Genomic DNA, 54,233 nt, shown 5'->3' with positions numbered 1-54,233 from the left:
TGCCACCTCGTAACCGAGATTGGCAAGGATCGCGGTCGCGACCGAGCCCACGCCACCCGCGGCCCCCGTGACCAGCACCGGCCCTTTCTTGATCCCGTGGTCTTCTAACGCCATCACCGCCAGCATCGCGGTGAAGCCCGCCGTGCCCACGGCCATCGCTTTGCGCGTATCCAAACCCTTGGGCAGCGGCACCAGCCAGTCGGCCTTGACCCGCGCCTTTTGCGCATAGCCACCCCAATGCGCCTCGCCTACGCGCCAGCCGGTCAGCACGACCTTGTCGCCAGGTTTGTACCGCTCGTCACTCGACGTCTCGACCGTCCCGGCAAAGTCGATCCCCGGCACATGGGGATAGTTGCGGACCAGACCACCGCCGGGCCCAATGCAGAGCCCGTCTTTGTAGTTCACAGTCGAATATTCCACCGCGACCGTCACCTCGGCTTCGGGCAGTTGATCCTCGGTGATCTGGGTCACCTCAGCATGGGTCTTGCCATCGTCATCTTTGTTCACGATCAAGGCATTAAAGCTCATCTTTCATCTCCTTTTCAGGTTTCAATTTGCCGGGCCTCAGGCCCAGAAACTCTCACGCACGGTCACATCCCGCAGGCCCTCGGGTGTCTGAACCTGCAACCGCGTGCCCGGATCCCAATGGGTCATCCGCACCATTCCGATAGCGACATTCACCCCAAAATCAGGCGACCAAATGGTCGAGGTCACCTGCCCCACGCGCTTGTCACCTGCCATCAGCGGCCAAGCTCGGTCACAAAGCGGCACCGGATCGCCCGCAATCTCTAGGGGGCGTATCTGTTGCACCGGGCCTTCCTTGGCCACCCGTAGCAGCGCATCTCTGCCGATACAGCCCATCGCGGCATGGGTGTCGCAAAGCTTGCCAAGGCCGCATTCATGCGGGGTGTTATCGTCGGTCATGTCATTGCCATAGCTCAACATTCCGCCTTCGATCCGCTCTATTAGATTTGGGCAGCCCGCGCGCACGTCCAAATCGCGCCCCGCCTCGAACAGAGCATCCCACAGCGGCATGGCGATATCCGCGCCCTCTGCGTAGATCTCAAAGCCGCCCTGTTTGGAGTAGCCAGACCGCGCGATATTCATGGCGCGCCCTTGGAAGTGGAATTCACCGAAGCGGAAAAACTTTACCTCCCGCACCGCCGCACCAAAGAGGCGTTCCATCAGGTCTTCGGCCTTTGGCCCCTGCACTGCCAGCAGGTTCACATCCGGCTCGTCCACCAGCACATCTAAGTGATAACCGTTGCATATCCCCTTGGCCCAGAACAATAAATCACTGTCAGCGATGGAGATCCACCAGCGATCCTCGGCCAGTTTCACCGCCACCGGATCATTAAGCATACCGCCCGTCTCATCGACGATCGGCACATAGACGCAGCGCCCCGGCGCCACTTCACGCAGATCGCGCGGTGTCAGCATTTGCATCAACCGCGACGCATCCGGCCCCCGCAGCTCAACCTGTCTTTCGCAAGCCACGTCCCAGACTTGGACGGCTTTCTTCAAGTGATGGTAATCGGCCTCGGTGCTTTCAAAGACGGTGGGCAGCAGCATTCGGTTATAGACGGTGTAGGCCTTCACGCCTGCCGCCTCTACCCCGGCAGAAAAGGGCGTGCGCCGTATCCGGCGCGAGGGGGAGAGTTCAGCCATCACACGTCCTCCGGCATAAAGATAAGATCGGTCACTGGCGCATCGTACCCGGCGCTGGTCAGCATGGCATGCACCTGCCCCCGATGATGGGTCTGGTGGTTAAAGAAATGCACGACGGTTTGCGCCAAGGGAGTGGTAACCTCGCGCTGCATGATGCCGGAATACCAAGAGAAATCGGCATCCAAAGCCTCCTGTCGAAGGCCATGGGCCCAATCCTTTATCGCCGCGTCGCACTCGCGCCGCGTGGTGCGCCAAGCCATACCGGTGGGGCAAAGTTCGGTGTCCGGCCGCTCCGGCTTGGGCAAGGCGGGATCAAAACGGGACAACCAGATTTGATCACACCAAAGAAGATGGTTGAGGGTGCCCAAGATCGAGCCGAAAAACGCCTTGCGATCTTGCGTTAACGCATCCTCGTCCATCACCTCAATAACGCTTGCCAACTGTTTGTTTTGCCATGCGTTATAGCGCGCTATTTCCTGAGCATAACCGGGGGTGATCACGCAGCACCCTGCCAATCGATCGCGCAGACCTCAGCCGATTTGCCGCCGAAATCCCAAACCCGCCCATAGTCGCGGACCTTAGATTTCACCCCACGCGCCGCCACGATATTTGGTCCCATCCAGTATTTGGAGTTGGTGATCGTCACCGGCTCACCCGGTTCGGCCCCGGCGAGCAGTTCGATCTCGCCGTTGATCTTCCGGCCGATGTTAATGACACGGCGGTTGCCGTCGCGAATAATCTCAACCGGCGCACGTTCGGCGCCGATGATCTCACTCACCAGCATGGTAAACAGCCCCGTTGTGCCGCCCGCCGCGCCGCTGAAGATTTTCAACAGCCCGTCATAGGCCGCCTCGCTCGCGCGGTCGTCCACATAGGCGGCGACCTTCCAGTTCCCCTCGCCCATACGGCCAGGGATGTCGACCAACAGGCCCACGTTCAGCCCTGCCAAATCCTCCCCTTCGAAATGGCCTTCGTCGATCACGATGCCCATCCACGCATGGCAGTGGCCTTCGGTCGGCAAATGCGCGCCAAGGCTGACCACGCAGGGGCAGAAGACGTCGCAAGAGCAGTTGAGGAAAAGCTCGCCTTTTACGGCCCAATTCGCGGGTGTCATCTCTCTGTTTGGCATATTATCCTCCTGTGAACACGGGCCAACCCGCCACGACGAACGCGCCGAGGATCAGGGTTAAACCCATTGGTTTTGTTACGTAATGTCCGATTTGCGGTAGCTTTTCGATGACCATGAAAAGCGTCGCCAGCCCCATCCAAGCAAGGTTCATCACCCCACCGGCAAAGCCGAGCACCATAAAGCCCCAGCAGCAGCCCGCACAAAAGGCGCCAAGGCCCAATCCCATGCGGAAACCGCCTGCGACACCGGGGCGCCAATGGCCCATGAAATACATCATCGGAGAGTGGCAGACGCCGTGGCAGAGCTCCTTGGCGCGGGTGAATTGGAACAGGCCGACGCCCAGTAGCAGCGCCGCCGCAGTCCAGCGCGATTTGGCGATGCCCAGCATGTCGATGGCCCCGCCGTGCAAGAGAAGCAATTGCAGCCCTGCGATCCCCGCCGCAAAGGCAAGCCAGACCGCGAAGTAGCCTGCAAGCACCGCCAGCCAGCCCGCGCGGGTGCCGTTGGCCGAGGTCATGAGGTCTTCGTAAGCGCGCAGCGTCGGGACCATGGTCGGGACCATCATCGCAGCCATCATCGCCCCCCACATCGTGAAAAGCGGAAAGAAGCGCGCCATGGGCATATACATATCCATGCCCGGATCCATCTGCCGCATCCGTTCACCCATCGTGCCCGGACGACCCAGCAGATCGACATCCATCTGCATCGCCATGCTGTACATCATCCACCAAGCCGCTAGAATCAGGGCGAAAAACCCCAGCCAAAGTGTTGACCGTACCATGCCCGTCATCGCCGCCCTCCCCTGCGTGCTCTTGTAGATTTAATGTCAGACAATTAAACTCCTCGCAAACACTAATTGTAAGACATATGAAAATCGATCCAAGCAGCCCCGCCGATCTATCGGCTCAAATCGCCACGGCCATTCGCGACGCCATCATCGGCGGGCGTCTGATCGTCGACCAACGCCTGCCATCTGAGGCGGAATTGGCCGAGCAGTTCGAGGTCTCTCGCCCCACGGTGCGCGAAGCGTTGAAGCGCCTTGCCGCGCAATCGCTGATCCGCACGCAGCGCGGGGCCACGGGGGGCGCTTTCGTGAATCGCCTCAGCTTTCCAGATGCTTACGCGCAGCAGATCACCACATCTACGTTGCTATTGTCGATGAACGCGGTGAGTTTCGAAACGGCATGCGAAGCCCGCTTCGCCCTAGAGCGCGCATGCGCGCCCCTCTCGGCGGAGCGGCGCACGGCGGATCACCTTGCCACGATGCGCGCTGAAATCCACCGGCAGGCGCAGGCGGGGCTGACCGATGAAGCGTTCTGCGCGTCCGATGTCGCCTTCCACCGGGCGCTGGTTGACGGCGCGGGCAACCCGGTGCTGAGCTATCAACTTGCCGGTGCGGTCGAAGCCATGCAGCCTTTGATGAATATGATCACCTTCACTGCAAGAGATCGGGCGCGGATCATTGCCCTGCACCAAGAGATTGCCAATGCCGCAGAAGCGCAGAACGGCAAAGCGGTAACGGCAGGATTGACGGCGCTGGAAGCGGAGACCCAAGACCTTGCCCAGAGCGTTTTCGCCGCGCGTGCTGCGCGGAACGCCGGAAAGGCTGGCTGAGAAGTTGCGACTTCACTTATAAATCAATCGGGTGCGCGTGAACCTTGATGTCATTATTTCCCGCCGTCGCACCCCTTGCAATTCACCCATGACGGCCCTACTTTAATCTTGTCCTTCGGGACTATGGACATAAACGCGCTCGTAATAAGCGGTTCGGACCCGGGGGCGGTACCCGGCGGCTCCACCAAACATCCTTCATTTGGGGATCATGGGGCCGAAATAGGATCGACGAACGTCTAAAGGGGTTGCTTTGTTTCGGTGAGATACCACCGTTATCGGTTCAAACTGTACAATTGCAAATGACAATCGTGCTCCAGTTGCGATGGCCGCGTAAGCGGTTTCAGCGACTGAAATCTAAGTCCTTAGGCTTTGCAGCTTAAGGCGGGGTTCGCAGGTACCTGGCAACAGAAACCTGCACTTTTCCCCTCCATATCTCGGCGAATTCAATTGCTTGAGCGGTGTTCTTGACCCTGCGCTTCCGTGCCCCTATCCGTTATAAAACGAAGCCGCTGTGGCTTCTTACGCGCAGGAAGTTCGCATGACCCCGCCCAGTTGGCCCGAAATGTTTCGCGTCTTCGGACGCATCGGGCTGATGTCATTCGGCGGCCCCGCAGCGCAGATCGCCGTGATGCACCGTGAGTTGGTCGAGGACCGCCCGTGGCTAAGCGAGCAGACCTACCTGCGGGCGCTCTCACTCTGTATGCTGTTGCCCGGACCGGAAGCGATGCAACTGGCGACCTATGCGGGCTGGCGTCTGCGCGGTGTGGCTGGCGGGCTGCTCGGCGGGTTGCTTTTCGTGGTGCCGGGGGCGGCATTCATCGCTGTGCTGGCTTTGCTATATGCGTGGTATGGGCAGTTGCCCCTTGTGCAGACGGCTTTTCTCGGCATCAAGGCCGCCGTCATTATCGTGGTATTCCAAGCGCTTCTGAAAGTTTCTTCAAAGGCGTTGCATGGGCGTCTTGGCTGGGCGCTGGCCTTTGGGTCGTTCATCGGCATTTTTGTTCTGGGCTTGCCATTTCCACTGATCATTCTGCTGGCCGGTGCCATCGGGATGTTGACCAAAAGCCCCACTGCGGTGGCCGAGCCGGCAAATCTGCCACCTGCGCGCAGTCTGCGCACCCTGCTGATCTGGGGCGGACTTTGGGCCGCGCCGCTTGTGCTGTTGGCGCTGCTGGGTGAGGACTTTTTGCTGCAACTCAGCCTGTTCTTCTCCAAACTCGCTGTGGTGACCTTCGGCGGTGCCTATGCCGTGCTGGCCTATATGACCCAGACAGTGGTTCAGGATTTCGGTTGGATTAACACGGACCAAATGATTGACGCACTCGGCTTGGCCGAGACGACGCCCGGCCCGCTGATCCTCGTTACGCAATTTGTCGGGATGTTGGCAGGCTTTGCCCAAAGCGGCCCGTCGGGCGCGCTCGCTGCCGGGCTGCTGGCGCTTTGGGTGACTTTCACGCCATGCTTTTTGTGGATTTTCCTTGCAGGCCCGTATCTTGAGGCGCTTTCTGAACAGCCGCGCATCGCGGGGGCGCTGCGGGCCATCACGGCGGCAGTGGTGGGGGTTATCGCCAATCTCTCGGTCTGGTTTGCGCTGCATGTGCTGTTTGATCGGGTCGCCCCTGGGGTCACCCTCGCCCTGCCCGCGCCGGTTTGGGCAAGCTTCAATCCGCTGGCCGCCGCGCTCACCCTATTGGCCGCTGTGCTGATGCTGGCGCTCAAGCGTGGTTTTGTCGTCACGATGATCCTGCTCGCGGTGCTTGCTCTGCTCCTTCGCGCGATTTAGCGCCGCGCCCCCTTTCACTCGCCTGTGAATGGGGTATGCTGAACCCTGCCCATCGCCCGGACCGGAGAGAAGAATGAGCCGCAGCATTGATTACGGCAACCTGATGCACGAAGCCATGCGGGGTTTGATCCGCAGGGTCTTGCAGGATGTATCGGACCAAGGGCTACCGGGGAATCACCACTTTTTCATCACCTTCGATACCTCGCATCCGGATGCGGAATTGGCCGATTGGCTCTCCGACCGTTATCCCGATGAGATGACCGTGGTGATGCAGCACTGGTACGATGGGCTTGATGTGGGCGCAGACGGATTTGCCATCACGCTGAACTTCGGCGATGCGCCCGAGCCGCTTTATATTCCCTACGACGCGATCCGCACCTTTGTGGACCCTTCGGTTGAGTTCGGCCTGCGGTTCGAACAGCAAGAAACCGAAGAAGAAGACGAAGATCGCGACGAGGCCACGCTTGACCAAACTGATGAGGAAGAGCTGGAAGTCGCGGAAGAGCCCGCCAAGGACGCCGAGATCGTCTCGCTCGATTCCTTTCGGAAGTAGCGCAGGATTGGCCGTTAGCGCCATCCCTGCATTGCGCAGACCGTAAGGCGCAGGTACACCGCTGGGCAACGATAAGTCACAGCAGGAGCCACAAAATGGCCGATACCCGCACCGAAACCGACAGCTTTGGTCCGCTCGAAGTTCCTTCCGATAAATATTGGGGCGCGCAGACGCAGCGCTCGATCATCAACTTCCCAATCGGCTGGGAAAAGCAGCCCATCGCCATCGTGCGCGCGCTTGGCGTGATCAAGAAGGCCTGCGCGCAGGCCAATGTGGCACAGGGTTCGCTTGATGAGGACCGCGGCAAGGCGATCGTTCAGGCCGCTGGCGAAGTTTTTGAGGGCAAGTTCGACGACAACTTCCCGCTGGTTGTCTGGCAGACCGGCTCGGGCACCCAGTCGAACATGAACGCCAACGAGGTTATCGCCAACCGCGCGATTGAGCTTATGGGCGGCACCATCGGGTCCAAAGACCCAGTGCACCCCAACGATCACTGCAACATGGGCCAGTCGTCAAACGACACTTTCCCAACCGCCATGCATATCGCCACCGCGATGACGGCGCGGGACGTGCTGCTGCCGGGGCTGGAGAAGCTGCACGGCGCGCTGCAAAAGAAAGTCGAGGAATTCGACGGCATCATCAAGATCGGCCGCACCCACACGCAGGATGCGACGCCTCTGACGCTGAGCCAAGAATTCTCAGGCTACACCCATCAGGTCGCCATGAGCATCGCGCGCGTGCGCGACGCGCTTGGCCGCATCTATGAACTGGCCCAAGGCGGCACCGCCGTTGGCACCGGGCTGAACACCCAAAAGGGCTGGGCCGAAACCGTGGCGCATAATATGGCCGAGATCACGGGCCTGCCCTTCGTCACCGCGCCGAACAAGTTCGAGGCGCTCGCCGCCCATGACGCGATGGTCGAGATTTCTGGTGCGCTGAAAACCGTCTCCGCCAGCCTGTTCAAAATCGCCAATGACATCCGCCTGCTGGGGTCCGGCCCGCGTTGTGGTCTGGGCGAGTTGATCCTGCCCGAGAACGAACCCGGCTCGTCGATCATGCCGGGCAAGGTCAACCCGACCCAGTGCGAGGCGCTGACGCAAGTTTGCATTCATGTGATGGGCAACGACGCGGCGGTTGGCTTTGCCGGGTCTCAGGGACATTTTGAGCTGAACGTCTACAAGCCTATGATGGCCTATAACGTTCTGCAATCCATGCAGCTTTTGGGGGACGCCGCCTCGGCATTCACTGATAATCTGGTGGTTGACCTCAAGGCCGACGCGGACCGCATCGAAAAGCTGATGCGCGAGTCGCTGATGCTGGTGACCGCGCTGGCGCCCGAAATCGGCTATGACAATGCCACCAAGGTCGCCAAGACCGCGCATAAGAACGGCACCACGTTGAAAGAAGAGGCCATCGCACTGGGCTTCGTGGATGCCGAAACCTTTGAACGGGTCGTGCGGCCCGAAAATATGATCGGACCAAAATGAGTGCGCCCATCAACCTTAACAAGGTGAAGAAAGAGCGAGACCGTTCGTCTCGCAAAGCACGCGCGAACGAAAACGCCGTGGGTTTTGGCCAGACCAAAGCGCAGAAAGACGCGCTGAAAGCCCGCGCCGAGCAGATCGCCCGCAATCTGGAAGCGCATAAGCGCGAGACATGAACGCGCGGCCCCGCAAACATTCGGTGACCCTACGGGGTCACCGGACATCAATCTCTCTCGAAGATGAATTCTGGGATGAGTTCCGGGCCATTGCCGCCGCGCGGGGGCTGCCGATCAATGCGCTGGTGACTGAGATCGACGCGGCGCGCGGGCTGGACATCGGGCTTGCCGGGGCAATCCGGTTGTTCGTGTTGCGCGCGTTAAAGGAACGTTTACCAAAGGCAGATTAGCGTCGGGCCATGGCCCTCGGATCCCCTCTCTCACCCGCCGCTTGGCTGGATGATATTTTTGCCTCTAAGGCGGCCATTCGCGGACAGGTCATTCGACGTAAAGCGCGCGCTATTGAGAAGTTTGTCGGACGCCAAGAATTTGAAGACGAATTGAAACGTCGTGGTTTCCAAGCGGTTGAGAACGCCGGACAGGTCATCATATTTTGCAATAGAGAACCCATCCGGCGGATTGCCTAGCCGTTTTCTTTTAAAGAAAACGGATCCGGAATTTTCAAAAAATTCCGATTTAGCAGATCGACGCTTGGTAAATCTTCTCGATGTTCTGACCAAGCGCCTCGTTGAACTCCGCATCTGTCATCTTGACGTTCAGCCCTTCAGTCAAAGCGCGCGAGAAGCTGGCGATCATGGTGCGGTTCTTGCCCAGCCGTTCGCAGGCTTCCGCCGTGGAGTAGCCGCCCGATAGCGCAACGACGCGCAGCACGTTGGCGTGGCCGGCCAGTTCGTCATATAGACCAGCTTTTTCAGGAATCGTCAGTTTCAACATCACCATCTCGCCCTCGGGCAGCGCGTTCAGGTTCTTTTCAATCTCTCCGCGCAGGATCTCTTCGGCCTCTGCCTTCGTGTCGGAGTTGATGTTCACCTCCGGCTCAATGATCGGCACCAGACCGGCAGCGCAAACCTGTTTGGCCAGTTCGAACTGTTGCGCCACCACGGCGGCGATGCCGTTCTCGTTGGCCTCGTGAATGACCGAGCGTTCCTTGGTGCCAAAGATGCCGTGTTTCACCGCGCGGGCCAGCAGGTCGTCGATCTCCATGATCGGTTTCATCATCTGCACGCCGTTGTTGGTTTCCTCCAACCCCTTGTCGATCTTCAGGAAAGGCACCACGCCCCGGTCTTCCCACAGGAGCTGGGCGACGGGTTTGCCGTTGATGCTGTCATCCATCGTGCGCTCAAAAAGGATTGCGCCGATTACTTTCTCGGAGGTGAAATCGTCGGCCAGAATGATCCGCGCCCGCATGTCGTGGACGGCTTTGAACATTTCTGCGTCGCCGTTGTAATCCGACGGTTCCACGCCATAGAGGCTCAGCGCCTTGGGGGTGGAGCCGCCCGATTGATCGAGCGCCGCGATGAAGCCTTTGCCGCTGTTCATTTGCTCAAGTTGCGCCTTGTCGTAGCCCATGTCACCCACGTCCTATTTTGATTCCGTTCGCTGCGTTTCTAATTGAAACGCAAGGCCGATGATAGAAGCTAGCGCCTTGATAGCGCTAACCAAATGCCCTTATCTGAACGGACGGTCAAATGTGCGACTGGCACCGGCACGCGATCAGGCTGGGCGGTCACGCGAAAGTCTCGCAGGATACGCGACAGGATCAACGGTCCTTCGACCATGGCAAAACCCGCGCCAGTGCAGACCCGTGGCCCAGCAGAGAATGGGATGAAGGCGTCGCGCTGGCACTGCTTTCCGTTTTCGGTCTGCCAACGGGTTGGGTCAAAACCATCAGGATTGTCCCAAAGCCGTTCATGCCGGTGCAGGTGCCACGGGCTGAGCACCAGTTGCGCCCCCTGTTTCACCTTTCGGTCGCGAAACGCTTCGGGGCAGCGGTTCTCGCGCACCATCATCGGCACGGGTGGATAAAGCCGCAGCGTCTCACGAAACACATCGCGGCTAAGCTTGAGCTTTGACATCACCGCGAAATCACAGGTCTCAAGCGCCTGTGCCTCTTCCGCCAGCCGCTCCTGCCATTCGGGATGGGTGGCCATGAGATAGAGCGCCCAAGCCAAAGCCGAGGCGCTGGTTTCATGCCCCGCGAGGAAGAAGATCGCTACCTGATCAACCATCTCCTCGGTGTCGAAGGTCTCACCTGTTTCGGGGTCGGCTTGGGTCATGATCTTGGTGGCTAGGTCGTCGGGCGCGGTGCCCGCTTTGATCTGCGCCATCCGCTCTTGGGTCAGGTCCGTGATCAGCGCCCTGATCCGCGCGGCGCTGGCCCGCGTGTCGCGCCGAAACAGGCGCGGCATCCAGCGCGGCAGCGGCAGAAGTGCCCCAAGGTTCAGGATCGGCTGGCTGCGCTGGTAATTGCGAAACTCATCAAAGACCGCCCGGGCAACCTCATGTTCGATCGGCAGAGAAAAAAGCGTGCGAAAGATCACATCGGCTGCGGCGTGGCTGGTCTCGGCTTCGATCTCGACCACCTGCCCCGCCTTGCCTCCCAGCCGTGTAGCAGCGGCCTCTGCTGCGTCCCACATCGCTGGAAAGGTCTCGCGCAGCCGGCCGCCTTCAAAGGCGGGGTCGATGATGCGGCGCTGGCGTTTCCATGTCTCGCCGTTGGTCAGAAAGACAGAGTTGCCCAAGAGCGGGCGCAGCCCCTCGCCGATCCGGTTGGATTTCGGAAAATCCTCGGGGCGGTCTTTCAAAACGGTCTTCACCAGTGCGGGCTGGTTCATCAAATAGCTGCGGAAGAACGGCGTTTTGAATTCCGCCATCCACGCGCGATAAAGCCGGGCGGGCTGGGCCGAGAGGATATCGGCGCGAAACAGCTTGGCATAGCGCCAGAGCGACACACGGTCGGGCCGCGCGGGGGGCTTGGGCGGTTGGGTCATGCGGCGACAGAGGTGTATTTGCTGACCGCGTGGTCGATCCGGGATTTCGACGCGGGCCGCCCGTCATAGCGCGCGGCCAAGGTCTGTGGCCCGGCGGTGATCTGGAAATAGTCATAGTCGCGCGGGCGGTCGAAGGCGCAGAGATACTGGAAATGCAGCCGAAAGAACCGCCAGCGCAGCGCCTTCCAGCGGGCGGGGCTGAGCGTTTGGGTGAAGGCAGCCGAAAAGACCAGCGGCCAACGTTTCCCCTCAGGCGCCACGCCCGAGACCGAGACCGGATCGCAAAGCGCAAAGGCGCAGCCATCGCCGGGGGCCGTCACGTCGACCCATGCCAGTTCCTCGCGGGTTGAGAGATAGCGCAGGTCGCCTCGCAAACGCTCGGCCCGGGGCAAGAAGGACACCATTGGCACCACCTGCCCGAGCGAGAGAAAACCCAAGGCAGGCCCGCGCTCGGGCACCCTGCCCGCACGGATCAGATCGGCCAGTACCGAGACGCCCAGATGCGCGCCGGATGAGTGGCCGACAACCAGTACCTCGTCGACATCCTCGGTCAGAGCAGCGGCGATGTCATTGCCAAACTGCGCCATGCGGGCTTCCAACTCCGGCGGGTTCGCGCCCCGCGTGGCGGCGGAATAGGCGTAGTCATGCATCAGGTAATAGGCGAAAAACTTGCCGTCTTTCTTTTTAAACCAGCGCAGCAGCGCGATGCCCAGCCCAGTGCCCACTGCCGCGAAGGCGAGCCGCGCCGCCCAATGGTCCGTCACCATTCCAAGGGCGCGATAGGTCAGCAGGCCAAGCGCCACAGCCAGCAGCGCCTGCACAATCAACATCCCCACCGGATAAAGCGCCGCAATCACCGGCCCTTTGCGCAGCCGCATCAGCCGCCAAAGCGCGCCGGAGCCGATGTAGACCCATGCGGTGCGCAGCAACTGCCAATAGGTCGCGGGGATCGAATTGCTCATGCTTTCGCGCACGATGTCGGACCAGACCAGCACTTCGACCTGCGAGATCACCTGATGACCGTCGATCCCAGCGTTAACGCGCCAGCCGTAATTGCCCTTGCCCGCTTTTGGTTTCAGCGCAATCTCATAGCCCGAAATCGCGGCCTGCGCCGCGCCCTCCTTGCGGTAAAGCTCACGGTAGCGGCGCGGGTGAATCGGATCGTAGCCGGGGATGTAGAACACCCGCCGCGTTTTCACCGTCTTTGCCTGCCCTGTGCTCACCATGCCCGCCCTCTTCTTCGGCATAGTCTAGCCGCAATTCGGGGCAAGATTAAGGCTTAACCTACGGTTGCGAGAATCGGAAAAGTCTCAAGCAGCCAGAAGGAAAAGGCGGTGAATGCGCCGGTCAGCAGCGCCAGACCAACAATCACCAACAGGCCCCCCATGATCCGCTCGATCAGCTTCATATGCGGTTTGATCCGGTTCATCAGCGTCATCGCGCGGGTGATGAACATCGCGGCCAGCAGGAAGGGAATGCCAAGCCCCGCCGCATAGACGCCCAGCAAAAGCGTCCCGCGGGAGACGGAGGCCTCGCTTGCTGCCAGTGACAAGATCGCGCCCAGCTGTGGCCCGATGCAGGGGGTCCAGCCAAAGGCAAAGGCCAGCCCCAAGACATAGGCGCCGAAACTCGACCCGCCCTTGTCGCCCGCGTCCATCCGCGCCTCTTGATCGAGAAACGGAATGCGAAAGAGCCCGATGAAATGCAGGCCGAAGACAATAATCACCACACCGGAAATTTTAGCGAGAAGCGCCTGATTCTGTAAAAAGAACATCCCAAAGGCCGAGGCGGTGAAGCCCAGTAGGATGAACACAGTGCTCAGCCCCAGCACAAAGAACAACGCCGCCACGACCGCCCGCCGCCGTGCGCTGGATTGGCTGGACATGTCATTGATCGACACGCCCCCCATATAGGCCAGATAGGGTGGCACGATGGGCAGCACGCAGGGCGACAGGAAACTGAAAATCCCGGCAACCAGAGCGATGATCATGGCCGGCAGGATCCCGGCGTCGATGAGGCTTATATCAAACATGACCAACTCCTAGACCGACAACGCCCCGGCGTCACCTGTCATATTGTCACAAGATCGTGGACCTCGGGATTGGCTTGGATTAACTGGTCTTATGAAGATCGAAAAACTGGATGCCACGGGGCTTCTGTGCCCCCTGCCCGTGCTGAAAGCACGCAAACGACTGGCGGCCCTCGCGCCGGGCGATCAGCTTCATATGACAGCCGATGATCCGGCCGCGGTGATCGACGTGCCACATTTCTGCGTGGAAGCCGGTCATGCGCTGACCGAAACCCGAACCGAGGGCGCGGCAGAGCTTTATATCATCACCAAAGGTGGCTGAGCCGGACCCGGCCGGAACGCGCGCTTCAACCCTACGACAGAATCGAAAACGGCGGGCCTGAAAGCCCGCCGTTTCCTTTTATATGTCGTGGCTTAGCTGCCCAGCGACCACCAGCCCCGGCGTTTTGGCTTGGGCTTTTCGGCGGGTTGCTCTTCCACCTTTTCGGCCACCGGCTCAGGAGCCGTTTCGGCAGCGGGCGCTTCGGCTTCCACCGGCTGGGCCGTGGGTTCGGGCTGCGGCTCAGGCTGCGGTGCTTCCGCGACAGGTGTGGCAGTTTCCGGCGACGGGGCCGCGATCGGCGCTTCGGTCGGCAGTGCTTCGGCCATCGCCTCGGGCGTGGCTTCGGCAACCGGCTCGACCGGCTTGGCTTTGGCCCGGCTCCGGCGCTTGGGTTTTGGCGCGGGTGCGGCCTCTTCCTCGGTCGCCACGGCGTCTGTTGTCACCGTCTCTTCTGCCGCTTCCACCACGGGCTTTTTGGTCCGGCGGCTGCGCTTGGCCTTGGGCTTGGGCGTCTCTTCTCCTTCGGCTTCGGCACTGACCTGTGGCGTTTCGCCTTCTGCGGCGGCAAGCGCTTCGGGCGCGGGTTCCGCTTCGGGGGCCAGTTCGGCTTTGGGCTTGCGCGACCGGCTGCGGCTTTTTGGCTTGGGCTTTTGCTCGGCGGCGGGCGCGGCGTCGGTGTCGGCCTGCGCTGCCTCCGCTTCTACCGGTTGGGCTTTATCGCCTTCGTCCGGCTTCGCCTCTTCCTGCTGCTGACCACCGTTCTGATCGTCTGCACCATTCTGCTGCTCGCCATTGCCATTGCGGCCACGGCCACCCCGGCTGCGACGACGACGGCGGCGGCGTTTGGATTTGCCCTCGCCCTCGTCACCATTGCCGTTGCCATTCCCGTTTCCGTTCTCGGATTGCGGGGGGGCCTCCTGTGCGGCGGGTGCCTCTTCCACTTCGGCCTCTGCGGCGCTCTCATCCTCGTCGATCTGATCCATCAGCGATGTATCGACCGAAACGACGTGATCCGAGACGGGCGGCACGGTGCGGGTGGCGGTCTTGAACTTCTCGATGTGGAAATCGGGGCTGACCAAGGTTGGGTCGCCTTCGATCCTCACAGACATGCCGTAACGCATCTCGATATTGGCGATGTGCTCACGCTTTTGGTTCATCAGGAAGTTGGCGATGCCCACGGGCGCACGCACCAGCACTTCGCGCGAACGGCGGCGGGTGCCCTCTTCTTCGATCTGGCGGATGATCGACAGGGCGAGGTTGTCGTCAGAGCGCACCAGACCGGTGCCGTGGCAGGCGTGGCAAGGCTGGGTCGTCGCCTCGATCATGCCCGGACGCAGACGCTGGCGCGACATTTCCATCAGGCCAAAGCCCGAGATGCGGCCCACTTGGATGCGCGCGCGGTCGGTCTTGAGCTTGTCTTTCATCATCTTTTCGACGGCGGCGTTGTTCTTGCGCTCATCCATGTCGATAAAGTCGATGACAATCAGGCCCGCGAGGTCACGCAGACGCAGCTGACGCGCCACTTCGGCGGCAGCCTCAAGGTTGGTCTTGGTCGCGGTCTGCTCGATCGAACCTTCCTTGGTGGCCCGACCAGAGTTCACGTCAATCGCCACCAGCGCTTCGGTCACGCCGATCACGATATAGCCACCCGAGGGCAGTTGCACAGTGGGGTTGAACATGCCCGAAAGGTAGCTTTCCACCTGATAGCGCGCAAAGAGCGGCAGGCTTTCGTTGTAGAGCTTCACGTTTTTCGCGTGGGACGGCATGATCATTTTCATGAAGTCCTTGGCGATGCGGTAGCCGCGCTCGCCCTCAACGTGGATCTCGTCAATCTCGCGGTTATAGAGGTCGCGGATCGAGCGTTTGATCAGGTCGCCTTCTTCGTAGATCTTGGCGGGCGCGATGGACTTCAGCGTCAGCTCGCGGATCTGCTCCCAGAGGCGCTGGAGGTATTCGTAATCGCGCTTGATCTCGGCTTTGGTGCGTTTCGCGCCGGCAGTCCGAACAATCAGACCAGCACCCTTGGGAACTTCGATCTCAGTCGCGATTTCTTTAAGTTTCTTACGGTCAGCCGCATTGGTGATCTTGCGCGAGATGCCGCCGCCGCGCGCGGTGTTGGGCATCAGCACGCAGTAGCGACCCGCAAGGCTGAGGTAGGTGGTCAGCGCCGCGCCCTTGTTGCCGCGCTCTTCTTTGACGACCTGCACCAGCAGGATCTGGCGGACCTTGATGACCTCTTGAATCTTGTAGCGGCGCGGGCGCGGTTTGCGCACGGGGCGAATGTCTTCGCTGTCATCTTCGTCGGCGACGGATTCGATGGAATCGTCTTTCGCCGTGGCATCGCTGCCTTTGTCGTCTTCGTTGTCGGCATCGTCGGCCTGGGCGTCGCTGGCGTCAGCGTCATCGGACGTAGCCGCTGCCGTTTCATCTGCCTTAGCAACCTCGGCCTCGGCTTCGCCGTTCTCAGGCTCTTCGACCGGCGTTTCCGCGACCCGCTCCATGGGCGAGCTGCCCTCTTCGCTGTCGAGATCAACAGTTTCCATACCGGCGATTTGATCGCTGTTGTCGTCAGCTACCTCTGCTGTGACCACGGCATCATCGCTGTTGGTCTCAGCCGCTTGGCTTTTCGATCGGCTGCGCGACCGCGAGCGGGTCCGCTTGGGCTTTTCGTCTTCGTCGTCTTTGGCGGCCTGCGCTTCAGCATAGGCGCGCTCTTCTTCCAGCAGCGCCTGACGGTCGGCCACGGGAATTTGGTAATAATCGGGGTGGATTTCCGAGAACGCGAGGAAGCCATGACGGTTGCCGCCATAGTCAACAAAGGCAGCCTGAAGCGACGGTTCGACCCGTGTAACTTTGGCTAGATAGATATTGCCGGCAAGCTGGCGTTTGTTTTCTGATTCAAAATCGAATTCTTCGACCTTGTTTCCGTCCACGACCACAACGCGAGTTTCCTCGGCGTGGGTGGCATCGATAAGCATTTTCTTAGACATAGATCCATTATGCACAGCACCCGCGCACGGAAGGCCCCTGGCGGGGCATCGGGCTGGGAGGTGTGACTTGTCAGGGCGATGGAGGACGCGGCAACAGCAGGGCCACGAATGGCCCCCATCTGTCTGCTCTGAGCATCTGCGCGCGTCATCGCGGTTCTTCTCCGATGCGAGGGCCTTTGCGCCTCTCCCATCCATTAATTAGCTGTGCTTCGGTTGGGCTAACCCTCGCGAATATCAGCGGTTCTTCGGCCGTTTCCGGCCCAATCGGTCTGCTGGCCCCCCGGTGTCGGGCTGGCACGGCAGCGAAACTGTCAAAAGTCACCATACGCCAGTCGGGCGTTACAGGACTTATCCGGCTAGTTAAGGGCTTTAAGGGGTGAAACACAATGGTCAATCGAATGAGCAACAGTCAAATGCGGTTTATCTCGGGTCGGTTGACAAGGCGCATGGGCTTGGAAACATTCAGACTGTCGCCGCAAGGATCGCTGGGCGGCACCATAGAATTGCTTTGCCGCCCCCGCGGCCCAGAGTTTCAAAGGACCGCTTCATGCAAATATTCCTGCGCCCCGCGCTTTGTCTGACCCTTTTGGGCCTTGCCGCCTGTGATGAGATCGCCGTGGCCGACAATCCGGCGGCGCTGGCCGAGTTGCGCGGGCAGAAAAGCTGTGTGGCCGCGGTGACCCAGCAAACCGGCGCGACGGGTGTCGCCGTCAATACAACACGCCCTGTGGTGGAGCTTTACCGCCATATCGTTGACGTACCCGGCGGCGCGAGTTGGTCCTGCATCACCGATCCGAATGGCAAAGCGGTCGAGATTGCAGAGCAGCGCAGCGGTTAAACCGCGCTGCTTAAGGGAGGTGGTCAGAGGTAATCTGACCGCTGCAACCCGTATTTCGCCATCTTCTCGTTCAGCGTCCGGCGCGGCAGGCAAAGCTCGTCCATCACGCTGGCGATAGAGCCCTTGTGACGGCGCATGGTGTTGTCGATCAACATGCGCTCGAATGCCTCGACATATTCCTTGAGCGGTTTGCCTTCGGTGGTCATCACCGGCTGCATCTCGTCATGGTCGCTCATCAAGAGGGAGGCGATGGTGCCCGAGCCGCGGCGCGATTGCAGCACGGCGCGTTCGGCCACGTTAATGAGTTGGCGCACGTTGCCGGGCCATGGCGCTTGCAACAACTGTGCCGCCTCTTGTGCACTGACCTGAGGCGCCTCGCAGCCGTATTCATCCGCGAACTGATCGCTGAGCCGGGTGAAGAGCGTCAGGATATCCTCACCACGCTGGCGCAGCGGCGGCACGGTGATGCGGAGCGCTGCCAAACGATAAAACAGGTCCGATCGCAGCGCGTCTTCCGAGGTGCGCCCGGCTTCTTGCAGGTTCGAGATGGCGACGATTCGTGTCTCTGCCGGGGTGCCTTGTTCGTTGATGGCGCTCAACAACCGCGCCTGCAGGCTTTCGGACAGGGCTTCGATGTCTTCCAACACCAATGTCCCGCCGCGCGCTTCTTCGATGGCGGGCAGTTGCGCGTCTTCGGGCTGCATCGGGCCGAACAGCCGCTTGGCGAGCGCGTCTTCCTCCAGAGCACCACAGGAGACGAGGACAAATTTCTTGCCCGCGCGGCTGCCGACCGCGTGCAGCGCATGGGCCACGAGGGTCTTACCGGTCCCCGTTTCTCCGTCGATCAGCACATGCCCATCGGCCTGCCCCAGATCGAGGATATCTTCGCGCAGGCGTTCCATGACGGGCGATTGGCCGATGAGCTTTTTCATCAGCTGGCCGCCGTCCGACAGCTCACGCCGCAGGGCGCGGTTGTCCATCACCAGACGCCGCGCATTGGTGGCCTTTTTGGCCAGTTCGCTCATCCGGTCGGGGTTGAAGGGCTTTTCAAGAAAGTCGAAAGCGCCGACGCGCATCGCTTCGACCGCCATCGGCACGTCACCATGACCGGTGATCATGATGACCGGCAAAGCCGAGTCGCTGCCCATCAGCTTTTTCAGGAATTGCATTCCGTCCATGCCCGGCATTTTGATGTCGGAGATGACGATGCCCGGATAATCCGGCCCCAAAGTCTTTAGCGCGTCTTCGGCGCTGCCGAAGGTTTCCGTGTCATACCCCGAAAGGGCCAGCCACTGGCTGATCGACTGCCGCATGTCCTGTTCGTCGTCTACAATCGCGATTTTCATTGCCTGAGCCATGCGTTCACTCCGCCGCTTCTATCTTCGTTTCATCTGCCAATATAGGCAGTTGCATCTCAAATACAGCGCCACCGTTTTGTCCGTTGCGCGCCATAAGCCGTCCCCCAAGGTCGTTGACGATCCCCGATGAAATGGCAAGACCCAGCCCAACACCATCGCCGGGCTGTTTGGTCGTGTAGAAAGGTTCGAACAGCGCGTCCAAGTCCTCAATCCCCGGGCCATTGTCGCGCACGGTTAATGTCGCCGTCTCCCCCGCTGATAGTATAATGTCCACCTGAGGGTTTCGTTCCGATTTTGTTGCGTCTAATGCGTTTCTTAACAGGTTTACCATAACTTGTTCGATCCGCATACGGTCTCCCATCACCATGACGGGATTATCGGGCAGGATGCGGCTGATCTGAACCTGTCGCTGGCGCAACTGCGGCTCCATCATCGACAGGGAAGACGCCAGCGCCGCGCCCATATCAACCGGAGAGAAGGCCTCCTGCCCCTTGCGGGCATAGGATTTAAGCTGCCGGGTGATCGCGCCCATTCGTTCGATCAGGTCGTCGATGCGCCCAAAGGACGACAGCGCCTCATCCTGCCGGTTGCGGTTCAGCAAAAGCCGCGCGCCCGCTAGATAGGTTTTCATCGCCGCAAGCGGTTGGTTCAACTCATGGCTGACGGCGGCAGACATTTCACCCAATGCGGCAAGTTTTGATGACTGTTCTAGGGTTTGCTCGGCCACGGCGAGGGTCTGTTGCACCCTCTTTCGCTCCGCAATCTCACGCTGGAGTGCGAGGTTCAGCGCCCTGAGCTTGGCCGATTCCCGTTGAAAAATCGCCAAACGTCCCGCTGTGCGGCGGCTCAGGAAATAGAACGCCAGCGCCAAGAGAATCGCAAAACCCATCACCTCTAACGCCAACACGCCGTTCACTTTTTCCCTAACCGAGGCATAGGTGGTGTAGCTGCTCATCCGCCAGCCGCGGAACGGAATGCGGTTTTCCAGCCGCATCACCGCCTCGCCCTGCAGATAGGCATCGGGCGGCAGCGCGGTCCAATCGGTGGTGGCTTGAATGGCGCGTTCAATGGCGCTTTGGGGCGTGTGGTTGGCCAGCGCTTCGGGTTCTGTCAGCCCGCGCCAACGCGACTCGGTGGCGAGGATAATCTCGCCCGTGCTGTCCATCACGATGACCGCGTCCGAGATCCCGGCCCAAGCCCGTTCAAACTTTTGCAGATCAACCTCAACGGCGATCACCCCAAGTGTGGTCCCGCCAGACTGCATGCGCCGCGAATAGAGGAAGCGATAGCCGCCCTGCTCACGCTCAATGGTCGAAAAGATCGTCGCATTTGAGCGGATGGCATCAACGAAATAGGGCTCGGATTTATGGGCGGAGCCGAGGCGGTTACGGTCTGTCGCCGCCACGGTACGCCCGTCGATGTCATATAGCATCAAGGATGCCGCGCCGATTTCCTCAACGAAAGAGATAAGCCGCTGTGTCGACAGCGAATAATCCGCCGATTGCAGCGCGCCGATCAACGTGGGGTCGCGCGCCAAAAGCTGCGGCACAATGGCGTTTTGCCGTAATTCAGCCAGCAGGTTGCCGCTGTAAAGCGCGATGCGCAGTTCTGCGCGGTTGCGGGTGCTTTCGGTAAAACGGTCGGTCAGCAGCTTGTTGGTGATCGAGATCGTCACCACGGCGAGGATCATCAGCGACGCAATCGCGAACCGCACCCGCCAGGATACGGCCATGCTATTGCCTTCGGAACCGGATGCATCACTCATCGCGGCAATCTACGCGCTACGCTGGCCGCACTCAAGTCAGGCGGTTTGCAAAGCACCGGTCAATGCGCGGAAGAGCGCCGCCCCGTCGATGTTGCCATGGGCCGCTTCGGCTGCCCGCTCGGGGTGCGGCATCATGCCCAACACGCGGCGGTTTTCCGAAAGAATGCCCGCGATATCATCGCGCGCGCCATTCGGGTTCTCGGCATAGCTGAACGCCACACGATCTTCGCCGCGCAATTTCGCGATGGTCTCATCATCGGCAAAATAGTTGCCGTCATGGTGAGCGATTGGAATGTTGACGACCTGACCGGCGTCGTAGCCAGAGGTATAATCGCTCGCCGTGGTCTCAACCTTGAGGCCGACAGTCTTGCAGATGTACTTCAGCCCCGCATTGCGCAGCAGCGCGCCGGGCAGCAGGCCGGTTTCGGTCAGCACCTGAAAACCGTTGCAAATGCCCAGCACATAGCCGCCGCGCTGCGCATGAGCCGCCACAGAGCGGCAGATCGGCGAATTCGCGGCAATGGCCCCGCAGCGCAGGTAATCCCCATAGGAGAACCCGCCGGGAATGCCTACGATATCAACGCCTTGCGGCAGTTCGCTGTCCTTGTGCCAGACCATGGAAACCTTGGCGCCCGCGGCTTTGAAAGCCACGGCAAGGTCGCGGTCGCAATTGGACCCGGGGAAGACAACTACCGCTGCGTGCATCAGGCCAGCTCCACCGAATAGGATTCGATCACCGTATTGGCCAAGAGCTTTTCGCACATGGCGGTCACATCGGCCTCGGTCGTGCCCTCGGCGAGGTCAAGCTCGATCACCTTGCCCTGACGCACACCGTTCACCCCGTCAAAGCCCAAGGCTCCGAGCGCGTGGCGGACAGCTTCGCCCTGAGGGTCGAGCACCCCGTTCTTCAGCATCACATGCACCCGTGCTTTCATGGCGCGACACCCCTTTGTAACATCTGCAAATTGAACGGCGAAGCCGCGTTAGTTGATCAACGTCGGCTTGGAGACCGGCGCATTGTTCTTGGGCATGACGCCGAGACGTTTGGCCACTTCGGTATAGGCATCGGTGAGCGAGCCCAGATCCCGGCGGAACACATCTTTGTCGAGCTTCTGGCCCGTCTCGATGTCCCACAGGCGGCAGCTGTCGGGGCTGATCTCATCGGCGACGATCAGACGCTGGAAGTCACCATCGTAAACGCGGCCAATCTCAATCTTGAAGTCCACCAGCTTGATGCCGACGGCCATCATGACGCCCGACATAAAGTCGTTGACCCGCAGCGCGAGGCTCAGAATATCGTCCATGTCTTGCTGGGTTGCCCAGCCAAAGGCGGCGATATGCTCTTCGGTGACCAGCGGATCACCAAGCGCGTCGTCTTTGTAGCAATACTCGACAATCGGGCGCGGCAGCTGTGTGCCCTCTTCGATGCCAAGACGCTTGGACATGGAGCCCGCCGCATAGTTCCGCACGATCACTTCCAGCGGAATGATCTCAACCTGCCGCACGAGCTGTTCGCGCATGTTCAGGCGTTTGATAAAATGCGTCGGCACGCCGATGTTGTTCAGCCCGGTCATAAAGAACTCGGACAGGCGGTTGTTCAACACGCCCTTGCCCTCGATCGTGGCTTTCTTCTCGGCGTTAAAGGCCGTCGCATCGTCTTTGAAATATTGCACGATGGTGCCGGGCTCAGGACCTTCATAGAGGATCTTTGCCTTGCCTTCGTAGATCTTGTTGCGCCGGGCCATGGGCATCCTTTCCAACAGGGGGCCGGGAACATCCCTGCCGCTTGCGCTTCTCTTAGTGCAACCACCCCGCTGCTGCAAGCATGGCCCGTCACCTTTGACGCGCCACTTGTGGGAACGCGGGGGCGACCGCATATGAATAGGGTAACACCAGCAATCGGAGACCCGCTATGAGCAAGTTCGACGACCGTGCAAATGCCTTTGAAAGCAAGTTCGCCCATGATGCAGACATGCAATTCCGCGCCGAAGCGCGCCGCAACAAACTTCTGGGCCTCTGGGCTGCTGAACTTTTAGGCAAATCGGGCAGCGACGCCGACGACTATGCCAAAGAGGTGGTGAAATCCGACTTTGAAGAGGCGGGCGACGAGGATGTCTACCGCAAAGTCTCGGGCGATCTGGGCGGCCGCGCCGATGAGGCGACGATCCGCGCCAAGATGCAGGCGCTAATGGTCGAAGCCAAAGCGCAACTGCTGAGCGAGACCAGCTGACGCATTCCACCCCGGCCACGCGCCGGGGTGACCCGCCCTGCCTGCCCTCATAATGAAGATGAATATTATGAGATTGCCCCCATGAAGGCATCATGACATCAGGCGAAATTCCCAGACCCTACAGGAGCCCCCATGAGCAACGCATTCACCGATCTTTTGGCTGAAAAGGGCACATTGCTCGCGGATGGGGCCACGGGCACCAATCTGTTCAACATGGGGCTGATGTCGGGCGACGCGCCTGAGATGTGGAACACCGATGAGCCGAAGAAGATCATCAAGCTTTACCGTTTCGCGGTGGATTCGGGCAGTGATCTGTTCCTGACCAACTCTTTTGGGGCCAATGCCTCGCGGCTCAAGCTGCACGGCGCCGAAAAGCGGGTGCATGAATTAAGCCGCGTCTCTGCCGAACTGGCACGCGAAGTGGCCGATACCGCCGAGCGCAAAGTCATCGTCGCAGGCTCTGTCGGCCCCACGGGTGAGATCATGGAGCCGGTCGGCACCCTGACCCACTCCCTCGCCGTTGAGATGTTCCATGAGACTGCCGACGGCCTCAAAGCTGGTGGTGCCGATATTGGTTGGCTGGAAACGATCAGCGCCCCCGAAGAATACCGCGCCGCTGCCGAAGGCTTTGCGCTGGCGGGGCTGCCATGGTGCGGCACGATGAGCTTTGACACCGCGGGCCGTACGATGATGGGCCTGACCTCCGAAGGGATGGTCGATATGGTGCACGGGCTGGACAACACACCGCTCGCATATGGTGCCAACTGCGGCACGGGCGCGTCTGACCTGCTGCGCACGGTACTCGGTTTCGCCGCCAAGAATGGCACGCTGCCGATCATCTCCAAGGGCAACGCGGGCATCCCGAAATACGTCGAAGGCCACATCCATTACGACGGCACGCCCGAGTTGATGGCGCGCTATGCGACCATGGCGCGTGACGCGGGGGCCAGCGTCATCGGCGGTTGCTGCGGCACCCTGCCCGAGCATCTGGTCGCGATGCGCGAAGCGCTCGATAGCACGGAAAAAGGTCCCGCCCCGACGTTGGAGCAAATCCGCGAAGAGATCGGTGATTTCTCGTCCGAAAGCGACGGCACCGACGGGCAAGGTCCAGTGCGCGCGCCGCGCCGTGGCCGCCGCCGGAGCTAAGCTTCAAAACAAGCTCAATTGATCGCCCTTTTCGGAGGGCGGTCGAAACAGATCGCAGCGCAGCGGCACGCCCGCGCGGGTCAGCCCCAGACGTTTGACTGCCAGATCAAACCGCTGGGCCACCATCTGCGCATAGGGCCCCTCGCCCCGCATGCGTTTGTGCCAGCCCGCATCGTATTCCTTGCCCCCATGCATATCGCGCAGCCGCGCCATGATCCGCTCGGCCCGGTCGGGATAATGGGTGGCGAGCCACTCTTGCACCAGCGGCGACACCTCACGCGGTAGGCGCAGCATGATCCAACTGGCGTGCCGCGCCCCGGCGTCACGTCCGGCGGCAAGGATCGCCTCCAACTCCGGGTCGGTCAGCGCCGGAACCATTGGGGACGCCATGATCCGCACCGGGATGCCAGCCTCCGACAGCTTTCGGATCACCTGCAGCCGCCGCTGCGGTGCGGGCGCGCGCGGTTCCATCAAACGGCTGAGCTTTGCGTCCAGCGTAGTCACCGAAATGCCAACCGCCGCCAATCCGCGCTCGGCCATATCGCCCAGAATGTCGATGTCGCGTTCGATCAGGCTGCCCTTAGTGACAATTGCCACCGGGTGATTGAATTCAGACAGCACCTCAAGACACTCCCGCATGATGCCATGGGTCTTTTCGATGGGCTGGTACGGATCGGTGTTAGTGCCGATGGCGATGGGCGCGACCTGATAACGCTTCGACCGCAGTTCCCGCGCCAGAACGCCCGGCGCTTCGGGCCGGGCGATCAGCTGCGTCTCAAAATCCAAGCCCGGAGACAGGCCGAGGTAGGCATGGCTGGGCCGCGCGAAACAGTAAACGCAGCCATGTTCGCAGCCGCGATAAGGATTGATCGACCGATCAAAGGGCAGATCCGGCGAGCGGTTGTAGGTAATTACCCGGCGCGGCACCTCGATGCTGGTGTTGGTACGCAGCACCGGAAGCACCTCTTCCCGTGCCCAGCCATCGTCCTCCGCCACGCGGGCATGACGCTCAAACCGGCCTGCATCATTGCTGCCTGCCGCGCGGCCAAGCACGCGGAATCGCTGGTCTTCCCTATCCATGAAAGAAGGTTAGAACATTATGCGAACATCAGCAAGTAAACTTGCGCAAACCCTTGTCCTTACACCGCAAAAAGCAGTAGTTTGCTCCCAAGGCGTCGCGCATGGCGCGGCCGATGTCGCAAACCGCGACCCCGGCGCTAACATTCCGTGAGACAAGGGCCCAAGTGTCATGCACCTGCACGCCCAGCAGAAGGAAACACCATGTCAGAAGAAGACGATATCATCCTGGCCGAGTTGGACGACGAAGAACTGGTCCAGCAGATGTTCGATGACCTCTATGACGGTCTCAAGGAAGAGATCGAAGAAGGGGTGCAGATCCTGCTCGACCGCGGTTGGGAACCCTATGAGGTTCTGACCAAAGCGCTGGTCGGCGGCATGACCATCGTGGGCGCGGATTTCCGCGACGGTATCCTCTTTGTGCCCGAAGTGCTGCTGGCCGCTAATGCGATGAAGGGCGGCATGGCCATCCTCAAGCCGCTGCTGGCCGAAACCGGCGCGCCCCGGGTGGGCAAAATGGTGATTGGCACGGTCAAAGGCGACATCCACGACATCGGCAAAAACCTCGTTGGCATGATGATGGAAGGCGCGGGTTTCGAAGTTGTCGATCTGGGCATCAACAACGCGGTCGAAGCCTATCTAGAAGCGCTTGAGACGGAACAGGCCGACATCCTCGGCATGTCCGCTCTGCTGACCACGACAATGCCCTATATGAAAGTCGTGATCGACACGCTGATCGAACAGGGCAAGCGCGATGACTATATCGTGCTGGTCGGTGGCGCGCCGCTGAACGAAGAGTTCGGCAAGGCCATCGGGGCTGACGCCTATTGCCGCGATGCCGCCGTGGCGGTGGAAACGGCCAAAGACTGGATGGGCCGGAAACACAACTCCGCCAACGCCTGAACTGCTGTCCTGCTTTGCGTTGGTGTCGATGACATGCGATGGTGACGCCATGAGCGACAGCAATCTGCCAGATGATCGGACCCTCACCCAAGAGGGGCTCGCGCCCACCCGCGCGGGCCGCATTCTGCTGATCGCCTGCGGTGCACTGGCCCGTGAGATACTGGATCTGAAAGCCGCGAACGGCTGGACCCATCTGGACCTGACTTGCCTGCCTGCAAAATACCACCTCTACCCGGAAAAGATCACCCAAGCGGTGCGCGACACGGTCGCCAAACACCGCGCGGACTACGACGATTTCTTTGTCGTCTACGCCGATTGCGGGACGGGCGGCGGGCTGGAGCGGGCCTGCGAAGAGATGGGCGTGCAGATGGTCGCAGGGCCACATTGTTACAGCTTTTTTCAGGGCAACGAGAGTTTCGCCAAAACCTCAGAAGATGAGATCACCACCTTCTACCTCACCGATTTTCTGGTGCGGCAGTTTGAGGCTTTCATCATCAAGCCTATGGGACTCGACCGGCACCCGGAACTGCGCGATATGTATTTCGGCAATTACGAGAAACTGGTCTATCAGGCGCAGACGGACGACCCGGCGCTGACCGAAAAGGCGCAAGGCTGCGCCGCGCGGCTCGGCCTTGCGTTCGAGCGGCGCTTCACGGGCTATGGGGATTTGCAGACCGCTTTACGCGATCTTTAACCGTCAGGCTTCCTGAGCGGCCGTCTCGCGCACGCGCTCAATCATCGCGCGCAACCCGTTGGAGCGTTGCGCCGAGAGGTGGTCATTCAATCCCAGCCGCGCAAGTTCCGCCTTGGCATCGACAGCGCCCACTTCGGCAGGCGTCAAACCGTTGTAAAGATTTCGCAAAACCGCGATCAGCCCCGAGACGATCATCGCGTCGCTTGCGCCGTCAAAATGCAGCTTGCCGCCGTCAAACTGTGCATGAAGCCAGACCTGAGAGGCGCAGCCGTCGACCTTGGTCGCGGGTACGCGCAGCGGCTCGGGCAGCGGGTCCATCGCTTTACCAAGGTCGATCACATGGCGGTAGCGGTCTTCCCAATCGTCCAGAAACTCGAAATCCTCGACCAGTTCTTCAAAGGCAGGCGTGGCCATCTGTGCACTCTCTTTGGGTGAATTCCATTGCCTGACAGGTAGGATGCCGATGCGCAAAGGTCCACCCCCTTCCCATGGCTGGCGTGATGGGGTAGCACAAGACAAGTTAACTTAACGGCGGATCCCATGCGCAAGACACTCCTCGCTCTTTTAGCCTCGACCCTTTTGGTATCCGCCTGTGGCACGGTCCGTGACAGCCGCATCAACCCGCTGAATTGGTTCGGCCCCGCGCGTTCGGCACCGTCCGCGCCGGAAGAGAGCAACAACCCGTTGATTCCACAGCGCAGCGGGCTGTTCGCCCGGCGCGCGGTTGAGGTCGACACTTATGAGGGGCGCCCTTTCGAGCAGATCACCGACCTGACGATCGAGCCGGTCCCGGGCGGTGCGATCCTACGCGCCACGGGCCTTGCCGCGCGGCAGGGCACTTATGCGGTGCAGCTAACTCCTGCGACGATTGATGAGACGCCTGTCGACGGTGTTCTGACTTACCGTCTGGAAGGGGTGCGCCCCGACAAGGCGACACCGCAAGGCAGCCGCCCCACCCGTGAGGTCATCGCGGGCCGTCGTCTGACAGATCAAATGCTGGCCGGGGTGCGCGAGATTCGCGTTGAAGGGCAGATGAATGCTCTGGTCTCTCGCCGCTAAGCGGCCAAGCCACGCACCATAAGAAAGAGCCGCCCCAATCGGGCGGCTCTTTTCAGTTCAGACTTTGACTGCTTTCACATCCGTCCCATCGGCGGCCAAAGCAATCTTGCCCTCGCAGAGCAGCAGCGCATCGGCGCCAAAGACCTCATGCCGCCAGCCGCGCAGGGCCGGCACGTCGCGCTCTCCCGCCGACAACATATCCAGATCACTGGCCGAGGCGATCAACTTGGCCGCGACGCCTGCGCTTTCGGTCTTGGCCTTGAGCAAAACCCGCAGCAGATCGGCCAGCGCCGGGTTCACCTGCAGCTTGTCGCGCTTGCGGTCGGGTTGCGGCATGTCGGCGGCTTTGCAAGCCACGCCTGCGGCCACGGCTTTCAAAATGCCCTCGGCGATTTCCCCCTTGCGGGCCTCGCGCAGCAGCAGACGGGCGCGGTTCAGCTCTTCGCCGTTAGAGGGTTTGAGGCTCGCCAATTCGACCAGTGCGTCATCCTTGAACACGCGATTGCGCGGGATATTGCGGGTGCGGGCGTAATCCTCACGAAAGGCGGCCAATTCGCGGACGATCGCCAGAAACTTGGGCGAATTGGTCCGGGTCTTGACCCGCTTCCACGCATCCTGCGGCTGGGTCACATAGGTATCGGGGCTGAGCAGCGTCTCAAGCTCCTCGGCCACCCAACGGGCGCGGCCGGTCTGTTCAAGCTTGCGCGCCAGAAACTCGTAAATCTGCCGCAGGTGGGTCACATCGGCCAGCGCATAGGTCTTCTGTGCGTCGGTCAACGGACGGCGGGACCAATCGGTAAAGCGCGAGGTCTTGTCCAGCGACTCATGCGCGATCTTGCGCACCAAGGTCTCATAGCCCACCTGTTCGCCAAAGCCGCAGACCATCGCGGCCACCTGCGTGTCGAACAGCGGTTCGGGAAAGACTTTGGCGTCGACGTAGAAGATCTCAAGATCCTGTCGTGCCGCGTGGAACACTTTGACCACCGATGTGTCGCGGAACAGATCGTAAAGCGGCTCAAGCGAGATGCCGTCGGCCAAGGGATCGACCAGCACGGCGTTGCTGTCGTCGGTTCCGGGCATGGCAAGTTGGACGAGGCAGAGCTTGGAATAATAGGTCCGCTCACGCAGGAATTCCGTGTCGACGGTCACGTAATCATGGCGCGCAGCTTCTTCACAGAATTGCGCGAGGTCGGCGGTCGTGGTGATGGTTTTCATAAATGCTCTTTGACAAGTTGCACGCCCGGTCATCGGGCTTTGCTCAAGAGGTACATCACGCGGAAAGCTTTGACCAGCGTCAGCCCGTGAGCATGACCGGCTGGCGTTCCCCGGCGGCGAAACGGCGCAGCACGGCGGGGTAAAGGCGGTGTTCTTGCACCAGCACCCGCTGGGCCAAGGTCTCTGCCGTGTCGCCCGACAGAACCGGAATGCGCGCTTGGCCAAGGATCGGACCATCATCCAAAGCGGCAGTGACTTCATGCACGGTGCAGCCATGTTCGGTATCGCCCGCCTCAAGCGCGCGGGCATGGGTGTGCAGCCCGCGGTATTTCGGCAGCAGCGACGGGTGGATATTGATCATCCGCCCGGCCCAAGCATCGGTGAAGCCTTCGGTCAGTTTGCGCATAAAGCCGGCAAGGCAAATAATGTCCGGCGCATGGGCCTCAAGTGCGGCGCTCAAAGCCGCCTCAAACGCGGGGCGGTCTTTGCCGTAGGGGCGGTGATCGACCACTTCGGTCGCGATCCCCTGCGCCTGCGCCCAAGCGATCCCGCCCGCGTCCGGGTTGTTGGACAGCACCAAACAGGGGCGGCCCGCATGGTCGCCGGTCATATCCTCGACCAGCGCCCGCATGTTAGAGCCGCCGCCCGAGACGAAAATCGCAACCCGCTTGGTCAAAGCAGCGCGCCGGAATAGGTGACGCCATTGCCGGTGGTGATACGCCCGATTTCGATGGCAGCGTGGCCATCCTCGGCAAAAGCGGCCTTGGCCGCGTCGACCTTATCGGCAGAGACGACGGCAACCATGCCAATGCCAGCGTTGAAAGTCTTGAGCATCTCGGCCTCGGCCATGCCCCCCTCGGCGGCCAGCCATTTGAAGACCGGCGGCAGGTCCCATGCGTTCAGGTCAATCTCGGCCGCCAGCCCCACGGGCAACACGCGCGGCAGGTTTTCAGTGAGGCCACCGCCCGTGATATGCGCCAGCGCCGACACGGCATCGGCGCGCAGGGCCGCAACGGCGCCCTTGACGTAAAGCTTGGTCGGTGTGAGCAGCGCACTGCCCAGATCACCTTCGCCCCATGGGCAATCGTCGCCCCAGCCCAGACCGCTGCGCTCAACGATTTTGCGCACGAGGCTATAGCCGTTGGAATGCACCCCGTCGCTGGGCAGGCCCAAGAGCACGTCGCCCTCTTTCACATCGCGCGGCAGTTCCGTCCCGCGCTCCATCGCGCCGACAGAAAAACCGGCGAGGTCGAAATCGCCCGTGTGATACATACCCGGCATTTCAGCGGTCTCGCCCCCGATCAAAGCACAGCCGGAATCGGCGCAGCCTTTGGCGATGCCTTCAATGATCCGTGCGGCACTGTCGAGTTCCAGCTTGCCGGTCGCGAAATAGTCGAGGAAGAAAAGCGGCTCGGCGCCTTGGCAAACCAGATCGTTGACGCACATGGCAACCAGATCAATGCCGATGCTGTCGACGTTGCCGGTATCAATCGCGATGCGCAGCTTGGTGCCAACGCCATCCGTCGCCGCAACCAGCACCGGGTCGGTGAAACCTGCGCCTTTCAGGTCAAACAGCGCGCCAAAGCCGCCAAGGCCAGACATAACGCCCGGCCGTGCGGTGGATTTCGCCGCTGGCTTGATCCGCTCTACAAGCGCGTTGCCTGCGTCAATATCCACGCCTGCTTCGGCATAGGTGATTCCGTTGTCGGATTTCGTCATGGTCATGGCCCCCGGCGCGCATTTTCCCTTGCGCGCGGAGTTAGAGTATTGTGCGGGTCACTGCAATCATTTGGTGCAGCTAATGTCTTGACGCTCGGGCTGCGGCGTCATACCCAAACGCCCATGGCGGGCCTGTAGCTCAATTGGTTAGAGCAGAGCGCTCATAACGCTTTGGTTGCGGGTTCAAGTCCTGCCGGGCCTACCATTCCGCCCCCGCTTTTCGCCCAAACCTCAGCGTTTGGCGCTGACATGCCAGTTCACCTGCATCTCAACGACCGTCTCACTCGCCTCATTCTGGATGTCGACCGCCACGTCAAAGGCGACTTTTCCGTCTTCTTGCAGCGCGGTCAGCAGCTCGGCCCCGGGGCGCGAGGTTTCGGCATGGGCGGTCAGCGTACCCTCGGCGATCTTTTTAAAGGTGATTTGCCCCATGGCCGCGACGGGGCGCATGTCCATAATCACCGGCGCAATCGCCCCGGCCATGGCAGCACCCGAGGCGGCTTCGCCCAGCGTGAACATCGCCCCTGCGTGCTGCGTGCCGATGTGGTTAGAGGTCTCATGCCGCTGCACCAGTTCGGCGCTGGCGGTGCCGTCGCCGATCTTGAGCAGTTTCACCCCGACATGGGCGGCAAAAGGCACGGCGGTGTCGAGATGGGCTTTGATCATGTCGTAGGGGGTCATGGCTGCGCTCCGTTCTAAGGTCGGCTCACTGTGGCAAAGCCGCGCGCGCGGCACAATCCTGCCGCCGGGTCACCGCGCGATGACAATATCTGCACGCAGCCCACCAAGCCGCGCCGATTCCCCCAGCCGCAGCACCCCGCCATGGGCGCGCGCAATGTCGGAGGCGATGGCAAGGCCCAGCCCAACGCCGCCGCCCTTGTCTTGATTGCGCGCAGGATCAAGCCGCGAGAACGGCCGCGTTGCCTCGTCGCGCCGCTCTTCCGGGATGCCGGGGCCGTCGTCTTCGACACGGATACGCAGGGTGCGGTCGCTCAGCATGACCGAGACTTCGGCCTGCGAGCCATAGCGCACGGCGTTGGAGATCAGGTTATCCACCGCCCGGCGCATTGCCACCTTGCGCAGTTTCACGATCCCCTCGCCCGCACCTTCAGGCGGCAACAGCGTGACCTTGCGCCCGGTGCGCTGCGCGTCTTCGACAATGGCGCTGATGAAACGGTGCGGCGCCACTTCCTCGGGATCGCCCTCGGCGGCGCCTTTGGCAAAGTTGAGAAACTCATCCAGCATCCGCTGCATGTCATCCACATCGGCCAGCAACGGGGTGGCATCCTCTTCATCGATCATCGACAGGCCAAGGCGCATACGGGTCAGCGGTGTGCGCAGATCGTGGCTTACCCCCGAGAGCATCATGGTCCGCTGCTCAATCTGCCGCTCAATCCGGGCGCGCATGTCAACGAAGGCATTGCCCGCCGCGCGGACTTCGACCGCGCCGGTGGGGGTATAGGGTTCATGCCGCCCCCGGCCAAAAGCCTCGGCCGCGCGGGCCAAGCGTTTGATAGGGCGCAGCTGGTTGCGCAGATATATGGAGGCGATGAGGCTCAAGAGCACCCCGAAGAACACCGTATAGACAAAAAGCTGGTGCGGGTTCGAGGCCGAGATCCGCCGCCGTTCAAACTGGATGCGCAGCGGGCCATGCACGCTATCGACGTAGAGCACGACAAAATCATCATCGCTGAGGTCAAATGTCTTGATCCCCTCCATGCGGCTTCTCATCCGTGGGATGAGCACCCGGCCCGAATAGTCATACCACAACAAGCTGTCTTGAACTGGCAGCGGACGATTGGCCCGGGTCACCACGAAATCAAGCGGCCCCGCCCGCGCCTCTACCGCCATGGGCACCGATTGGGCATCGGGTGCCGTGCCGACCGCCAGCATGACCAGTTCCAACTCGCGCAGGACCGTGTCGGTCATCTGACCGGTGACGCCTTCGAAATGTCGCTGGGCAAAGATCACCACAACGACCAACTGCAAAAACACCACCGGTAACAGCAAGATCAGCGCGGCGCGTCCGTAGATGCCGCGCGGCACATATCGTTTGAGCCAGGCAAAATTCATGGCTAGACCTTAGCCAGCCCCCTGCCCCAGCGAAAGGTGAAACCATGCTGCCGCCCGACAACTTCGACCCCGAGATTGGCCTTGCCGAAACCTTGGAGCCCGGGCTGCGCCGTATCGTGGCGCCCAACCCCTCGCCGATGACCTATCGCGGCACAAATACCTATCTTCTGGGCCAGTCCGAGGTTGCCGTGATCGACCCCGGCCCCGACAGCCCCGCGCATCTTGACGCGATCCTCGCCGCGCTCCAGCCGGGCCAGCGGATCAGCCATATCATTGTGACCCATACGCATCTCGACCATTCCCCCCTCGCGCGTCCCTTGGCCGCGCGGACCGGGGCCGAGGTCTGGGCTTTTGGCAACGCCACGGCGGGCCGGTCCCCAGTAATGCAGGGATTGGCCGAGGCGGGGCTGATGGGCGGTGGTGAAGGTGTGGATCACGAATTTATCCCCGATCATACCTTGGCCGACGGTGACGTACTGGAGGGGGAAAGCTGGGCGCTGGAGGTGCTGCACACGCCGGGCCATATCGGCAATCACCTCTGCCTCGCTTGGGGGGACGCCTGTCTCACGGCGGATCACATCATGGGCTGGGCCACCTCGCTGGTCTCGCCGCCCGATGGGGATCTGACCGATTTCATGACCTCTTGCGAAAAGCTGGCTGCCCGACAGTGGCGTGTGTTCTACCCCGGCCACGGCGCGCCGGTCCTCGATCCCAACACGCGGCTCGACTGGTTGGTGGCGCACCGCCGCGCGCGGGAGGCGTCGATCCTTGAGGCGCTGAACGCCGGGCCTGCCACGGCTGTGGACCTCGCCCGCGTGATCTATACCGAGACCCCCGCCGCGCTTTTGGGGGCTGCCACGCGAAACGTGCTGGCGCATTTGGTCGATTTGACAGGCCGGGGCCGCGTTGCCCCGCGGAGCGTCTTGCACGCAGAGGCGCATTTCGCCCTCACCTCATAGGGGAAAACCGCGGATTCCGTCGCAAAATCGCAACAAATGCCTCAATCTGGGCGCAATTCGGCCCCTTTATGGACCTGAACCGCGCCCAAGCTGGTTGCGAGGGTGAGAGACATCAAACCCCAGCGAGCAGCAAAGGAGCTACCCGATGGCCCGACTTGACAGAACGCCGCAACCGCAAAAACCGAAGCCCGAGCAGACGCCCAAGGGCACCTCGGCCCAGCCACCGCAGCGTCCCACACCGTTGATTACCGATTACGCCAGCCTTTGAGCAGGCCCCGCGACGCGCCGGATGGGGCCGGTGCTTTGGGGAACTTTGCAGCCTGACCGCGCGTTTGCAGCCTAGAGAAACACGCAAGGACAGATATGGAACCCCACGCCCCCTCTCACGAAGCCGACCTCGCCCGTCTGCGCCGTCTGGCGGTCAGCATGGACAGCGCCTTCAAAGTGCCGATTGTCGGTGTGCGCATGGGATGGGATTCGATTTTGGGTTTCGTGCCCGTGGTGGGCGATACGCTCGCCCTGCTCCCTTCGGCCTATATTCTGAAAGAATCACACCGGATGGGCGCGCCAAAGGGGATGCTGGCGAAGATGTTGGTGAACACCGGGATCGATTACGTTATCGGTTCGGTCCCGCTGGTGGGTGACCTTTTTGACATCGGTTGGAAGTCGAAACTGCGCAACGTCGATCTGCTGGAACGTCACCTGAAGGACCAAGCCGCCAAAGCGCCGCCCACGGAAAACGTCGAAGGGCGCATGTCTTCGCATCACCCCACGCTCAATAACTGATCCCTAAACGCAAGAGGGCCGCCCGAAGGCGACCCTTTCAATCGTTTTCCGAAGAATGGTGGCTTAGCCGACCAGTTCCAGACCGGAGAAGAAGTAGGCGATCTCAACCGCTGCGGTTTCCGGTGCGTCGGAACCGTGCACGGAGTTTTCGCCAACGCTTTCAGCGAATTCTGCGCGGATGGTGCCTTCGGCGGCGTCCGCAGGGTTGGTGGCGCCCATGACTTCGCGGTTTTTCGCGATGGCGTTTTCACCTTCGAGAACCTGAGCAACGATCGGCGCGGAGGCCATGAACTCGCACAGTTCGTCGTAGAAGGGACGCTCAGCGTGCACCTTGTAGAACTCGCCCGCCTGCGCCTTTGTCAGGTGGATGCGCTTTTGTGCGACAACGCGCAGGCCAGCGTCTTCGAATTTCTTGACGATGGCGCCGGTCAGGTTGCGGCGGGTTGCGTCGGGCTTGATGATCGAGAAAGTGCGTTCGAGGGCCATTGGCTGTACTCCATAGCGGGTGTTGATTTGCGCGCTCCCTAGCATGGGGTCTAACACATGAAAAGCCGTGATTGACCTTCGGCCCGGCTTGCTCCAAACGGCGTGCATGTTACGCATTTCAGAAATCAACTACTCCGTCGAAGGCCGCCCTCTGTTTGAGGAAGCCTCCGCCGTGATCCCCGAGGGCCACAAGGTGGGCATCGTCGGGCGCAATGGCGCGGGCAAGACCACGCTGTTCAAGATCATCCGTGGCGAGCTGTCGCTCGACAGTGGCGACATCTCTCTGCCGTCCCGCGCCAAGATCGGCGGCGTGGCGCAGGAAGTGCCCTCATCCGAGACCTCGTTGATCGACACGGTGCTGGCTGCCGATGTGGAGCGTGCCCGGCTGATGCTAGAGGCCGAAACCGCCGAAGACCCGACCCGCATCGCCGACATCCAGACCCGTCTGGCCGATATCGACGCTTGGTCCGCCGAAGGCCGCGCCGCGTCGATCCTCAAAGGTCTGGGCTTTGACGACGAAGAACAACAGATGCCCTGCTCTGCCTTTTCCGGCGGTTGGCGGATGCGCGTGGCGCTGGCCGCCGTACTTTTTGCCCAGCCTGACCTGCTGCTGCTCGACGAGCCGACCAACTACCTCGACCTTGAAGGTGCGCTGTGGCTGGAAAGCTATCTGGCAAAGTACCCGCATACGGTGCTGATCATCAGCCACGACCGCGGTCTGTTGAACCGCGCCGTGGGCGGTATCTTGCACCTCGAAGACCGCAAGCTGACGTATTATCAGGGTCCCTATGACCAATTCGCCCGCCAGCGCGCCGAGAAACGCGCGTTGCAGGCGGCGATGGCCAAGAAACAACAGGCCCGCCGCGATCACATGCAAAGCTTCGTGGATCGCTTCAAGGCCAAAGCCTCCAAGGCGAAACAGGCGCAATCGCGTCTGAAGATGATCGAGAAGATGGATATGATCACCGCGCCCGAGGATGTGGCGCGCAAGGTCTTCACCTTCCCTGAGCCCGAGGAACTCTCGCCGCCGATTATCAATATCGAGAACGGCTCGGTCGGCTATAGCGACGACAACCCGGTGCTGACCCGTCTGAACCTGCGCATCGACCAAGACGACCGTATCGCGCTCTTGGGCAAGAACGGTCAGGGCAAATCAACGCTGGCCAAGCTTTTGTCGGACCGTTTGCCGCTGATGGCCGGGCGGCAGGTCAACTCCTCCAAGCTGCGGGTGGGCTTCTTTGCCCAGCACCAAGTGGATGAGCTGATCGTCGAAGAGACGCCGCTGCAACATATGATCGCCGCCCGCCCTGGTGTGATGCAATCGAAACTGCGCGCGCAATTGGCGGGCTTTGGTCTTGGCCCGGAACAGGCCGAGACCGAGGTGGGGCGACTGTCAGGCGGGCAGAAGGCGCGGCTTTCGCTGCTGCTGGCCACGCTGCACGCCCCGCATCTGCTGATCCTCGATGAGCCGACCAACCACCTCGACATCGAAAGCCGCGAGGCGCTGGTCGAGGCGCTGACGCGCTACTCGGGTGCGGTGATCCTTGTCAGCCACGACATGCACCTATTGTCGCTGGTGGCCGACCGGCTTTGGCTTGTATCGAACGGCACGGTCAAACCCTATGAGGAAGACCTCGAAGCCTATCGCAAGATGCTGCTGACACCCGAAAAGCCTGTCAGCAAGAACCCATCGAAACAGCCCAAAGAAGCCCCCAAACCCAAACGCGCCAGCCGCGATGAGGTGCTGGCCCTGCGCAGCGAAGTCCGCAAGGCCGAAGCACGCATGGAAAAAATCAACGAGATGCGCGACAAGCTGGCCAAGAAACTGGCCGATCCGGCGCTCTACGAAGATGCCAAGACCGGCGAGCTTGAGGTCTGGAACAAGAAATACGCTGAAGTGATGGAAGCGCTGGAGCGTGCGGAGAGCCTCTGGGTCGGCGCGCAAGAAAAGCTGGAGAAAGCCACAGCCTGACCCAGCAAGGCCCAATTTATCACATCGCGGGGGTCGCCTAAGGGGCGGCCCTCGTGCATTCTGGCAAGAAGCCCCGCGCCAAGGAAGACCTATGACCCTCGACACCGCCTATATGATCACCGCCCTCGTCACGATGTTCGTGGTGATCGACCCCATCGCCATCGCGCCGGTCTTCCTTGCCTTGACCCGTGGGATGAGCAATGCACAACGCCGCCTGATCGCATGGCGCGCGGTGGGTGTGGCGGGCTTGGTGCTGTTGATCTTTGCCGCCTTTGGCGAGGCGGTGCTGGGCTTTATCGGCATCTCGATGCCCGCCTTCCGTGTGGCGGGCGGCATTCTTTTGTTCATCACCGCGCTCGACATGCTGTTCGACCGCCGCACCAAACGCCGCGAAGACCGCGCGGATGAGGATGACCACGACGATCCGTCGGTTTTCCCTATGGCCATTCCGCTGATCGCTGGCCCCGGCTCCATCGCCTCGGTGATCCTGCTGACGGGTGAAAAACCGGGCGGCGAAGGGCTGCTGACCATCATCGTGATCACCGCGCTGACGCTGGTGGTCATGGCGTTGACGATGCAGGTCAGCGGCGCGCTAGAGCGGGCGATGGGCAAGACCGGCATCAACATCATCACCCGTCTGCTGGGCATGTTGCTGGCGGCCCTCTCGGTTCAATTCGTGCTCGACGGGCTGGCGGCCTTTGGTTTTGGCCCCGGCCCGACGCCCGGCTGACATTTGCCCGGCCCCTTCCTATATGAGGTGTAAGGGGGCGCATTCATGGCCGAAATCGATACAGCACATCTGATCTACCTCATCGTTTTGCTGGCGATGCTGGCGGGCTGGTTCTTTTTGCAAAGCCGGCCCAATATGAACAAGACGCTGCAACAGGCGGCGGTCTGGGGGCTGATCTTTACCGGCGCGGCGGCCGGGGTCGGCCTGTGGCAAGACATCACCCGCGACACCGCCCGCCAACAGCTCTCCGTCAACCAAGAGGGTGAGATCGTCCTGCCGCGCGGGCGCGATGGGCATTACTACCTGACGGCCCAGATCAACGGTGCTTCGGTGCGTTTCGTCGTCGACACCGGCGCGTCTGATATCGTCTTGACCAAATCCGACGCCGCGCGGATTGGCATTGACCCCGAGGGGCTTGATTACCTTGGCCGCGCGGGCACCGCCAATGGCGAGACGCGCACCGCTTTCGTGCGGCTGGACGAGGTCGTGGTGGGCGAGGCGGTTGACCGCAATGTTCCCGCGGTGGTGAATGACGGGGTCATGTCCCAATCGCTTTTGGGGATGGGATACCTGCAACGCTGGGGCCGGATCGAGATCAGCGGCGGTGAGCTGCGCTTGAGCCGGTGATTTGGGGCAGAACCTTGCCCGAAATGCGAAAAGAAGAATCAAACTCGCCGCAAAATGACGCCGCATTCGCCGTGAATTGAACAGGTTTCCGCCCTTTTGGGCAGATACCTGTAAGGCACAACTGTACCCAATTTTGGAGAACGTGCTGCTATGCTGACGAATATTATGGGTGGGTCAACCACCTACCAACAAAGCAACAAACCCGCCAAGGCGGAAAAGGCTGAAAAGCCTGAGAAAACCAAGAACGAAGCCCCGCAGGCAGAAGCAAAACCCGCCAGCGAAGGGCAGACCACGCAAAACAGCGCGGCAGCCCAAGAGGCGTCCAAACCTCAGTCCGTGCAAGCCCCGGCCAAGACCGAAGCGGTGCAAGCCGTAGCACAGGCAAAGCCGACCGAGACGGCCCCAAAAACCACGACAGCGGATAACGAAGCCTTTGCCCGTGCGGCCGCACAGCGCAGCGTCGACAGCCAGCGCACCCGCGCCTTGCTGGATACGATCGCACCGGTGAACAACAGCGCGGTCGAAGCTGCCAAATCCTACGTCAGCAAGGTCGAACCGGATGCGCCAGAGGCCACCGCAAGCAAAGCCACGGCTGCCGCGAAACCCGCCCTCGACAAAGCGGCCTGACCAGCAGTCAGGGGCGGCGGCCTTGCGGCCCTGCCCCTGCTCCGCTGGCCTTTAGGTCTCGGCCTTCTTTTCCCAGCGACCACTTTCCTCAGACCAATATTGCGCCGACGCGCCTTCGGATTTCAGCCGCTTCCACAGGCCGCGTGCTTGATCCAGCGCCACGGGGTCATGCCCGTCGAACAATACGCAGACCCGTTGCAGCGACGCGATCTCTTCGGCGGTGACATCGGCACCATGCACCGCCATCAAACAGTCCGCGCGATTGGGCGTGCCATCCTCCAAGGTCAGCAACACCGGTTGCTCTGCATCCTGCGGCCCGCCCGCCATGCCATGGGGCAGAAAACTGTCGTCCGAATAGGTCCAAAGCGCCCGGTCAAGCGCTTGCAGCCCCGCATGATCGGTCCCGCGCAGGGCCACGCGCCACCCGTTGGCGAGCGACTTTTCCAGCAGCATCGTCAGCGTCTCGACCAGAGGTCGCTGGGTCAGGTGGTAGAAGTAAGCCGCCCCCATATCCGGCTCAGCCCTTCTCGAAACGGTCGGCGACCAGTCGGTTCAGCGCCGCCACGCCCCAGCCTGTCGCGCCCGCGGGGGCCAATGTGCTCTCGGACTTCAGCGAGGCGACCCCAGCGATGTCGAGGTGAATCCAAGGTGTCTCATCCTTGACGAAGCGCTTAAGGAATTGTGCCGCCGTGATCGACCCCGCCGGACGCCCGCCGATGTTTTTCATATCGGCGATCCGGCTTTTCAACTGATCGTCATAGCCTTGCCCCAGCGGCAGACGCCATGCGCCCTCGCCTTCACTCTCGGCGGCCTTCAGGAAATCGTTGCACAGCCCGTCGTCGTTCGAAAAGACGCCAGCGTTTTCATGACCCAGTCCGATAATGACCGCGCCCGTCAGCGTCGCCAGGTCGATCATCGCGGCAGGTTTGAAGCGGTCCTGTGCGTACCACATCACATCGCAGAGCACCAAACGCCCCTCGGCGTCGGTGTTGATGACCTCCACCGTGTCGCCTTTCATGGTTGTGATCACATCGCCCGGACGGGTCGCATTGCCCGAAGGCATATTCTCGACAATGCCCACCAGTCCGACAACATTCGCCTTGGCCTTGCGCAGCGCCAGCGTGCGCATCACGCCCGAAACAACGCCTGCGCCGCCCATGTCCATGGTCATGTCTTCCATGCCCGCGCCGGGTTTGAGGCTGATGCCGCCGGTGTCAAAGACAACGCCCTTACCAACCAGCGCCAGCGGGGCCGCATCATCTGTGCCGCCATCCCACCGCATCACGACGACTTTGGAAGGGCTGTCAGACCCCTGCCCCACAGACAAAAGCGTGCGCATACCAAGGCTTGCAAGCTCTTCCTCATCCAGCACTTCAACTTTAAGGCCCAAGCTCTCCATTTCCGCTAGACGTTCGGCAAAATTGGTTGTGGTCAGGATGTTGGCAGGCGCGTTGGTCAGATCGCGCGTCATGAAAGCGCCCTCGGCCACCGCCATCAACGGCGCTGCGGCCTCGCGGGCCTCCTCGGGTTTGGAGCACATCACCTCAACACTGCCTTTACGCGGCTTGGGCGCGGATTTGTGATCTTCGAACCCATAGTCCCGCATCGCCAAACCAAAGGCCACATCCGCCACCCGGCGGGTCGCGGCGGTAAGCAGCAAAAGATCACTGTCGCCCCGGCGCTTGGCCAGCGCGGCCCCGGCTTTGCGCGCGGTCATCACATCGGCCCGGCGCGGCATGTGGATCACATCCACCGCCTCTGCTGCCATGCCAGCGGGATAGCCCATGCTGAGCATGTCACCGGGTTTCAGCGCTGCGAAACGCTCACCTTCCATCAGCCGCTGCAAGGCGCCTTTGGTCAGCCGATTGACCCGCCGCGCGCCGGCATCGAGCCGCCCCTCAGGTTCAAGAAACACCGCGACCCGACCGGAATGCCCCGCGATACGGTCGATGTCGGTCTCGGCGAAAGTGATGGGGGTCAGATCGGTCATGGCGTGCCTCATGGTTGATTTTGCCCCAGACCTATCGCGACGCGCCGCGCATGGCCAGATAGCAGTTTTCCCGCCCCGCGAATTGCTTTAGGATCTGCACAAAGGCCGTCAGAGCATCTCGGGGGATCAGAGTGGCAAGAATTGACCGCTACATGCTGTCGCAACTTCTGGTTATGTTCGGCTTTTTCGCTCTGGTGCTGGTGGCGCTGTTCTGGATCAACCGCGCGGTGGTCCTATTCGACCGTTTGATCGGCGATGGCCAATCTGCACTGGTGTTTTTGGAGTTCACGGCCCTTGGCCTGCCCAAGCTCATCGTCACCGTCCTGCCCATCGCGACCTTTGCCGCTTCGGTCTATGTGACCAACCGCATGTCGGGCGAATCTGAGTTGACCGTGCTGCAGGCCGCAGGCTCGGGCCCATGGCGGCTGGCTTGGCCTGTCTTTGTCTTCGGGCTGTGTGTGGCGGTGATGATGACGGTGCTCAGCCATTTTCTGGTGCCCATGGCGCAGGGTCAGTTGAAACAGCGCGAGGCCGAGATCTCGCGCAATCTCACCGCGCGACTGCTGACAGAGGGGACTTTTCTACACCCTTCCGACGATGTGACCTTCTACACTCGGGCCATCGACAACGATGGAGTGCTGCGTGATGTTTTTCTGTCGGATCGGCGCAAGGCCAATGAGGGGGTGATCTATACCGCCGCCGAAGCCTATCTGGCGCGTAATGGCGATAGCACGACGCTGATCATGCTCAGCGGTATGGCGCAGCGGCTGGACACCGAACGCAACCGTTTGGCCACGGCCAAATTCCGCGACTTTTCCTTTGATATTTCTCCCTTGGTGAGCAGTGGCGATGCGATTGACCCGTCGGTCAGCGCCATGGTGACGCCCGATCTGCTTTGGAATTGGGGCGAGGTTGCGGCGCAAACCGACACCACAGCGGGCGTCGTCGCCGAAGAGCTGCATGGCCGTTTTGCGCAACCGCTGTTTTGCCTCGTCGCGGCGATGATCGGTTTTGCCACTTTGATCCTTGGCGGCTTTTCCCGTTTTGGCGTCTGGCGCGAGGCGGTGATCGCCTTTGGCCTGCTCATCGCCATTGACGGGCTGCGGGGCACGATGGTGGTGCAAATCCGTGAGACCGCGGCCCTTTGGCCGCTGGCCTACCTGCCCTCGCTTATCGGGGCCGTGCTGACGCTGGTAATGCTTTGGCAGGCGGCACATCCGCGCTGGATAAGGCGGCGGCTACGTGGCAAAGGGGCGGCCGCATGATCCTCCATCTCTACTTCGCCCGCCGCTTTTTCATGAGCTTTCTCGTCATCACCGGCGTGCTGGCCGCCTTGGTGATGCTGGTCGATGGTGTGGATCAGGCCCGGCGCTTTGCCGATGATGATGTGGGCTGGGATCAGGTCTTGGGGATGACGCTGCTGCACATGCCGCAGACCATCAATATGATCCTGCCGCTGATCATGATCCTTGCCACGGTGGCGCTTTTCATCGGTCTTGCGCGGTCCTCGGAGTTGGTGGTGACCCGTGCCGCAGGCCGCTCTGCCCTGCGTGCGCTGGTGGCACCGGTGGTGGTGGCGCTGATCATCGGCACGTTGGCGGTGGCCTTTCTCAACCCCATCGTCGCCGCGACCAGTGAACGGGCCGAGCAACTGACCCAGAAATACCGCTCCAACGGTCGCTCGGCCCTGTCGGTGAGCGACGAGGGGCTTTGGCTGCGTCAGGGCACGGAAGAAGGCCAATCGGTCATTCGCGCGTGGCGCACCAACAGCGATGCCTCCGTTCTCTATAATGTGACGATCATCAGCTATGACGCCGAGAAAGGTCCGATCCGCCGGATCGAAGCCGAAAGCGCGCAGCTGAGCGGTGGCGACTGGGAATTGACCGGTGCCAAGATTTGGCCGCTGGAGGCCGGGGTGAACGCCGAAGGCGCCTCTGAAGAGCATGAGACCCTGACCATCCCCTCATCCCTGACCGTTGAGCGCATCCGCGAGAGCATTGGCCGGGTGGCTGCCGTGTCCATCTACGAGTTGCCAGAGTTCATCCGCCAGTTGGAACAGGCGGGTTTCAGCACGCGCCAGCATGAGGTCTGGTTGCAGGCCGAACTGGCGCGGCCCTTCTTTCTGGTCGCCATGGTTCTGGTTGCGAGCGCATTCACCATGCGCCATACCCGCTTTGGGGGGACCGGCATTGCTGTGCTGGCCTCGATTTTGCTGGGGTTCGGTTTGTATTTCATTCGCAGTTTCGCACAGATCCTTGGCGAAAACGGCCAGATCCCCGTGACACTCGCCGCTTGGGCCCCGCCCGTGGCCGCGATTTTTCTGGCGTTAGGCCTGCTTTTGCACGCGGAGGATGGCTGACATGCGCGCGGCCCTTGTTGGACTTGCCCTTACTTTTGCGCCCCTGACTTTCGCGCCGCTGACGGTCAGCGCACAGACCGCCCCGGCCAGCGACCGCCCCGCCGTTCTGGTGGCCGATCAGGTGTTCATTACCCGTGACAAGGTCTTGGTTGCGCAGGGAAATGTCGAGGCCTTCCAAGGTGAGACGCGGCTGCGCGCCACGGCGATCCGCTATGATCAGGCCACCGGCGCGCTCAGCATCGAAGGGCCGATTGTGCTGTCGGAGGGCGAGAATACCACGATCCTCGCCGATGCGGCCTCCCTTGATGCAGGGTTGCAATCGGGGCTGCTGCGCGGCGCGCGGATGATCCTTGAGCAGCAGTTGCAGCTTGCTGCCGTGCAGATCAATCGGGTCGAAGGGCGCTATAGTCAACTTTACAAAGCCTCCGTAACCTCTTGCAAAGTATGCGAAGATGGCGAAACGCCACTTTGGCAGATCCGCGCCAAACGGGTGGTGCATGACCAATTGGCCCAGCAGCTTTACTTTGACGAGGCGCAGTTTCGCATCAAAAACGTGCCCGTCGCCTATCTGCCGCGCCTGCGCCTGCCCGACCCGACATTGGACCGCGCAACCGGCTTTCTCGCCCCCTCGGTGCGCTCAACCTCGCAATTGGGCGTGGGGCTGAAACTGCCCTATTTCATCAAGATTGGCGATCACCGCGATCTGACGCTGACGCCCTATCTTTCCGCCGAAACCCGCACGCTTGAATTCCGCTACCGACAGGCTTTCGTCGCTGGCCGGATCGACTTTGACGGCGCGATCACCGATGACGAATTGGAGCCGGGTGAAACCCGTGGCTACCTGTTTGGCACCGGCACCTTCGATCTGCGGCGGGACTACAAACTTTACTTCGGGATCGAGGTCACCAGCGACCGGTCCTACCTCAGTGACTACGGCTATTCCGACAAGGACCGCCTGACCAGCGAGTTGACCGTCAGCCGCGCGCGGCGGGATCAATATGTGCGCGCAAGCCTGCTGAACTACCAGTCGCTGCGCGATGGCGAAGACAATGATCTGTTGCCCAATCTCGTCTTGGACGGCGAACACCAGCGGCGCTATTTCCCCACGTCACTTGGTGGCGAAGTTCGTCTGACGCTTGAGGCCCATAGCCACCGCCGGGCCTCTGATCTCAGCACCGATGGCGACGGCGATGGCGAAGCCGACGGGCGCGACGTGTCGCGGCTCAATGGCGAGGCTGAATGGCTGCGGCGCTTTACCTTTGGCAACGGTCTGGTCACCGATCTTCGGGCCGGGGCGAGCTTTGGTCTGTTCAACATCGCGCAGGATGCCTTTTACAGTGAGCGGCACTACGACCTCGTCCCGCATGCCTCTGTTGCATTTCGCTACCCCATGCAGCGCCGCGAGGCGCGCGGTGTGGTGCAACAGTTCGAACCGATTGTGCAGTTCGGCTGGACCGGGGGGGACCGGCTCAATATCCCGAATGAGGAAAGCACGCTGGTCGAATATGACGAGGGCAACTTCTTGTCGCTCAGCCGCTTTCCGCGCCCCGACCGGCGTGAACGCGGTGCGGTCGCGGCTTTCGGTGTGAACTGGGCGCGGATTGATCCGACCGGTTTGGATACCAGCTTTTCTTTTGGGCAGGTAATCCGGGCCAAGGCCGATGATGCCTTCACCTTTAGCTCGGGGTTGCAGGGCACCCATTCCGATTTCCTGCTGGCCGGGCAATTGCGCAGCGACGACGGTTTGGCGCTCATTGGGCGCGGGTTGATCGATGATGATTTCGAAGTCGCCAAGGCCGAGCTGCGCGGCATCTGGGATTTCAAACGCGGGCAGATCGCGGGCAGCTATGTCTGGCTGCACGAAGACGCCGCAGAGGACCGCGACGAAGATGTGTCAGAGATCACCTTTGACGGCAGCTATTCGATCAACAGCCAATGGCAAGCTTCGGCCGAATGGCGGTTCGACCTCGCTGATGAACGCGCCGCGACGGCAGGACTTGGCCTGAGCTACAACAATGAATGCGTGCAGGTCGACCTTTCCGTTAACCGCAGCTATTCATCCTCAACAAGTGTTGAGCCCTCAACGGATATCGGTTTTAACATCGGCCTCAGGGGCTTTGCCGCAAACACCGGAACAGAAAGATACGTACGCTCATGTGGGAAGTAACGAAACAGACAGTCCGTGCCGGGATCCGTGGCACTGCGGCGCTCGCCCTTGCGTTGGTCGTCGGCCAATCCGCAGCGGCGCAGAACCTTTTTGCGCCCGTGGCCCGTGTCAACGATGAGGTCATTACCGGTTACGAAGTCCAGCAGCGGCAGCGTTTCATGCAGCTGATCGGCGCACCGGGAACGGATACCAACAGCGTGATCGACAGTCTGATCGACGACCGGCTGCGCGGGCAAGTGCTTGACCAAGCCGGGCTCGAAGTCACGCCAGAGGGCATTCAATCCGGCATGTCCGAATTTGCCAGCCGCGCGGATCTGACGACCGAAGAATTTCTCAAGGTTCTGGGTCAGGCGCAGATCTCGGAAGAGACCTTTCGTGACTTCATCGTGATCAGCGCCGCGTGGCGTGATCTGATCCGCGCGCGCTATAATGGCCGCGTCGACATTACCGACGAAGAGGTCGACCGCGCCCTTGGCAGCAGCCGGGGCAACAATGGCCTGCGCGTGCTTTTGTCCGAGATCATCATCCCCGCCCCGCCGCAGAACGCCGATCAGGTGAATGCGCTGGCCGCGCGGATCGCGCAAAGCCGGACTGAGGCTGAGTTCTCGTCCTATGCGAGCCAATATTCCGCCACCGCCTCACGCGGGCGCGGCGGCAAGATGCCTTGGACCCCGCTTGAAAATCTGCCCGCCAGCCTGCGCCCGATCCTGCTGGCGCTTGCCCCCGGTGAGGTGACGGCCCCGCTGCCGATCCCCAACGCCGTGGCCCTGTTCCAGCTGCGCGGCATCGAAGAGACTGGCAAGCCCAGCGTTGAATATTCCGAGATTGACTACGCCGCCTATTACATCCCCGGTGGCCGGTCCGAGGCCGCCCTGTCGCGCGCGGCGCAGCTGCGCGGTCAGGTAGATCAATGTGATGACCTTTACGGTGTTGCCAAGGGACAGCCCGCCAATGTGCTCGACCGCGGTTCAAAGGCACCGGCAGAGATTCCGCAGGACGTGGCCATCGAACTGGCCAAACTCGACCCCGGCGAAGTCTCGACCACGCTGACCCGTGCCAATGGGGAGACCTTGGTGTTCCTCATGCTGTGCAACCGCACCACGGCGGCCAATGCCGATGTGAACCGCGACGCGGTGGTAAGCTCAATCCGGCAGCGCAAGCTTGAGGGCTACGCCACGCAACTGTTGGAACAGGCCCGCGCCGAAGCCCGTATCACCCGCCAATGAGCGGCCCCTCCCGGCCGGTGGCCATCACCTGCGGTGAACCCGCAGGTATCGGCCCAGAGATCGCCGCCCGTGCTTGGGCGGCGCTTTCGTCTGACATCCCGATGTTCTGGATCGGCGACCCGCGCCACCTGCCCACGGATGTGCCGCACCGTTTTATCGACAGTGCGGATGATGTGGGCTGGCCAAATGCCGATGCGCTGCCTGTGTTGCCTTACGCTTTTGACAGTGCCGCGCTCGCCGGGGTGCCGCAGCCCGGCCATGCGCAGGGGGTGATTGGCGTGATCGCCCGCGCAGTCGATCTGGTGCAAACGGGGGCCGCTTGTGCCATCTGCACCGCGCCGATCCACAAGAAGGCGCTGCAGGACGGCGCGAATTTCGCCTACCCCGGCCATACCGAATATCTCGCAGCACTTGCTGGTGTCGACGACGTGGTGATGATGCTGGCCTCTGACCAGTTGCGCGTCGTGCCCGCCACGATCCACATCGCGTTGGATCAGGTGCCGCAGGCGCTGACAGCCGCGGGCCTGCGCCGCACGATTGAGATCACGGCGCAGGAATTGCAGAACCGTTTCGGTGTTGAACGTCCGCGCATTGCTGTGGCCGGGCTGAACCCCCACGCGGGCGAAGGCGGCAGCATGGGGCAGCAAGAGATCGACTGGATCGCGCCGCTGATTATCGAAATGCAAGGCGAAGGCTATGCCCTGGCCGGGCCGCTGCCCGCCGATACGATGTTCCACGCCCGCGCCCGCGCAGGCTATGACGCGGCGGTGGCGATGTATCACGACCAAGCGCTGATCCCGATCAAGACGTTGGACTTTGACCGGGGGGTGAATGTGACGCTGGGGTTGCCTTTCGTGCGCACCTCCCCCGATCACGGCACCGCCTTTGACATCGCGGGCCAAGGGCGCGCCAACCCGACCAGCATGATCGAAGCGATCAAACTGGCATGGCAGATGGGCCAAAAAATATGAGTGCAATCGACAACCTTCCGCCGCTGCGCGAGGTGATCAACACCCACGAACTGGCCGCGCGGAAGTCGCTCGGCCAGAACTTCCTGCTGGACCTGAACCTCACGGCCAAGATCGCACGGCAAGCGGGGGATATGGCCGATTGCGACGTGCTGGAAATCGGCCCCGGCCCCGGTGGCCTCACCCGTGGGCTGCTGGCCGAGGGCGCGCGGCACGTGCTGGCGATCGAGAAAGACCGCCGCTGCCTGCCCGCGCTGGCCGAGGTCGCAGAACATTACCCCGGTCGCCTGACGGTGATCGAAGGCGACGCGCTGGAGATCGACCCGCTGAGCCATCTGACCCCGCCGATCCGCGTGGCCGCCAACCTGCCCTATAACGTCGGGACCGAGTTGCTGGTGCGCTGGCTCACCCCGCCTGAGTGGCCGCCGTTTTGGCAAAGCCTGACGCTGATGTTCCAACGCGAAGTGGCCGAGCGGATCGTCGCGACGCCCGGCTCCAAAGCCTATGGGCGGCTGGCCGTGCTGGCGCAATGGCGCAGCGATGCGCGTATCGTCATGCAATTGCCGCCGGGGGCTTTCACACCGCCGCCAAAGGTCTCGTCGAGTGTGGTGCATCTGACCGCCCTGCCCGAGCCGCGCTATCCGGCTGATCCCGCCGTGCTCAGCCGCGTGGTCGCGATGGCGTTCAATCAACGTCGCAAGATGCTGCGCTCGGCCCTCAAGGGCGCCGCGCCGGATATCGAAGATCGCCTTCACGCCGCCGGGCTGAAACCCACCGACCGGGCCGAGCAGGTGCCGCTAGAGGGCTTCTGCGCCCTTGCCCGTGAAATCGCCAAGGGGTGAAAATGTTCTACCGTCTATTGCTCGTCTGCACGCTGCTGCTGACGCTTTCCGCCTGTGCCTTGCCCCGCAACGGGCCACCACCACTGGGGACTGAGGCCGATATTTCGGCGCTGACCCGTGCCATTACAGAACTCTCGCCCAGTGTGGACCCGGCAGAGGCCGCCCGCGCAGCGCGGATCGCCTACCGTCATACCCATGAGCTGGCGATTGCCTATCAAATCACCGACCCGCCGCTGATCCATAACGTGAAGGTCAACAACGGCAGCAAGCCACGGGGCCTGTGTTGGCATTGGGCAGAGGATCTGGAGAAACGGCTGTTGGCCGAAGATTTCGCCACGCTCGACATGCACCGCGCCATCGCCAATGGCGACTCGCGATTGTTGCTGGATCATTCGACGGCCATCATCTCGGCGGCGGGTGCCCAGATGGAGGCAGGGCTTGTCCTTGATCCATGGCGGCAGGGCGGCGAGTTGTTCTGGTCGCCGGTCATGAGCGACCCGCGCTACGACTGGGAGCCGCGTGAAGAAGTGCTGCGGCGTAACGGGCGTGTCAGATATGTGCAGGCGGGGATGGAAGGGTAAGCCCACCCCGCGCGCCCTACCAATGGCCTACACGAAAAAGCCCCGCAATTTGCGGGGCTTTTGTTATTCTGCGGCTTTGGCGGTGTCGTTACCGTCGCCATCGCTGCCATTGTCCTGCGGCTGTGCCTCTGCCGCTTTCGGCTTGGGCTTGCGACGCGGAGCGCGTTTCGGCTTGGGCTTGCTCTCGGGTGTGTCGACCAGCGTGCTCTCTTCGCTGTTCGTCTCGGCCTCGGCTTGCTGCTGAGCGGGCTCTTGCTCGGGCTGTTTCTCCGCTTTTGGCTGATCGCCTTGCGGTTGGTTTCCCTGAGACTGATTGCCCTGAGGTTGATTTCCGCCCTGCTGCGCCTCGCGCTCCTGACGCTCTGCACGCTCGCGATCCCGCTCGGCTTGGCGCTCACGGTTCTGGCGCTCTTGCTCTTCGCGGCGCTGATCCACCTCGCGCTGCGCTTCGCTCAGCAGACGCAGATAATGCTCGGCGTGCTGTTGAAAGTTCTCGGCTGCAACACGGTCATTGCTCAACTGTGCATCGCGGGCCAGCTGGTTGTATTTCTCGATAACCTGCTGCGGCGTGCCGCGCACCTTACCCTCGGGGCCGGAGCTGTCAAAAACACGGTTGACGACATTGCCGCCGCCACCTTGCGACGAGCGTTTGCGGTTATTCTTCGACCGGGAGCGTGATCTGGGAGAATTCATGGAATGATGTCAGCCTTGTGTGCTGTGTGTCGTTCACCGGGGGGTGCAAAGCACGTCTTGAACCCGGCCTAAGCGATATGTTGGGCATAGTGCCGCGCGGGACCGCCTATGGCATCCACCGCTGCAACACCCCTGACTAACCATGCCAGACAGGCTTGGGCAAGAAGAAACTGCCGCTTGGCCTGCCAAATGGCGGTTTTTTCGCGATTTCACGCCGGTTTATCGGCTGAAACGACCCTTGGCCGCCCATCCAGATCATGTGCCAGCGTCACCCGTCCCCAGCCTGCGGCGGCAAAGATTTCCTGCACCGCTTCACCCTGTTGCCAGCCGATTTCGACCATGACCCGGCCTTCGGGCGTGAGATAGCCCTGCGCCTCGGCGGCGATGATGCGATAGATGCTCAGCCCGTCCTGCCCATCGGTCAGCGCCATCTCTGGCTCGTGCTGACGCAGTTCCGGAGAGACCGCTGCCATTTCATCGGCAGCCAGATAGGGTGGATTCGACAAGATCAGATCAAAGCGCCCGTCAACGGCGCTGAACCAATCAGATTGACGGATGTCGGCCCGTTCGGCCACCCCATGCTGAACCGCATTGGCGCTGGCCTGAAGGCAGGCGGCTTCGGAAAGGTCAACGCCCAGCCCCGTCGCGCGCGCCCTTTCGGCCAGCAGGGTGACGAGGATACAGCCCGACCCGGTACCAAGGTCCAGAATGCGGGAGAAATCATTGCCGAGGGCCAGATCAATCAGGGTTTCCGTCTCAGGCCGCGGGTCAAGCACATCGCGGCTGATCGCAAAGTCGCGGCCATAGAATGCCCGCCGTCCAATGAGTTGTGAGACCGGTACCCGCACGGCCCGCAGAGCGATTAGCTGCTCAAAGCGTTCGGCGACCTCGGGGGCGATTTCCTCGGGCGCGATCAGGGTCACGCGGGCGGCATCCACGGCGGCGGCATGGGCCAACAAAAGCCGCGCATCCCGCGCCGGATCGGGCACGCCCGCCGCCCGGAGCCGACCGGCCGCGGCGGCCATGGCTTGGGCCGCGGTCTGGGGGCTCACCCCTCCATCTCCGACAATTGCCGCGCTTGGGCGTCGGCGGTCAGCGCATCGACGATCTCATCCAGATCGCCCTGCATCACGGCCTCAAGACGGTAGAGCGTCAGGTTGATCCGGTGGTCGGTCATCCGCCCTTGGGGGAAGTTATAGGTTCGGATGCGCTCGGACCGGTCGCCCGAGCCCACCTGCGCCGCGCGGTCGGCGGACCGTGCGCTGTCGATCCGGCTGCGCTCCATGTCATAGAGCCGCGCTTTGAGCACCTGCATTGCCTTGTCGCGGTTGCGGTGCTGGGATTTCTCGGATGAGGTCACCACGATCCCGGTTGGGATATGGGTGATGCGCACGGCGGAATCGGTGGTATTAACGTGCTGGCCGCCCGCACCCGAGGAGCGCATTGTATCGATCCGCAGGTCATTTGCGTTGATCTCGATATCCACGTCCTCGGCTTCGGGCAGCACCGCCACGGTGGCTGCCGAGGTATGGATACGCCCGCCGCTTTCGGTTGAGGGCACGCGCTGCACGCGGTGCACGCCGCTTTCGAACTTCAGCCGGGCAAAAACGTTCTGGCCGGTGATATGGGCCACGACTTCCTTCACGCCGCCCAACTCGGTCATCTGGCTTTCGATAAGGTCAAATCCCCAGCCGCGCGCTTCGGCATAGCGCTGGTACATGCGCAGCAGATCGCCTGCGAACAAAGCGGCCTCATCGCCGCCAGTGCCGGGGCGGATCTCCAACATCGCGGGCTTCGCATCGGCGGAATCGCGCGGCAGAAGCGCCAGTTGCAACCCCTGCTCCACCTCCGGCAGACGTGCCCGCAGACGCGGCAGTTCTTCGCGCGCAAGCTCGGCCATCTCGGGGTCTTTCAGCATCTCTTGGGCTTCTTCAAGGTCGCGCTGAAGCTGCTGGTAAAGGTCGATTTGATCCACCACGGGCTTCAAATCACTGTATTCTTTGGCGAGGGCTGCAAAATCGGCCCCATCGGAGCCAGCAGACATGCTGGCCTCCAGAAACTGGAAGCGTTGCGAGATTTGCGCGAGGCGGTGCATCGGGATCATGGGGTTCCTGTCGCTTATGCAAAAGCTTTGGTCAAGAGGCGGCTTATGCTATCATGGGCTATGAAACGCATCATGCCGCTCACCTGCCTTGTGGCCCTGACGGCCCTGCACCCTGCCCTTGCGGATGTCAAAGCGCCGGGCGGCAAGACGATTGATTGCTATTGCACCAACAGCACCGGCGCCCGTGTGGAACTGGGTGAAACTATCTGCCTACAGGTCGGTGGGCGCATGTTCATGGCGCAATGCCAGATGTCGCTCAACGTGCCGATGTGGCGCGAGGTGCAGCAAGGCTGCCTGTCATCGCGCCTCAATCTGAGCGAGCCAGCCGTTGACCCGTTTGGCGTTGACACCCAGATCTGACCGGCCAAAGCGCGAGCGGCCATAGACTTCCATGTAGCGCGGATTAGCGCCGTAGACGCCGATGGTGGTGAAATCTGGATAGCCCATCAATTTGGTGCGGGTGACATAGGTGACCTGCCCCTCGGCCAGTGATCCGGCGACGACCTCGGTACGCGGGGTCTGCATGATGGCACTATCAAGCTGCGCCAAAGTCTCTTGCCCGTCGCCGTCAACCGGTGCGCGCCAGATATAGCTGTTGGTGCCTTGGGTCTTGCCCATCTTTTGCCCTTCGGCCTGCGCATGCCAACGCGCGGTATCGGTTGGCGCAAATCGGACATAGGCCACCAAGGCGACGAGGGCGATCACGATGATCCAGAACAGCATTTTAAGCACCTTTCAAAGGTCGGCGATTTGAGGCGACGCAGGTGGTCGCGGTGAGGTGGGCGGCCCCCAAGCCTGAGGGCTGCCCGATGAAGTTGTGGCCTTCGCTCACGCGGTTCTCATGCGGTGGCCCAGCAACGACAGAATCTCGGTCGCGACATGCGCGCCCGCGATCGCTGTCGCGCCTGTGGTGTCGAAGGGCGGAGAGACCTCAACCACGTCGCCGCCCATGATGTTGATCCCGGCCAGATCGCGCAGCATGATCGAGGTCTGCGCCGAGGTCAGCCCACCCCAGACCGGCGTGCCGGTGCCGGGGGCAAAGGCCGGATCGAGCGCGTCGATGTCGAAGGTCAGATAACAAGGCCGGTCGCCGAGGATTTCCTTGATCTTGGCAACGGTCGCCTGCGGCCCTTTTTCATGCACCTCACGTGCGTCGATGATGTTGACGCCCATCGTGTCTTCGTTGGTGGTGCGGATGCCGACCTGCACGCTGGTCGCGGGATCGACGATACCGGACTTCACGGCCTTGTAGAACATGGTGCCGTGATCGATCCGGTCCATGTCGTCGTCGGCCCATGTATCGGTGTGAGCGTCGAACTGTAACAGGCTGATCGGCCCGTATTTTTCGGCATAGGCCTTGAGGATCGGGAAGGAGATATAGTGATCCCCGCCCAGCACGACCGAGGCCGCACCGGCATCCAGAATGGTCTTGATATGCGCAATGAGTGCCGCCGGAAACTGGCTGACATGGCCATAGTCGAAAGCCAGATCGCCATAATCCGCGATGGCGAATTCGCTCAGCACGTCAAAGTCCCAGCCATAGGGCGCGTCGGGCGCTTGCAGCGCGCTCGCCTCGCGGATGGCGCGGGGGCCAAGGCGGGTGCCGGGGCGATTGGTCACCGCTTGGTCAAAGGGCACGCCGGTTACGGCAATGTCCACGCCGGTCAGATCTTTGGTGTATTTGCGTCGCAGGAAGGAGGTCGCACCGCCAAAGGTCAACTCATAGCTCGGCCCTTTGAGGTCCTCGCGGGTAAAGGCCATATCCATCTGTTTGGCCGCGTCTTCCAGTGCCATTACTTGCCTCCTGCTGGCTGTGCCCGCTCAACGATGCGGGCGAAAAAGGATGCGCCGAGCGGCGCGATCTCGTCGTTGAAGTCGTATTCCGGATGATGCAGCCCCGCGCCCTTACCGGTCCCGAGGAACAGATAGGCACCGGGGCGTTTTTCAAGCATAAAGCTGAAATCTTCCGCGCCCATTTCGCGGCCATAGTCGCCATGCACGCGGTCCGCGCCCACCACTTCGCTTGCCGCCGCGATGGCGGTTTCGGTCTTGGCGGGATCGTTGACCGTGGCGGGATAGCCGACCTCATAGACCAGCTCGGCTGAAACGTCATAGCTTGCCGCCTGCCCGTCCACGATCTGCTGCATGCGGCGCATCACCATCTCCTGCACCTCGCGGTCAAAGGTGCGCACGGTGCCGTTGATATAGGCGGTCTCAGGAATGATGTTATCGGCGCTTCCGGTGTGGATTTGCGTGACCGAAACCACCAGATCCTGTGCCGCGACATGATTGCGGCTGACGATGGTCTGGATCGCTGTGGCGATGCCGCAGGCCGCCACCACAGGGTCGCGGGTGTCATGGGGCATCGCGCCATGGCCGCCTTTGCCCTTGATGTGAATGTGAAACTCGTCCACCGCTGCCATGAACGGCCCCGGGGTGGTGAAAAACGCACCTTCGTCC

Annotated in this window: 60 protein-coding genes, 1 tRNA gene and 1 other RNA gene (2 of these 62 cut by a window edge); 31 read left to right on the top strand and 31 right to left on the bottom strand. The window is 61.6% G+C overall.

Going from position 1 to position 54,233, the window contains the following annotated elements:
- The 5 genes in view from acuI to K3762_RS09395 are tightly spaced (at most 36 nt apart) and all read right to left on the bottom strand, a layout consistent with a single transcriptional unit that may run on beyond the window.
- Nucleotides 1–528, bottom strand: partial view of an acryloyl-CoA reductase gene (gene acuI / locus K3762_RS09415; RefSeq protein WP_260009081.1) — the 5' portion only. Its footprint begins 459 nt before the window's first position; only the first 528 of its 987 coding nucleotides appear in the window; the start codon lies at nt 526–528; its stop codon lies off the left edge, out of view.
- A gap of 36 nt (nt 529–564) precedes the next feature.
- Nucleotides 565–1,668: a dimethylsulfoniopropionate demethylase gene (locus K3762_RS09410; protein ID WP_132443413.1), complete on the bottom strand. Its 1,104-nt coding sequence runs from the start codon at nt 1,666–1,668 to the stop codon at nt 565–567.
- On the bottom strand, nt 1,668–2,168 hold the full coding sequence (locus tag K3762_RS09405) for a DinB family protein (protein WP_240791523.1): 501 nt from the start codon (nt 2,166–2,168) through the stop codon (nt 1,668–1,670). Before K3762_RS09405 ends, K3762_RS09410 begins: the two co-directional genes overlap by 1 nt.
- A complete protein-coding gene (locus K3762_RS09400) occupies nt 2,165–2,797 on the bottom strand; it encodes a DUF1326 domain-containing protein (RefSeq protein ID WP_067624702.1) in 633 nt (210 codons plus the stop codon). The genes K3762_RS09405 and K3762_RS09400 overlap by 4 nt, the downstream gene beginning before the upstream one ends.
- A gap of 1 nt (nt 2,798) precedes the next feature.
- The gene (locus K3762_RS09395) at nt 2,799–3,587 is read right to left on the bottom strand and encodes a DUF2182 domain-containing protein (protein ID WP_132443414.1); all 789 of its coding nucleotides are present in this window, start codon (nt 3,585–3,587) and stop codon (nt 2,799–2,801) included.
- A gap of 77 nt (nt 3,588–3,664) precedes the next feature.
- On the opposite strand from K3762_RS09395, the gene K3762_RS09390 reads away from it, so the two are divergent.
- The 8 genes from K3762_RS09390 (at nt 3,665) to K3762_RS09355 (ending at nt 8,874) form a co-directional block, all read left to right on the top strand.
- Nucleotides 3,665–4,411, top strand: coding sequence for a FadR/GntR family transcriptional regulator (locus K3762_RS09390; protein ID WP_260009075.1), 747 nt, complete (start codon nt 3,665–3,667; stop codon nt 4,409–4,411).
- Nucleotides 4,412–4,482: 71 nt separating this feature from the next.
- Nucleotides 4,483–4,830, top strand: a transfer-messenger RNA (tmRNA) gene (ssrA, locus tag K3762_RS09385).
- 119 nt (nt 4,831–4,949) lie between these two features.
- Nucleotides 4,950–6,194 carry a chromate efflux transporter gene (chrA, locus tag K3762_RS09380; RefSeq protein ID WP_260009073.1) on the top strand — a complete coding sequence of 415 codons (1,245 nt, stop codon included), beginning with the start codon at nt 4,950–4,952 and terminating at the stop codon, nt 6,192–6,194.
- 73 nt (nt 6,195–6,267) lie between these two features.
- Complete coding sequence (locus K3762_RS09375) at nt 6,268–6,747, top strand: SspB family protein (protein WP_067624690.1); 480 nt, start codon at nt 6,268–6,270, stop codon at nt 6,745–6,747.
- Between the two features lie 95 nt (nt 6,748–6,842).
- Nucleotides 6,843–8,234, top strand: a complete 1,392-nt coding sequence (gene fumC, locus K3762_RS09370; RefSeq protein WP_067624687.1) for a class II fumarate hydratase — start codon at nt 6,843–6,845, stop codon at nt 8,232–8,234.
- Nucleotides 8,231–8,407, top strand: coding sequence for a DUF4169 family protein (locus K3762_RS09365; RefSeq protein WP_067936542.1), 177 nt, complete (start codon nt 8,231–8,233; stop codon nt 8,405–8,407). The genes fumC and K3762_RS09365 overlap by 4 nt, the downstream gene beginning before the upstream one ends.
- A complete protein-coding gene (locus K3762_RS09360; RefSeq protein ID WP_120351048.1) occupies nt 8,404–8,637 on the top strand; it encodes a ribbon-helix-helix domain-containing protein in 234 nt (77 codons plus the stop codon). Before K3762_RS09365 ends, K3762_RS09360 begins: the two co-directional genes overlap by 4 nt.
- 9 nt (nt 8,638–8,646) lie before the next feature.
- On the top strand, nt 8,647–8,874 hold the full coding sequence (locus K3762_RS09355) for an N-(5'-phosphoribosyl)anthranilate isomerase (protein WP_132443417.1): 228 nt from the start codon (nt 8,647–8,649) through the stop codon (nt 8,872–8,874).
- 49 nt (nt 8,875–8,923) lie between these two features.
- Here the strand turns inward: K3762_RS09355 and K3762_RS09350 are convergent, their stop codons facing one another.
- The 4 genes from K3762_RS09350 to K3762_RS09335 all read right to left on the bottom strand — a co-directional run bounded on the left by K3762_RS09350 (nt 8,924) and on the right by K3762_RS09335 (nt 13,270).
- The gene (locus tag K3762_RS09350) at nt 8,924–9,817 is read right to left on the bottom strand and encodes a fructose bisphosphate aldolase (protein WP_067624675.1); all 894 of its coding nucleotides are present in this window, start codon (nt 9,815–9,817) and stop codon (nt 8,924–8,926) included.
- A 68-nt stretch (nt 9,818–9,885) separates the two neighbouring features.
- Nucleotides 9,886–11,238 carry a cytochrome P450 gene (locus K3762_RS09345; protein ID WP_260009071.1) on the bottom strand — a complete coding sequence of 451 codons (1,353 nt, stop codon included), beginning with the start codon at nt 11,236–11,238 and terminating at the stop codon, nt 9,886–9,888.
- Nucleotides 11,235–12,464, bottom strand: a complete 1,230-nt coding sequence (locus K3762_RS09340) for a hypothetical protein (RefSeq protein ID WP_260009070.1) — start codon at nt 12,462–12,464, stop codon at nt 11,235–11,237. The genes K3762_RS09345 and K3762_RS09340 overlap by 4 nt, the downstream gene beginning before the upstream one ends.
- Before the next feature lie 53 nt (nt 12,465–12,517).
- Nucleotides 12,518–13,270 carry a cytochrome c biogenesis CcdA family protein gene (locus K3762_RS09335; protein ID WP_067624666.1) on the bottom strand — a complete coding sequence of 251 codons (753 nt, stop codon included), beginning with the start codon at nt 13,268–13,270 and terminating at the stop codon, nt 12,518–12,520.
- A 91-nt stretch (nt 13,271–13,361) separates the two neighbouring features.
- On the opposite strand from K3762_RS09335, the gene K3762_RS09330 reads away from it, so the two are divergent.
- The gene (locus K3762_RS09330) at nt 13,362–13,589 is read left to right on the top strand and encodes a sulfurtransferase TusA family protein (RefSeq protein WP_067624663.1); all 228 of its coding nucleotides are present in this window, start codon (nt 13,362–13,364) and stop codon (nt 13,587–13,589) included.
- A 92-nt stretch (nt 13,590–13,681) separates the two neighbouring features.
- Here K3762_RS09330 and K3762_RS09325 read toward each other — a convergent pair whose 3' ends face one another.
- Nucleotides 13,682–16,579, bottom strand: coding sequence for an Rne/Rng family ribonuclease (locus tag K3762_RS09325; RefSeq protein ID WP_260009069.1), 2,898 nt, complete (start codon nt 16,577–16,579; stop codon nt 13,682–13,684).
- Between the two features lie 547 nt (nt 16,580–17,126).
- Here K3762_RS09325 and K3762_RS09320 point away from each other — a divergent pair.
- Nucleotides 17,127–17,417, top strand: a complete 291-nt coding sequence (locus tag K3762_RS09320) for a hypothetical protein (protein ID WP_132443422.1) — start codon at nt 17,127–17,129, stop codon at nt 17,415–17,417.
- A gap of 23 nt (nt 17,418–17,440) precedes the next feature.
- Here the strand turns inward: K3762_RS09320 and K3762_RS09315 are convergent, their stop codons facing one another.
- From K3762_RS09315 to purC, 5 genes are all read right to left on the bottom strand, one after another.
- A complete protein-coding gene (locus K3762_RS09315; protein WP_067624654.1) occupies nt 17,441–18,775 on the bottom strand; it encodes a sigma-54 dependent transcriptional regulator in 1,335 nt (444 codons plus the stop codon).
- 4 nt (nt 18,776–18,779) lie between these two features.
- On the bottom strand, nt 18,780–20,507 hold the full coding sequence (locus tag K3762_RS09310) for an ATP-binding protein (protein ID WP_201721952.1): 1,728 nt from the start codon (nt 20,505–20,507) through the stop codon (nt 18,780–18,782).
- Between the two features lie 69 nt (nt 20,508–20,576).
- Complete coding sequence (gene purQ / locus K3762_RS09305; RefSeq protein WP_132443424.1) at nt 20,577–21,245, bottom strand: phosphoribosylformylglycinamidine synthase subunit PurQ; 669 nt, start codon at nt 21,243–21,245, stop codon at nt 20,577–20,579.
- A complete protein-coding gene (gene purS, locus K3762_RS09300) occupies nt 21,245–21,475 on the bottom strand; it encodes a phosphoribosylformylglycinamidine synthase subunit PurS (protein WP_067629083.1) in 231 nt (76 codons plus the stop codon). Before purS ends, purQ begins: the two co-directional genes overlap by 1 nt.
- A 48-nt stretch (nt 21,476–21,523) precedes the next feature.
- Entirely contained in the window at nt 21,524–22,285 is a 762-nt protein-coding gene (purC, locus tag K3762_RS09295) for a phosphoribosylaminoimidazolesuccinocarboxamide synthase (RefSeq protein WP_067629081.1), read from the bottom strand.
- Between the two features lie 167 nt (nt 22,286–22,452).
- On the opposite strand from purC, the gene K3762_RS09290 reads away from it, so the two are divergent.
- Both K3762_RS09290 and bmt read left to right on the top strand, forming a co-directional pair.
- Nucleotides 22,453–22,770, top strand: coding sequence for a DUF1476 domain-containing protein (locus K3762_RS09290; RefSeq protein ID WP_132443425.1), 318 nt, complete (start codon nt 22,453–22,455; stop codon nt 22,768–22,770).
- Nucleotides 22,771–22,902: 132 nt separating this feature from the next.
- The gene (gene bmt / locus K3762_RS09285) at nt 22,903–23,916 is read left to right on the top strand and encodes a betaine--homocysteine S-methyltransferase (protein ID WP_132443426.1); all 1,014 of its coding nucleotides are present in this window, start codon (nt 22,903–22,905) and stop codon (nt 23,914–23,916) included.
- A 3-nt stretch (nt 23,917–23,919) separates the two neighbouring features.
- Here bmt and K3762_RS09280 read toward each other — a convergent pair whose 3' ends face one another.
- Complete coding sequence (locus tag K3762_RS09280) at nt 23,920–24,996, bottom strand: PA0069 family radical SAM protein (protein WP_120351039.1); 1,077 nt, start codon at nt 24,994–24,996, stop codon at nt 23,920–23,922.
- Between the two features lie 201 nt (nt 24,997–25,197).
- On the opposite strand from K3762_RS09280, the gene K3762_RS09275 reads away from it, so the two are divergent.
- Together K3762_RS09275 and K3762_RS09270 are read left to right on the top strand one after the other, a co-directional pair.
- On the top strand, nt 25,198–25,896 hold the full coding sequence (locus K3762_RS09275; RefSeq protein WP_067629073.1) for a B12-binding domain-containing protein: 699 nt from the start codon (nt 25,198–25,200) through the stop codon (nt 25,894–25,896).
- Nucleotides 25,897–25,945: 49 nt separating this feature from the next.
- Nucleotides 25,946–26,590, top strand: coding sequence for a DUF1638 domain-containing protein (locus K3762_RS09270; protein ID WP_120351038.1), 645 nt, complete (start codon nt 25,946–25,948; stop codon nt 26,588–26,590).
- A 3-nt stretch (nt 26,591–26,593) separates the two neighbouring features.
- On the opposite strand, the gene K3762_RS09265 is transcribed toward K3762_RS09270, so the two are convergent.
- Nucleotides 26,594–27,004, bottom strand: a complete 411-nt coding sequence (locus K3762_RS09265) for a SufE family protein (protein ID WP_120351037.1) — start codon at nt 27,002–27,004, stop codon at nt 26,594–26,596.
- Between the two features lie 126 nt (nt 27,005–27,130).
- Here K3762_RS09265 and K3762_RS09260 point away from each other — a divergent pair, with 126 nt between their 5' ends.
- Nucleotides 27,131–27,649 (top strand): hypothetical protein, encoded by a 519-nt coding sequence (locus K3762_RS09260; protein WP_260009065.1) that lies wholly within the window; start codon nt 27,131–27,133, stop codon nt 27,647–27,649.
- A gap of 57 nt (nt 27,650–27,706) precedes the next feature.
- On the opposite strand, the gene rnd is transcribed toward K3762_RS09260, so the two are convergent.
- The 3 genes from rnd to purM form a co-directional block, all read right to left on the bottom strand.
- Nucleotides 27,707–28,864, bottom strand: coding sequence for a ribonuclease D (gene rnd, locus K3762_RS09255; protein ID WP_120351035.1), 1,158 nt, complete (start codon nt 28,862–28,864; stop codon nt 27,707–27,709).
- A gap of 79 nt (nt 28,865–28,943) precedes the next feature.
- The gene (purN, locus tag K3762_RS09250) at nt 28,944–29,540 is read right to left on the bottom strand and encodes a phosphoribosylglycinamide formyltransferase (protein ID WP_132443429.1); all 597 of its coding nucleotides are present in this window, start codon (nt 29,538–29,540) and stop codon (nt 28,944–28,946) included.
- Nucleotides 29,537–30,583: a phosphoribosylformylglycinamidine cyclo-ligase gene (gene purM / locus K3762_RS09245; RefSeq protein WP_260009046.1), complete on the bottom strand. Its 1,047-nt coding sequence runs from the start codon at nt 30,581–30,583 to the stop codon at nt 29,537–29,539. Before purM ends, purN begins: the two co-directional genes overlap by 4 nt.
- Nucleotides 30,584–30,711: 128 nt before the next feature.
- On the opposite strand from purM, the gene K3762_RS09240 reads away from it, so the two are divergent.
- Nucleotides 30,712–30,788: transfer RNA gene (locus K3762_RS09240), tRNA-Ile, on the top strand.
- Nucleotides 30,789–30,814: 26 nt separating this feature from the next.
- Here the strand turns inward: K3762_RS09240 and K3762_RS09235 are convergent.
- Together K3762_RS09235 and K3762_RS09230 are read right to left on the bottom strand one after the other, a co-directional pair.
- A complete protein-coding gene (locus tag K3762_RS09235; RefSeq protein WP_260009042.1) occupies nt 30,815–31,264 on the bottom strand; it encodes a DUF4442 domain-containing protein in 450 nt (149 codons plus the stop codon).
- Between the two features lie 69 nt (nt 31,265–31,333).
- Nucleotides 31,334–32,656: an ATP-binding protein gene (locus K3762_RS09230; protein WP_132443430.1), complete on the bottom strand. Its 1,323-nt coding sequence runs from the start codon at nt 32,654–32,656 to the stop codon at nt 31,334–31,336.
- Between the two features lie 44 nt (nt 32,657–32,700).
- On the opposite strand from K3762_RS09230, the gene K3762_RS09225 reads away from it, so the two are divergent.
- The 3 genes from K3762_RS09225 to K3762_RS09215 all read left to right on the top strand — a co-directional run bounded on the left by K3762_RS09225 (nt 32,701) and on the right by K3762_RS09215 (nt 34,401).
- Nucleotides 32,701–33,615 (top strand): MBL fold metallo-hydrolase, encoded by a 915-nt coding sequence (locus K3762_RS09225; protein ID WP_260009039.1) that lies wholly within the window; start codon nt 32,701–32,703, stop codon nt 33,613–33,615.
- A gap of 145 nt (nt 33,616–33,760) precedes the next feature.
- Nucleotides 33,761–33,883, top strand: coding sequence for a hypothetical protein (locus K3762_RS09220; protein ID WP_259980958.1), 123 nt, complete (start codon nt 33,761–33,763; stop codon nt 33,881–33,883).
- Between the two features lie 95 nt (nt 33,884–33,978).
- Nucleotides 33,979–34,401 (top strand): DUF4112 domain-containing protein, encoded by a 423-nt coding sequence (locus tag K3762_RS09215; protein WP_260009037.1) that lies wholly within the window; start codon nt 33,979–33,981, stop codon nt 34,399–34,401.
- Nucleotides 34,402–34,464: 63 nt separating this feature from the next.
- Here the strand turns inward: K3762_RS09215 and ndk are convergent, their stop codons facing one another.
- Entirely contained in the window at nt 34,465–34,887 is a 423-nt protein-coding gene (gene ndk, locus K3762_RS09210; protein WP_067266630.1) for a nucleoside-diphosphate kinase, read from the bottom strand.
- A gap of 106 nt (nt 34,888–34,993) precedes the next feature.
- Here ndk and K3762_RS09205 point away from each other — a divergent pair, with 106 nt between their 5' ends.
- The 4 genes from K3762_RS09205 to K3762_RS09190 all read left to right on the top strand — a co-directional run bounded on the left by K3762_RS09205 (nt 34,994) and on the right by K3762_RS09190 (nt 38,843).
- A complete protein-coding gene (locus K3762_RS09205) occupies nt 34,994–36,859 on the top strand; it encodes an ABC-F family ATP-binding cassette domain-containing protein (RefSeq protein ID WP_067629091.1) in 1,866 nt (621 codons plus the stop codon).
- Between the two features lie 91 nt (nt 36,860–36,950).
- Nucleotides 36,951–37,589 carry a MarC family protein gene (locus K3762_RS09200; RefSeq protein WP_067629053.1) on the top strand — a complete coding sequence of 213 codons (639 nt, stop codon included), beginning with the start codon at nt 36,951–36,953 and terminating at the stop codon, nt 37,587–37,589.
- 45 nt (nt 37,590–37,634) lie between these two features.
- Nucleotides 37,635–38,216, top strand: a complete 582-nt coding sequence (locus K3762_RS09195) for a TIGR02281 family clan AA aspartic protease (protein WP_132443432.1) — start codon at nt 37,635–37,637, stop codon at nt 38,214–38,216.
- A gap of 150 nt (nt 38,217–38,366) precedes the next feature.
- The gene (locus K3762_RS09190) at nt 38,367–38,843 is read left to right on the top strand and encodes a hypothetical protein (RefSeq protein WP_132443433.1); all 477 of its coding nucleotides are present in this window, start codon (nt 38,367–38,369) and stop codon (nt 38,841–38,843) included.
- Nucleotides 38,844–38,894: 51 nt separating this feature from the next.
- On the opposite strand, the gene K3762_RS09185 is transcribed toward K3762_RS09190, so the two are convergent.
- Complete coding sequence (locus K3762_RS09185; RefSeq protein ID WP_120351029.1) at nt 38,895–39,353, bottom strand: DNA polymerase III subunit chi; 459 nt, start codon at nt 39,351–39,353, stop codon at nt 38,895–38,897.
- A gap of 7 nt (nt 39,354–39,360) precedes the next feature.
- Nucleotides 39,361–40,833, bottom strand: a complete 1,473-nt coding sequence (locus K3762_RS09180; protein ID WP_132443434.1) for a leucyl aminopeptidase — start codon at nt 40,831–40,833, stop codon at nt 39,361–39,363.
- A 131-nt stretch (nt 40,834–40,964) separates the two neighbouring features.
- Between K3762_RS09180 and lptF the strand changes: the two genes are divergently transcribed.
- From lptF to K3762_RS09145, 7 genes are read left to right on the top strand one after another with little or no spacing between them, the layout of a single operon-like run.
- Nucleotides 40,965–42,098: an LPS export ABC transporter permease LptF gene (gene lptF / locus K3762_RS09175; RefSeq protein ID WP_132443435.1), complete on the top strand. Its 1,134-nt coding sequence runs from the start codon at nt 40,965–40,967 to the stop codon at nt 42,096–42,098.
- Nucleotides 42,095–43,192, top strand: coding sequence for an LPS export ABC transporter permease LptG (lptG, locus tag K3762_RS09170; RefSeq protein WP_132443436.1), 1,098 nt, complete (start codon nt 42,095–42,097; stop codon nt 43,190–43,192). The genes lptF and lptG overlap by 4 nt, the downstream gene beginning before the upstream one ends.
- Nucleotide 43,193: 1 nt before the next feature.
- Nucleotides 43,194–45,359 carry an LPS-assembly protein LptD gene (locus K3762_RS09165; RefSeq protein ID WP_132443437.1) on the top strand — a complete coding sequence of 722 codons (2,166 nt, stop codon included), beginning with the start codon at nt 43,194–43,196 and terminating at the stop codon, nt 45,357–45,359.
- Nucleotides 45,347–46,585, top strand: a complete 1,239-nt coding sequence (locus K3762_RS09160; protein WP_120351024.1) for a peptidylprolyl isomerase — start codon at nt 45,347–45,349, stop codon at nt 46,583–46,585. The genes K3762_RS09165 and K3762_RS09160 overlap by 13 nt, the downstream gene beginning before the upstream one ends.
- A complete protein-coding gene (pdxA, locus tag K3762_RS09155) occupies nt 46,582–47,556 on the top strand; it encodes a 4-hydroxythreonine-4-phosphate dehydrogenase PdxA (RefSeq protein WP_132443438.1) in 975 nt (324 codons plus the stop codon). The genes K3762_RS09160 and pdxA overlap by 4 nt, the downstream gene beginning before the upstream one ends.
- Nucleotides 47,553–48,395, top strand: coding sequence for a 16S rRNA (adenine(1518)-N(6)/adenine(1519)-N(6))-dimethyltransferase RsmA (rsmA, locus tag K3762_RS09150; RefSeq protein ID WP_132443439.1), 843 nt, complete (start codon nt 47,553–47,555; stop codon nt 48,393–48,395). Before pdxA ends, rsmA begins: the two co-directional genes overlap by 4 nt.
- Nucleotides 48,396–48,397: 2 nt before the next feature.
- Nucleotides 48,398–48,976 carry a hypothetical protein gene (locus K3762_RS09145; protein WP_120351021.1) on the top strand — a complete coding sequence of 193 codons (579 nt, stop codon included), beginning with the start codon at nt 48,398–48,400 and terminating at the stop codon, nt 48,974–48,976.
- Nucleotides 48,977–49,039: 63 nt separating this feature from the next.
- Here K3762_RS09145 and K3762_RS09140 read toward each other — a convergent pair whose 3' ends face one another.
- From K3762_RS09140 to prfA, 3 genes are all read right to left on the bottom strand, one after another.
- A complete protein-coding gene (locus tag K3762_RS09140) occupies nt 49,040–49,669 on the bottom strand; it encodes a DUF4167 domain-containing protein (RefSeq protein WP_132443441.1) in 630 nt (209 codons plus the stop codon).
- 209 nt (nt 49,670–49,878) lie between these two features.
- On the bottom strand, nt 49,879–50,721 hold the full coding sequence (prmC, locus tag K3762_RS09135; protein WP_067629029.1) for a peptide chain release factor N(5)-glutamine methyltransferase: 843 nt from the start codon (nt 50,719–50,721) through the stop codon (nt 49,879–49,881).
- A complete protein-coding gene (gene prfA, locus K3762_RS09130; RefSeq protein WP_132443442.1) occupies nt 50,718–51,773 on the bottom strand; it encodes a peptide chain release factor 1 in 1,056 nt (351 codons plus the stop codon). Before prfA ends, prmC begins: the two co-directional genes overlap by 4 nt.
- A 60-nt stretch (nt 51,774–51,833) precedes the next feature.
- Between prfA and K3762_RS09125 the strand changes: the two genes are divergently transcribed.
- Complete coding sequence (locus tag K3762_RS09125; protein ID WP_132443722.1) at nt 51,834–52,133, top strand: hypothetical protein; 300 nt, start codon at nt 51,834–51,836, stop codon at nt 52,131–52,133.
- On the opposite strand, the gene K3762_RS09120 is transcribed toward K3762_RS09125, so the two are convergent.
- From K3762_RS09120 to K3762_RS09110, 3 genes are all read right to left on the bottom strand, one after another.
- The gene (locus tag K3762_RS09120; protein WP_132443443.1) at nt 52,071–52,496 is read right to left on the bottom strand and encodes a DUF1499 domain-containing protein; all 426 of its coding nucleotides are present in this window, start codon (nt 52,494–52,496) and stop codon (nt 52,071–52,073) included. The two genes, K3762_RS09125 and K3762_RS09120, sit on opposite strands and share 63 nt — an antisense overlap.
- A gap of 105 nt (nt 52,497–52,601) precedes the next feature.
- Nucleotides 52,602–53,567 (bottom strand): agmatinase, encoded by a 966-nt coding sequence (gene speB, locus K3762_RS09115; RefSeq protein ID WP_132443444.1) that lies wholly within the window; start codon nt 53,565–53,567, stop codon nt 52,602–52,604.
- A protein-coding gene (locus K3762_RS09110; RefSeq protein WP_132443445.1) for a M20 aminoacylase family protein crosses the window boundary here: on the bottom strand, nt 53,567–54,233 show its 3' portion. It continues 503 nt past the right edge of the window; 667 of the gene's 1,170 nt are visible here — the last part of the coding sequence; its start codon lies beyond the right edge, outside the window — the gene reads right to left on this strand; the stop codon is at nt 53,567–53,569. Before K3762_RS09110 ends, speB begins: the two co-directional genes overlap by 1 nt.

The sequence above is a fragment of the Sulfitobacter sp. W074 genome, from assembly GCF_025142275.1.
Lineage (GTDB): Bacteria > Pseudomonadota > Alphaproteobacteria > Rhodobacterales > Rhodobacteraceae > Sulfitobacter > Sulfitobacter profundi.
Note: the sequence above shows the minus strand (reverse complement) of the source record. Positions and strands in the feature narration are given on the sequence as shown.

Bases quoted from the DNA above. Each gene is read 5' to 3' on its own strand.
- K3762_RS09290 (WP_132443425.1), top strand. From the start codon at position 22,453: ATGAGCAAGTTCGACGACCGTGCAAATGCCTTTGAAAGCAAGTTCGCC.
- K3762_RS09120 (WP_132443443.1), bottom strand. From the start codon at position 52,496: ATGCTGTTCTGGATCATCGTGATCGCCCTCGTCGCCTTGGTGGCCTAT.
- fumC (WP_067624687.1), top strand. From the start codon at position 6,843: ATGGCCGATACCCGCACCGAAACCGACAGCTTTGGTCCGCTCGAAGTT.
- K3762_RS09330 (WP_067624663.1), top strand. From the start codon at position 13,362: ATGAAGATCGAAAAACTGGATGCCACGGGGCTTCTGTGCCCCCTGCCC.
- purM (WP_260009046.1), bottom strand. From the start codon at position 30,583: ATGACGAAATCCGACAACGGAATCACCTATGCCGAAGCAGGCGTGGAT.
- chrA (WP_260009073.1), top strand. From the start codon at position 4,950: ATGACCCCGCCCAGTTGGCCCGAAATGTTTCGCGTCTTCGGACGCATC.
- K3762_RS09280 (WP_120351039.1), bottom strand. From the start codon at position 24,996: ATGGATAGGGAAGACCAGCGATTCCGCGTGCTTGGCCGCGCGGCAGGC.
- K3762_RS09275 (WP_067629073.1), top strand. From the start codon at position 25,198: ATGTCAGAAGAAGACGATATCATCCTGGCCGAGTTGGACGACGAAGAA.
- rsmA (WP_132443439.1), top strand. From the start codon at position 47,553: ATGAGTGCAATCGACAACCTTCCGCCGCTGCGCGAGGTGATCAACACC.
- K3762_RS09225 (WP_260009039.1), top strand. From the start codon at position 32,701: ATGCTGCCGCCCGACAACTTCGACCCCGAGATTGGCCTTGCCGAAACC.
- K3762_RS09145 (WP_120351021.1), top strand. From the start codon at position 48,398: ATGTTCTACCGTCTATTGCTCGTCTGCACGCTGCTGCTGACGCTTTCC.
- K3762_RS09335 (WP_067624666.1), bottom strand. From the start codon at position 13,270: ATGTTTGATATAAGCCTCATCGACGCCGGGATCCTGCCGGCCATGATC.
- K3762_RS09190 (WP_132443433.1), top strand. From the start codon at position 38,367: ATGCTGACGAATATTATGGGTGGGTCAACCACCTACCAACAAAGCAAC.
- purS (WP_067629083.1), bottom strand. From the start codon at position 21,475: ATGAAAGCACGGGTGCATGTGATGCTGAAGAACGGGGTGCTCGACCCT.
- ndk (WP_067266630.1), bottom strand. From the start codon at position 34,887: ATGGCCCTCGAACGCACTTTCTCGATCATCAAGCCCGACGCAACCCGC.
- K3762_RS09220 (WP_259980958.1), top strand. From the start codon at position 33,761: ATGGCCCGACTTGACAGAACGCCGCAACCGCAAAAACCGAAGCCCGAG.
- K3762_RS09310 (WP_201721952.1), bottom strand. From the start codon at position 20,507: ATGGCCGTATCCTGGCGGGTGCGGTTCGCGATTGCGTCGCTGATGATC.
- K3762_RS09315 (WP_067624654.1), bottom strand. From the start codon at position 18,775: ATGGCTCAGGCAATGAAAATCGCGATTGTAGACGACGAACAGGACATG.
- K3762_RS09215 (WP_260009037.1), top strand. From the start codon at position 33,979: ATGGAACCCCACGCCCCCTCTCACGAAGCCGACCTCGCCCGTCTGCGC.
- pdxA (WP_132443438.1), top strand. From the start codon at position 46,582: ATGAGCGGCCCCTCCCGGCCGGTGGCCATCACCTGCGGTGAACCCGCA.
- K3762_RS09360 (WP_120351048.1), top strand. From the start codon at position 8,404: ATGAACGCGCGGCCCCGCAAACATTCGGTGACCCTACGGGGTCACCGG.
- speB (WP_132443444.1), bottom strand. From the start codon at position 53,567: ATGGCACTGGAAGACGCGGCCAAACAGATGGATATGGCCTTTACCCGC.
- rnd (WP_120351035.1), bottom strand. From the start codon at position 28,864: ATGAAAACCATCACCACGACCGCCGACCTCGCGCAATTCTGTGAAGAA.
- K3762_RS09185 (WP_120351029.1), bottom strand. From the start codon at position 39,353: ATGGGGGCGGCTTACTTCTACCACCTGACCCAGCGACCTCTGGTCGAG.
- prfA (WP_132443442.1), bottom strand. From the start codon at position 51,773: ATGATCCCGATGCACCGCCTCGCGCAAATCTCGCAACGCTTCCAGTTT.
- K3762_RS09270 (WP_120351038.1), top strand. From the start codon at position 25,946: ATGAGCGACAGCAATCTGCCAGATGATCGGACCCTCACCCAAGAGGGG.
- K3762_RS09230 (WP_132443430.1), bottom strand. From the start codon at position 32,656: ATGAATTTTGCCTGGCTCAAACGATATGTGCCGCGCGGCATCTACGGA.
- K3762_RS09140 (WP_132443441.1), bottom strand. From the start codon at position 49,669: ATGAATTCTCCCAGATCACGCTCCCGGTCGAAGAATAACCGCAAACGC.
- K3762_RS09180 (WP_132443434.1), bottom strand. From the start codon at position 40,833: ATGACCGATCTGACCCCCATCACTTTCGCCGAGACCGACATCGACCGT.
- K3762_RS09325 (WP_260009069.1), bottom strand. From the start codon at position 16,579: ATGTCTAAGAAAATGCTTATCGATGCCACCCACGCCGAGGAAACTCGC.
- K3762_RS09395 (WP_132443414.1), bottom strand. From the start codon at position 3,587: ATGACGGGCATGGTACGGTCAACACTTTGGCTGGGGTTTTTCGCCCTG.
- K3762_RS09265 (WP_120351037.1), bottom strand. From the start codon at position 27,004: ATGGCCACGCCTGCCTTTGAAGAACTGGTCGAGGATTTCGAGTTTCTG.
- purC (WP_067629081.1), bottom strand. From the start codon at position 22,285: ATGGCCCGGCGCAACAAGATCTACGAAGGCAAGGCAAAGATCCTCTAT.
- K3762_RS09390 (WP_260009075.1), top strand. From the start codon at position 3,665: ATGAAAATCGATCCAAGCAGCCCCGCCGATCTATCGGCTCAAATCGCC.
- K3762_RS09400 (WP_067624702.1), bottom strand. From the start codon at position 2,797: ATGCCAAACAGAGAGATGACACCCGCGAATTGGGCCGTAAAAGGCGAG.
- K3762_RS09205 (WP_067629091.1), top strand. From the start codon at position 34,994: ATGTTACGCATTTCAGAAATCAACTACTCCGTCGAAGGCCGCCCTCTG.
- K3762_RS09350 (WP_067624675.1), bottom strand. From the start codon at position 9,817: ATGGGCTACGACAAGGCGCAACTTGAGCAAATGAACAGCGGCAAAGGC.
- K3762_RS09365 (WP_067936542.1), top strand. From the start codon at position 8,231: ATGAGTGCGCCCATCAACCTTAACAAGGTGAAGAAAGAGCGAGACCGT.
- K3762_RS09160 (WP_120351024.1), top strand. From the start codon at position 45,347: ATGTGGGAAGTAACGAAACAGACAGTCCGTGCCGGGATCCGTGGCACT.
- K3762_RS09165 (WP_132443437.1), top strand. From the start codon at position 43,194: ATGCGCGCGGCCCTTGTTGGACTTGCCCTTACTTTTGCGCCCCTGACT.
- K3762_RS09345 (WP_260009071.1), bottom strand. From the start codon at position 11,238: ATGACCCAACCGCCCAAGCCCCCCGCGCGGCCCGACCGTGTGTCGCTC.
- purQ (WP_132443424.1), bottom strand. From the start codon at position 21,245: ATGCACGCAGCGGTAGTTGTCTTCCCCGGGTCCAATTGCGACCGCGAC.
- K3762_RS09320 (WP_132443422.1), top strand. From the start codon at position 17,127: ATGCAAATATTCCTGCGCCCCGCGCTTTGTCTGACCCTTTTGGGCCTT.
- lptG (WP_132443436.1), top strand. From the start codon at position 42,095: ATGATCCTCCATCTCTACTTCGCCCGCCGCTTTTTCATGAGCTTTCTC.
- K3762_RS09125 (WP_132443722.1), top strand. From the start codon at position 51,834: ATGAAACGCATCATGCCGCTCACCTGCCTTGTGGCCCTGACGGCCCTG.
- K3762_RS09235 (WP_260009042.1), bottom strand. From the start codon at position 31,264: ATGACCCCCTACGACATGATCAAAGCCCATCTCGACACCGCCGTGCCT.
- K3762_RS09195 (WP_132443432.1), top strand. From the start codon at position 37,635: ATGGCCGAAATCGATACAGCACATCTGATCTACCTCATCGTTTTGCTG.
- K3762_RS09410 (WP_132443413.1), bottom strand. From the start codon at position 1,668: ATGGCTGAACTCTCCCCCTCGCGCCGGATACGGCGCACGCCCTTTTCT.
- bmt (WP_132443426.1), top strand. From the start codon at position 22,903: ATGAGCAACGCATTCACCGATCTTTTGGCTGAAAAGGGCACATTGCTC.
- K3762_RS09355 (WP_132443417.1), top strand. From the start codon at position 8,647: ATGGCCCTCGGATCCCCTCTCTCACCCGCCGCTTGGCTGGATGATATT.
- K3762_RS09200 (WP_067629053.1), top strand. From the start codon at position 36,951: ATGACCCTCGACACCGCCTATATGATCACCGCCCTCGTCACGATGTTC.
- K3762_RS09260 (WP_260009065.1), top strand. From the start codon at position 27,131: ATGCGCAAGACACTCCTCGCTCTTTTAGCCTCGACCCTTTTGGTATCC.
- K3762_RS09375 (WP_067624690.1), top strand. From the start codon at position 6,268: ATGAGCCGCAGCATTGATTACGGCAACCTGATGCACGAAGCCATGCGG.
- K3762_RS09340 (WP_260009070.1), bottom strand. From the start codon at position 12,464: ATGGTGAGCACAGGGCAGGCAAAGACGGTGAAAACGCGGCGGGTGTTC.